At 71.1% G+C, this 57,671-nt stretch carries 48 protein-coding genes and 1 pseudogene (2 of these 49 running past the window's edge); 26 read left to right on the top strand and 23 right to left on the bottom strand.

What is annotated here, in order from left to right:
* From O5O46_RS25440 to tal, 10 genes are all read left to right on the top strand, one after another.
* On the top strand, positions 1-1,195 hold the 3' portion of the coding sequence (locus tag O5O46_RS25440; RefSeq protein WP_269857893.1) for a carboxylesterase family protein. Its footprint begins 437 nt before the window's first position; the window shows 1,195 of its 1,632 coding nt (coding positions 438-1,632); the start codon falls outside the window, past its left edge; its stop codon occupies positions 1,193-1,195.
* Positions 1,196-1,434: 239 nt separating this feature from the next.
* Positions 1,435-2,598 (top strand): 3-deoxy-7-phosphoheptulonate synthase, encoded by a 1,164-nt coding sequence (locus O5O46_RS25435; RefSeq protein ID WP_443072622.1) that lies wholly within the window; start codon positions 1,435-1,437, stop codon positions 2,596-2,598.
* A gap of 68 nt (positions 2,599-2,666) precedes the next feature.
* The gene (locus O5O46_RS25430) at positions 2,667-3,437 is read left to right on the top strand and encodes a 2,3-dihydro-2,3-dihydroxybenzoate dehydrogenase (RefSeq protein ID WP_269857892.1); all 771 of its coding nucleotides are present in this window, start codon (positions 2,667-2,669) and stop codon (positions 3,435-3,437) included.
* A gap of 265 nt (positions 3,438-3,702) precedes the next feature.
* Positions 3,703-4,380, top strand: a complete 678-nt coding sequence (locus O5O46_RS25425) for an isochorismatase family protein (protein ID WP_269857891.1) — start codon at positions 3,703-3,705, stop codon at positions 4,378-4,380.
* Positions 4,377-6,260: an anthranilate synthase family protein gene (locus tag O5O46_RS25420; protein ID WP_269857890.1), complete on the top strand. Its 1,884-nt coding sequence runs from the start codon at positions 4,377-4,379 to the stop codon at positions 6,258-6,260. Before O5O46_RS25425 ends, O5O46_RS25420 begins: the two co-directional genes overlap by 4 nt.
* A gap of 219 nt (positions 6,261-6,479) precedes the next feature.
* On the top strand, positions 6,480-7,496 hold the full coding sequence (locus O5O46_RS25415) for a 3-oxoacyl-ACP synthase III family protein (RefSeq protein WP_269857889.1): 1,017 nt from the start codon (positions 6,480-6,482) through the stop codon (positions 7,494-7,496).
* Positions 7,497-7,547: 51 nt separating this feature from the next.
* Positions 7,548-8,348 carry an arylamine N-acetyltransferase family protein gene (locus O5O46_RS25410; RefSeq protein ID WP_269857888.1) on the top strand — a complete coding sequence of 267 codons (801 nt, stop codon included), beginning with the start codon at positions 7,548-7,550 and terminating at the stop codon, positions 8,346-8,348.
* Positions 8,349-8,361: 13 nt separating this feature from the next.
* On the top strand, positions 8,362-9,966 hold the full coding sequence (locus O5O46_RS25405) for an FAD-dependent monooxygenase (RefSeq protein ID WP_269857887.1): 1,605 nt from the start codon (positions 8,362-8,364) through the stop codon (positions 9,964-9,966).
* 333 nt (positions 9,967-10,299) lie between these two features.
* Complete coding sequence (locus O5O46_RS25400; protein ID WP_269857886.1) at positions 10,300-10,884, top strand: NADPH-dependent FMN reductase; 585 nt, start codon at positions 10,300-10,302, stop codon at positions 10,882-10,884.
* 149 nt (positions 10,885-11,033) lie between these two features.
* Positions 11,034-12,176, top strand: a complete 1,143-nt coding sequence (tal, locus tag O5O46_RS25395) for a transaldolase (RefSeq protein WP_269857885.1) — start codon at positions 11,034-11,036, stop codon at positions 12,174-12,176.
* Between the two features lie 83 nt (positions 12,177-12,259).
* On the opposite strand, the gene pabB is transcribed toward tal, so the two are convergent.
* The gene (pabB, locus tag O5O46_RS25390) at positions 12,260-14,356 is read right to left on the bottom strand and encodes an aminodeoxychorismate synthase component I (protein ID WP_269857884.1); all 2,097 of its coding nucleotides are present in this window, start codon (positions 14,354-14,356) and stop codon (positions 12,260-12,262) included.
* Positions 14,357-14,403: 47 nt separating this feature from the next.
* Positions 14,404-15,183: a class I SAM-dependent methyltransferase gene (locus tag O5O46_RS25385; RefSeq protein ID WP_269857883.1), complete on the bottom strand. Its 780-nt coding sequence runs from the start codon at positions 15,181-15,183 to the stop codon at positions 14,404-14,406.
* 260 nt (positions 15,184-15,443) lie between these two features.
* Here O5O46_RS25385 and O5O46_RS25380 point away from each other — a divergent pair, with 260 nt between their 5' ends.
* Positions 15,444-17,429 carry a GAF domain-containing protein gene (locus tag O5O46_RS25380; protein ID WP_269857882.1) on the top strand — a complete coding sequence of 662 codons (1,986 nt, stop codon included), beginning with the start codon at positions 15,444-15,446 and terminating at the stop codon, positions 17,427-17,429.
* On the opposite strand, the gene O5O46_RS25375 is transcribed toward O5O46_RS25380, so the two are convergent.
* Entirely contained in the window at positions 17,417-18,646 is a 1,230-nt protein-coding gene (locus O5O46_RS25375; protein WP_269857881.1) for an IS701 family transposase, read from the bottom strand. The genes O5O46_RS25380 and O5O46_RS25375 overlap by 13 nt on opposite strands.
* Before the next feature lie 292 nt (positions 18,647-18,938).
* On the opposite strand from O5O46_RS25375, the gene O5O46_RS25370 reads away from it, so the two are divergent.
* From O5O46_RS25370 to O5O46_RS25330, 9 genes are all read left to right on the top strand, one after another.
* On the top strand, positions 18,939-19,913 hold the full coding sequence (locus O5O46_RS25370; protein ID WP_269857880.1) for an NADPH:quinone reductase: 975 nt from the start codon (positions 18,939-18,941) through the stop codon (positions 19,911-19,913).
* Between the two features lie 164 nt (positions 19,914-20,077).
* Positions 20,078-20,620, top strand: a complete 543-nt coding sequence (locus O5O46_RS25365; protein WP_269857879.1) for an SRPBCC family protein — start codon at positions 20,078-20,080, stop codon at positions 20,618-20,620.
* A 43-nt stretch (positions 20,621-20,663) separates the two neighbouring features.
* A complete protein-coding gene (locus O5O46_RS25360) occupies positions 20,664-22,289 on the top strand; it encodes a class I adenylate-forming enzyme family protein (protein ID WP_269857878.1) in 1,626 nt (541 codons plus the stop codon).
* Positions 22,290-22,325: 36 nt separating this feature from the next.
* Entirely contained in the window at positions 22,326-24,305 is a 1,980-nt protein-coding gene (locus tag O5O46_RS25355) for an FAD/NAD(P)-binding protein (RefSeq protein ID WP_269857877.1), read from the top strand.
* On the top strand, positions 24,302-25,702 hold the full coding sequence (pcaB, locus tag O5O46_RS25350; protein ID WP_269857876.1) for a 3-carboxy-cis,cis-muconate cycloisomerase: 1,401 nt from the start codon (positions 24,302-24,304) through the stop codon (positions 25,700-25,702). Before O5O46_RS25355 ends, pcaB begins: the two co-directional genes overlap by 4 nt.
* Before the next feature lie 42 nt (positions 25,703-25,744).
* Positions 25,745-27,163, top strand: coding sequence for a nitrate/nitrite transporter (locus O5O46_RS25345; protein WP_269857875.1), 1,419 nt, complete (start codon positions 25,745-25,747; stop codon positions 27,161-27,163).
* Positions 27,156-29,234, top strand: a complete 2,079-nt coding sequence (locus O5O46_RS25340; RefSeq protein WP_269857874.1) for a molybdopterin oxidoreductase family protein — start codon at positions 27,156-27,158, stop codon at positions 29,232-29,234. The genes O5O46_RS25345 and O5O46_RS25340 overlap by 8 nt, the downstream gene beginning before the upstream one ends.
* Positions 29,231-30,619, top strand: coding sequence for an FAD-dependent oxidoreductase (locus O5O46_RS25335; protein WP_269857873.1), 1,389 nt, complete (start codon positions 29,231-29,233; stop codon positions 30,617-30,619). The genes O5O46_RS25340 and O5O46_RS25335 overlap by 4 nt, the downstream gene beginning before the upstream one ends.
* 2 nt (positions 30,620-30,621) lie before the next feature.
* Positions 30,622-31,809, top strand: a complete 1,188-nt coding sequence (locus O5O46_RS25330; RefSeq protein ID WP_269857872.1) for an NAD(P)/FAD-dependent oxidoreductase — start codon at positions 30,622-30,624, stop codon at positions 31,807-31,809.
* Here the strand turns inward: O5O46_RS25330 and tgmC are convergent.
* From tgmC to tatA, 14 genes and pseudogenes are all read right to left on the bottom strand, one after another.
* Entirely contained in the window at positions 31,734-32,954 is a 1,221-nt protein-coding gene (tgmC, locus tag O5O46_RS25325) for an ATP-grasp peptide maturase system methyltransferase (protein WP_269857871.1), read from the bottom strand. The two genes, O5O46_RS25330 and tgmC, sit on opposite strands and share 76 nt — an antisense overlap.
* A complete protein-coding gene (gene tgmB / locus O5O46_RS25320; protein WP_269857870.1) occupies positions 32,951-33,910 on the bottom strand; it encodes an ATP-grasp ribosomal peptide maturase in 960 nt (319 codons plus the stop codon). Before tgmB ends, tgmC begins: the two co-directional genes overlap by 4 nt.
* Entirely contained in the window at positions 33,907-34,221 is a 315-nt protein-coding gene (gene tgmA, locus O5O46_RS25315) for a putative ATP-grasp-modified RiPP (protein WP_269857927.1), read from the bottom strand. Before tgmA ends, tgmB begins: the two co-directional genes overlap by 4 nt.
* 108 nt (positions 34,222-34,329) lie before the next feature.
* Positions 34,330-34,638 (bottom strand): annotated as a pseudogene (locus tag O5O46_RS25310) (recombinase family protein); the annotation flags it as partial.
* A gap of 83 nt (positions 34,639-34,721) precedes the next feature.
* Positions 34,722-35,927: a helix-turn-helix domain-containing protein gene (locus O5O46_RS25305; RefSeq protein ID WP_269857869.1), complete on the bottom strand. Its 1,206-nt coding sequence runs from the start codon at positions 35,925-35,927 to the stop codon at positions 34,722-34,724.
* Positions 35,928-36,168: 241 nt separating this feature from the next.
* Complete coding sequence (locus O5O46_RS25300) at positions 36,169-37,653, bottom strand: MFS transporter (protein ID WP_269857868.1); 1,485 nt, start codon at positions 37,651-37,653, stop codon at positions 36,169-36,171.
* Positions 37,654-37,872: 219 nt separating this feature from the next.
* Positions 37,873-38,364 (bottom strand): RrF2 family transcriptional regulator, encoded by a 492-nt coding sequence (locus O5O46_RS25295; RefSeq protein ID WP_269857867.1) that lies wholly within the window; start codon positions 38,362-38,364, stop codon positions 37,873-37,875.
* A gap of 97 nt (positions 38,365-38,461) precedes the next feature.
* Complete coding sequence (locus O5O46_RS25290) at positions 38,462-40,033, bottom strand: class I adenylate-forming enzyme family protein (RefSeq protein WP_269857866.1); 1,572 nt, start codon at positions 40,031-40,033, stop codon at positions 38,462-38,464.
* A gap of 235 nt (positions 40,034-40,268) precedes the next feature.
* Positions 40,269-40,916, bottom strand: coding sequence for an NAD(P)H:quinone oxidoreductase (gene wrbA, locus O5O46_RS25285; protein ID WP_269857865.1), 648 nt, complete (start codon positions 40,914-40,916; stop codon positions 40,269-40,271).
* A 214-nt stretch (positions 40,917-41,130) separates the two neighbouring features.
* Positions 41,131-41,571 (bottom strand): YybH family protein, encoded by a 441-nt coding sequence (locus tag O5O46_RS25280; protein WP_269857864.1) that lies wholly within the window; start codon positions 41,569-41,571, stop codon positions 41,131-41,133.
* A gap of 54 nt (positions 41,572-41,625) precedes the next feature.
* Complete coding sequence (locus O5O46_RS25275) at positions 41,626-42,423, bottom strand: arylamine N-acetyltransferase family protein (protein WP_269857863.1); 798 nt, start codon at positions 42,421-42,423, stop codon at positions 41,626-41,628.
* 2 nt (positions 42,424-42,425) lie between these two features.
* Entirely contained in the window at positions 42,426-43,652 is a 1,227-nt protein-coding gene (locus O5O46_RS25270; RefSeq protein WP_269857862.1) for an MFS transporter, read from the bottom strand.
* A gap of 4 nt (positions 43,653-43,656) precedes the next feature.
* Positions 43,657-44,274, bottom strand: a complete 618-nt coding sequence (locus O5O46_RS25265; protein ID WP_269857861.1) for an NAD(P)H-dependent oxidoreductase — start codon at positions 44,272-44,274, stop codon at positions 43,657-43,659.
* Between the two features lie 251 nt (positions 44,275-44,525).
* Positions 44,526-44,837, bottom strand: a complete 312-nt coding sequence (gene tatA / locus O5O46_RS25260) for a Sec-independent protein translocase subunit TatA (RefSeq protein WP_269857860.1) — start codon at positions 44,835-44,837, stop codon at positions 44,526-44,528.
* Between the two features lie 223 nt (positions 44,838-45,060).
* Between tatA and O5O46_RS25255 the strand changes: the two genes are divergently transcribed.
* Complete coding sequence (locus tag O5O46_RS25255; RefSeq protein WP_269857859.1) at positions 45,061-45,309, top strand: hypothetical protein; 249 nt, start codon at positions 45,061-45,063, stop codon at positions 45,307-45,309.
* Between the two features lie 25 nt (positions 45,310-45,334).
* Here the strand turns inward: O5O46_RS25255 and O5O46_RS25250 are convergent, their stop codons facing one another.
* The 3 genes from O5O46_RS25250 to O5O46_RS25240 form a co-directional block, all read right to left on the bottom strand.
* Entirely contained in the window at positions 45,335-46,018 is a 684-nt protein-coding gene (locus O5O46_RS25250; protein ID WP_269857858.1) for a DedA family protein, read from the bottom strand.
* A gap of 214 nt (positions 46,019-46,232) precedes the next feature.
* Positions 46,233-47,228, bottom strand: coding sequence for a M56 family metallopeptidase (locus O5O46_RS25245; RefSeq protein WP_269857857.1), 996 nt, complete (start codon positions 47,226-47,228; stop codon positions 46,233-46,235).
* Positions 47,225-47,659, bottom strand: coding sequence for a BlaI/MecI/CopY family transcriptional regulator (locus O5O46_RS25240; RefSeq protein ID WP_269857856.1), 435 nt, complete (start codon positions 47,657-47,659; stop codon positions 47,225-47,227). Before O5O46_RS25240 ends, O5O46_RS25245 begins: the two co-directional genes overlap by 4 nt.
* A gap of 116 nt (positions 47,660-47,775) precedes the next feature.
* On the opposite strand from O5O46_RS25240, the gene O5O46_RS25235 reads away from it, so the two are divergent.
* A complete protein-coding gene (locus O5O46_RS25235) occupies positions 47,776-48,426 on the top strand; it encodes a phosphatase PAP2 family protein (protein WP_269857855.1) in 651 nt (216 codons plus the stop codon).
* Between the two features lie 103 nt (positions 48,427-48,529).
* On the opposite strand, the gene asnB is transcribed toward O5O46_RS25235, so the two are convergent.
* The gene (asnB, locus tag O5O46_RS25230) at positions 48,530-50,380 is read right to left on the bottom strand and encodes an asparagine synthase (glutamine-hydrolyzing) (protein WP_269857854.1); all 1,851 of its coding nucleotides are present in this window, start codon (positions 50,378-50,380) and stop codon (positions 48,530-48,532) included.
* Positions 50,381-50,650: 270 nt separating this feature from the next.
* On the opposite strand from asnB, the gene O5O46_RS25225 reads away from it, so the two are divergent.
* Positions 50,651-52,339 carry a SpoIIE family protein phosphatase gene (locus tag O5O46_RS25225; protein ID WP_269857853.1) on the top strand — a complete coding sequence of 563 codons (1,689 nt, stop codon included), beginning with the start codon at positions 50,651-50,653 and terminating at the stop codon, positions 52,337-52,339.
* A gap of 67 nt (positions 52,340-52,406) precedes the next feature.
* Here O5O46_RS25225 and O5O46_RS25220 read toward each other — a convergent pair whose 3' ends face one another.
* Positions 52,407-52,775 (bottom strand): YbjQ family protein, encoded by a 369-nt coding sequence (locus O5O46_RS25220; protein WP_269857852.1) that lies wholly within the window; start codon positions 52,773-52,775, stop codon positions 52,407-52,409.
* Positions 52,776-52,916: 141 nt separating this feature from the next.
* Between O5O46_RS25220 and O5O46_RS25215 the strand changes: the two genes are divergently transcribed.
* Positions 52,917-53,648 carry a DedA family protein gene (locus O5O46_RS25215; protein WP_269857851.1) on the top strand — a complete coding sequence of 244 codons (732 nt, stop codon included), beginning with the start codon at positions 52,917-52,919 and terminating at the stop codon, positions 53,646-53,648.
* Positions 53,649-53,716: 68 nt separating this feature from the next.
* A complete protein-coding gene (locus O5O46_RS25210) occupies positions 53,717-55,360 on the top strand; it encodes a threonine/serine ThrE exporter family protein (RefSeq protein WP_269857850.1) in 1,644 nt (547 codons plus the stop codon).
* Between the two features lie 137 nt (positions 55,361-55,497).
* Here the strand turns inward: O5O46_RS25210 and O5O46_RS25205 are convergent, their stop codons facing one another.
* Positions 55,498-55,989, bottom strand: a complete 492-nt coding sequence (locus tag O5O46_RS25205; protein WP_269857926.1) for an inorganic diphosphatase — start codon at positions 55,987-55,989, stop codon at positions 55,498-55,500.
* Between the two features lie 169 nt (positions 55,990-56,158).
* Here O5O46_RS25205 and dacB point away from each other — a divergent pair, with 169 nt between their 5' ends.
* On the top strand, positions 56,159-57,671 hold the 5' portion of the coding sequence (dacB, locus tag O5O46_RS25200; protein WP_443072619.1) for a D-alanyl-D-alanine carboxypeptidase/D-alanyl-D-alanine endopeptidase. It continues 71 nt past the right edge of the window; 1,513 of the gene's 1,584 nt are visible here — the first part of the coding sequence; it begins with the start codon at positions 56,159-56,161; its stop codon lies beyond the right edge, outside the window.

The raw sequence follows: 57,671 nt of genomic DNA, 5'->3' as shown, positions 1-57,671 counted from the left end.
CCGGCTCGGCGCGTTTGGTTTTGGCCTACACGAGGATCTCACCGACCCGCGCACCGGCTCGTTCGCCAACTGGGGGCTGCAGGACCAGGTGGAGCTGCTGCGCTGGGTGCGGCGGAACGCCGCGGCCTTCGGCGGCGACCCCGGCAACGTCACGCTGAGCGGTACGTCGGCCGGTGGTGCCAGCGCCTGGCAGCTCGCGCTGCTGCCCCAGGTACGCCCGCTGATCCGCCGGATCGTCCCGCTCAGCCCCTGCCATGTCTGGCAGCCCGCCGTCGGGCTGACCGCCGAGGACTCGCGCACGGTCTACGCGGCCATCGCCCGGCGACTGGGCACCGACGTACGGGGGTTACGGCACGTGCCCGCGGGCGCGCTGCTCGACGCCTGGCAGCGGGTGTTCTCCGGCAGCCCGGCCACGCGCCTGGTGGCGAGCGGACGCGAGTACCGGGGACCGGTGCCGGACGGCCGGTGGATGCGCGGCTTCGACCACCAACTGCCCGCGCCCGACCTGCCGTCGTTGATCGTCTACACCCGCACCGAGGGCGCGTTCTTCACGGTCCCTGGCCTGTCCGCCCTTCCGGCGCCACCGGCGCCGCGCGACGAGCCGGAGCTGCGGGCGGCCGTGCGAAGGGTTCTGGAGAAGCGGACGCCCGACGTCAGCGACCGCCTGGTGGACGACTGTCTGACCGCCTACCGGCAGGCCGCCGCGGCCGAGGGGCTGCCGCGGGACCCGTTGTCCCTGTGGACCGGGATCTGGGGCGACGGGCTGTTCCGGTACCCGATCGTCCGGCTCGCCGAACGGGACGCCGGGGAGCGCCAACCGGCCCAGTACCTCATGGAGTTCGCGCATCCCACCCGGCCGCCCGCGTTCGGCACCCCGCACGAGGCCACGTCCAGGTTCCTGTTCGGCACCCACGGCATCGAGGAGAACGCCTGGGCCTACGGAGACGGTCCGTCCGAACGGCGGGTCTGCGACATGTTCATCGACCTCGTGGCCTCCTTCGCCCGCGACGGCGTACCGAGCGCCGCGGGCGTATCGGACTGGCCGGTCTTCCACCCCGGCCGCCCCACCACGTTGGTTCTCGGCGCCGACGGCACCGCCCAAGCCGACGGCCCCCGCCTGGCCCGGCTGGCCACCACCCCGTACCCGCGCTCACTGCGGTTCTGGGATGACGTCGGCTGGGTGCCAAGGCCCTGACGCGCCTGATGAGGCGCCCTGATACGCGCCGTTCCGGAGGAGGCCGTACCGGTTCGGTGTGGAGCTCTACGGGAGGCCCCCGCATCGCCTCGCGCGACAGGGGGCCGTGCCGGCGGCGCGGCGTCCGTGAAACGCCGCGCCACATAGCACCTCCGCCCTGCGAGACACCTCCGCTTGGGAGACACCAGGAGACACCAGTGGACAACGCTCTTGTCAGCATCCCATCGAGTATCGAATCAATCAGCATCGAATCCATCAGGTCCAAGACCGCCGTTCAGCAGCCCGACTGGTCGGGCGACCAACTCCAGTGGGTCACGGAAGAGTTGGCGACACGTCCGCCTTTGGTCAACGCGTCGGACGTACGCCGACTGCGCACCCTGCTGGCCAGCGTCGCCGCGGGCGAGGCCCGCGTGGTGCAGGCCGGTGACTGCGCGGAGGACCCGGCCGAGTGCACCGCGGGCTATGTCGCCCGCAAGGCGGGCCTGTTGGACGTGCTGGCCGGCGTGATGAAGATGATCACGCACCGGCCGGTGGTGCGCGCGGGCCGTATGGCCGGGCAGTTCGGCAAGCCCCGATCCAAACCCACCGAGCGGGTCGGCGGCCGTGAACTCCATGTCTACCGCGGCCACATGGTCAACAGCCCGGAACCCGACCCCTTTCTGAGAAGGCCCGACCCGCGGCGGCTGCTCGCCGGTTACGAGGCGGCCAGCGAGGCGATGACCCACCTCGGCTGGCTCAACCCGGCCCGCAGGTCAGGCATCTGCCCGCCGGTGTGGACCAGTCACGAGGCGCTGCTGCTGGACTACGAGATCCCGATGCTGCGCCAGGACGAGCACGGCCGCCAGTACCTCGCCTCGACGCACTGGCCGTGGATCGGCGAGCGCACCCGGCAGGTGGACGGCGCCCATGTCGCGCTGCTCGCCGAGGTGGCCAACCCGATCGCCTGCAAGGTCGGTCCCGGCATGTCGCCCGACGAACTGCTGGAGCTGTGCGAACGGCTCGACCCGTGGCGGGAGCGCGGACGGCTCACGCTGATCGCCCGGATGGGCGCCGAGGTCGTCGCCGAACGGCTGCCCCGGCTGGTCAAGGCGGTACGGGCGGCGGGCCATCCGGTGATCTGGCTCACCGACCCGATGCACGGCAACACCGTCACCGCCGCCGACGGTCTCAAGACCCGCTTCGTCGACACCGTGGTGCGCGAGGTGCGGGACTTCCAGTGCGCGGTGCGGTCGGCGGGCGGCATCGCGGGCGGGCTGCACCTGGAGACCACACCGGACGACGTCACCGAGTGCTGCGTCAACGAGTCCGGCATCGACCAGGTCGGCGACAAGTACACGAGCTTCTGCGACCCGCGGCTCAACCCGGGTCAGGCCATATCCGTGGTCTCGGCTTGGGCGGCCTGAGCCACCGGCACGACCGAGCCCACCACACAACTGCCGTTCTGGGAACGGCCGCAGGGAGGTCCACAGCAATGGAGAACAAGGTCGCCCTTGTCACAGGGGCAGCGGGCGGAATCGGTACGGCCGTGGTCCGTGCGCTGGGCGAGCGCGGCGCCGCGGTGGCCGCCGTCGACCGGGACGCCGACGGGCTGCGGGACGTCGTGGAGAAGCTGACCGCCGACGGCCTGCGGGTCGCCGCGTTCCCCGCCGACGTCACCGACAGCGCCCAGGTCGACGCCGTGGTCGAAGCGGTGGAGGCACGGCTGGGTCCGGTGGAGTACCTGGTCAACGCCGCAGGAGTGCTGCGCCTCGGCGAGGTCAGGGACTTCAGCGACGAGGACTGGTCCACCACCTTCGGGGTCAATGTGAACGGCGTGTTCCATCTGTCCCGGGCGGTGGTCAACCGCATGGCACCGCGGATGCGCGGCGCGATCGTCACCGTGGCGTCCAACGCCGCCGGGACGCCGCGTACCGAGATGGCCGCCTATGCCGCCTCCAAGGCGGCGGCCTCGATGTTCACCAAGAGCCTCGGCCTGGAGGTCGCCAGGTTCGGTATCCGGTGCAACGTCGTGGCCCCCGGGTCCACCGACACACCCATGCTCAGCTCGATGTGGCACGACGAGTCAGGACCCTCCGGAACCATCGAGGGCCGCCCCGACGCGTTCCGGGTGGGCATCCCGCTGGGCCGGCTGGCCCGCCCGTCCAACGTCGCCGACGCCGTTGTGTTCCTGCTGTCCGACCAGGCAGCGCATATCACCTTGCACGTCCTCACGGTCGACGGCGGCGCGGGACTCGGCGCTTAGGCCTGTCCGGCGGATCGTGAGCCGTGGGTCGCGGCAGTGGCATGGCCGCCGGTCCACATCCTGGTGGCCGTTCGCCGTCGCGGCGGGAGTCGTCACCCCCGCGACGGCGACACGGACCCGTACGGCGCGGACCGGCGGCGCCGCGGCGTCCTTCAGGCGCTCGCCCCTCCGGCCGCGGGTACTCACGGCGGCGCCGCCGTGAGCCGATCCGCCGCATGCTCCAGCTCGCACACCACCACAGCGACTTCAGAAACGAGAGAACGCCATGGCAGGCATACCCGCCATCGACCCCTATCCGATGCCCACCGCGGCCCAACTGCCCGCCAGCACCGCCGAGTGGACGGTCGACCCGGACCGCGCGGTGCTGCTCATCCACGACATGCAGCGTTACTTCCTCAAGCCCTTTCCCGACGACCTGCGGCATGAACTGGTGCGCAACCTGGCCCGGTTGCGGGAGCGGGCCACCGCCCTCGGCATGCCGGTGGCCTATACGGCGCAGCCCGGCGGCATGACCGAGGAACAGCGCGGTCTGCTCAAGGACTTCTGGGGGCCCGGCATGCGCACCTCGCCCACCGACCGGGAGGTGGTGGACGCGCTCGCCCCCGCACCGGGCGACTGGGTGTTCACCAAGTGGCGCTACAGCGCCTTCTTCCAGTCCGGGCTGCTGGAGCGGATGCGCGCCCATGACCGCGACCAGTTGGTGATCGGCGGGGTGTACGCGCACGTCGGAGTGCTGATGACGGCGGTGGAGGCGTTCACCAACGACATCCAGCCGTTCCTGGTCGCCGACGCGGTTGGCGACTTCTCGCCCGAGTACCACCGGCTGGCGGTGGAGTACGCGGCGCGGCGCTGCGCCGTGGTCACCACCGCCGATGCGGTCATCGGCCAACTGGACCGCGGAGCCGACCGGTTCGCCCACGCGCTGCGCGGGGCCGCCGTATGAGCGCCGCCGAGGAGCTGTTCCAACAGGTGCTGGCGCCGACCCCACCGCCGTTCGCGGTGCTGCACCGGCCGGAGTCGACCGGCCCGGAGGCGCTGGAGGTTCTGCTCGGCGAGGTGTCCACCCCGGACACGCTGGCCGCGATACCGCTGTCCGACGGTCCGACCGGCGCCCCGCGCCACGAGGTGCTGGCGATCGTCCCCTACCGGCAGATCGCGGAGCGCGGCTTCACCTCCGCCGACGACGGATCACCGCTGATCGCGATGACCGTCACCGGCCAGGCGACCGTCCCGTCCAGGGAACTGCTGGACCGGATCCCCGACCTGCCGATCCGGCTGGACGGCGGGGACTTCGACGTGGACGACGAGGCGTACGCCGACATCGTCCGCCGGGTGATCGCCGACGAGATCGGCACGGGGGAGGGCGCGAACTTCGTCATCAAGCGCTCGTTCGTCGCCGACATCTCCGACTTCACCCCGCGCAGCGCGCTGGTCTTCTTCCGCCGGCTGCTGGAGCGGGAGTCGGGGGCGTACTGGACGTTCATCGTGCACACCGGCACCAGGACGTTCGTCGGCGCCACACCCGAGCGGCACATCAGCGTGCGCGGCGGTACCGCCGTGATGAACCCGATCAGCGGCACCTACCGCTATCCGCCGTCCGGGCCGACCCTGCCGGAGGTGATGGACTTCCTCGCCGACCGCAAGGAGGCCGACGAGCTGTACATGGTGGTGGACGAGGAACTGAAGATGATGGCCCGGATCTGCGACGGCGGCGGCCGGGTGGTGGGCCCCTACCTGAAGGAGATGGCACGTCTCGCGCACACCGAGTACTTCATCGAGGGGCACACCACCAGTGACCCGCGGGACATCCTGCGGGAGACGATGTTCGCGCCCACCGTCACCGGTTCCCCGCTGGAGAGCGCCTGCCGGGTGATCGGCCGGTACGAGCCGCAGGGCCGCGGCTACTACAGCGGCGTGGCCGCGCTCATCGGCCGCGACGCGAACGGGGAGCGCACGCTGGACTCCGCCATCCTCATCCGCACCGCCGACATCGACGGCGGCGGCCGGATGCGGATCGGGGTCGGCGCGACACTGGTACGGCACTCCCACCCGGAGTCGGAGGTGGCCGAGACCCGGGCCAAGGCGGCCGGGCTGCTGGCGGCGCTGGAGTCGGGGCCGCGACGGTTCGGGCAACACCCCAGCGTGCTGGCGGCACTTGAGCGGCGCAACACCGGCATAGCCGACTTCTGGCTGGCGGACCGGGAGCAACGCGCCTGTCCAGCATCTCAGTTGGCGGGGCGGCGGGTGCTGGTGGTCGACGCGGAGGACACCTTCACGTCGATGATCGAGCAGCAACTTCGCTCCATGGGCCTTGAGGTGGCGGTACGGCGCTTCGACGAGCCGTACGCCTTCGACGGCCACGACCTGGTCGTGATGGGTCCCGGGCCGGGCGATCCACGGGAGGAGAACCACCCCAAGATCGCCCATCTGAGGTCTGCCACCGCCCAGTTGCTGGAGCGGCGGCGCCCGTTCCTGGCGGTCTGTCTGAGCCACCAGGTGCTCAGCCTGGCGCTCGGCTTCGACCTGGTGCGCCGGAGGGTGCCCAACCAGGGCGTGCAACGGGAGATCGACCTGTTCGGGCGGCCTGAACGGGTCGGCTTCTACAACACGTTCGCCGCCCGCAGCGACGCGGACCGGGTGGACTGCCCGGGCGTGGGAGAGGTGGAGGTCAGCCGGGATCCGCGCACCGGCGAGGTGCACGCGCTGCGCGGACCGCACTTCGCGTCCATGCAGTTCCACGCCGAGTCGGTGCTGACCCAGGACGGGCCGCGCATCGTCGGCACACTGCTCACCGAACTGGCGCTGGCCGCGGTACCGACCTGATGCCAGGGTGCCGCGGCGCCGCTCGGGCGCCGCGGCACGCACAGCGCATTCATGACGCAATCACCTTGGGCGGCGGGGCCGCCGCCACCGTACTTGACAAGGTAGGGGCACAGGCTTTGCCCGGTCTCTCCGGAACGCGGGACGATCGATTTCGCGGGCGGCCTGGAATCCCTTTCGCCTTCACAGAAGGACCAGCCTGCGGAAAACGAGGGGTCAACGATGATTACGACAGGGATAAACCGCGCCGCCCGGTCCACTTCCACCATCGGCATCGTGGGAACCGGTTCCTACCTACCGGCCCATGTGGTCACCAACGCGGAGGTCGGCGAACCGGCCGGGGTGACCGACGAATGGATTTTCGGCAAGACCGGAATACGCAACCGACGCCGTGCGAAGCCGGACGAGGCGACCTCCGACCTCGCGGTGATCGCCGGGCGGGCCGCTTTGGAGAGTGCCGGGATCAGTGCGGCGGACCTTTCGCTGGTCATCGTGGCGACCTCCACCCCGGATTCCCCGCAGCCGCCCACCGCGGCCATTGTGGCGGACGAGATCGGGGCCCGCCCCGGCACCGCCGCCTTCGACGTGAACGCGGTGTGCAGCAGTTTCCTGTTCGCGTTGACCACTGCCGAGGGCATCCTGCGCGGCACGGATTCCGAGTACGCGCTGGTGATCGGCGCGGACGTCTACTCGCGCATCCTCGACCCGGCCGACCGGCGCACCGCGATCCTCTTCGGGGACGGCGCCGGGGCGGTGGTGCTGGGCAGGTCCGGCGCCGGCGAGCTGCTGGCGGGCCGACTGGCCGGCTACGGCGCCGAGCGGGACCTGATCCAGGTCCCGGCGGGCGGCAGCCGTATCCCGCCCTCCGCCGAGACGGTGCGGGCCGGGCTGCACTACTTCGCCATGAACGGCCGCGGGGTCCGCGACTTCGTCGCCGAGACGGTGACCGAGGGCATCCGTGACTTCCTGGTGGACACCGGGGTCCCGGCGGCGGACCTCGCGCACTTCGTACCGCATCAGGCCAACGGGCGGATGCTCGAAGACCTCGCACAGCGGTTGGACATTCCCTTCGAGCGCACCCGCACCACGTTCGAAGAGCTGGGCAACACCGGAGCCGCGTCGGTTCCGATAACGCTCGATCATGCCGCCCGGGCGGGTGCCGTCGGCACCGGCGACCTGATCCTGCTGGCCGCGTTCGGCGGCGGCATGGCAATGGGCCTGACCCTGCTCAGGTGGTAGCGATCCCACCCTCAAGCGCACCGAAGAACCCGACCTGGTAAGGAGACGGCGATGCTGGACCAGACCCTGGTGGATGAATACCTCAGGCGCATCGGCGCGACGAAGCCGACGTCCGCCGATATTCATGCGCTGCGGCACCTTCAGGAACGCCAGGTGCTGACCGTGCCGTTCGAGAACCTCGACTACCACCTGGACGAGCCCATCTTCATGGACGAGCGGGTGCTGGAGAAGATCGTCCGCAAACGACGCGGCGGCGGCTGCTACGAGGTGAACCCGGCGCTGGCCTTCCTGCTGCGCTCGTTGGGCTTCACGGTCGACATCCTGCCGGGCCGGGTCTACCGGCCGGACGGACTGGGGCCGCTGCTCGGCCACCTGGCGCTGCGGGTGCAACTCGACGAGCCCTGGCTGGTGGACACCGGCTTCGGCCGCAACAGCCGGCATCCGCTGCCGCTGAACTCCCGTGAGGTGCAAAAGGATCCGCACGGCGACTACCAGCTGGTGGAGACCGAAAGCGGCGCCGTCGACGTGCTGCTGAACGGCAAGCCGCTCTACCAGCTGGAGCAACAGCCGGTCCGCATCGAGGACTTCGGCCCCAGCCTGTGGTGGTACCGCACCGCCCCCGACTCGTCGTTCCTCCAGGCGCTGTTCTGTTCCGTACGGACCGAGAACGGCCTGGTGACGCTGAAGGGCAACCAGCTGACCCGGGTGGACGGCGAGGAGCGCGCCAAGGAGGTGCTGCCCGACGACGCGGCGGTGCTTGAGGCGTACAAGAAGTACTTCGGTTTCGGTCTCGACAAGCTGCCGAGGGAACCGGTGGTCGAGGGCGGCACCACGGGCGTGCGGACGAGCTGAGGGCGGAGCCGAGATGACTGCGACATCCACGGGGGCCGGTCGGAAGGCGGCGGACCAGGACTTCGACGTCCTGGTCGTCGGCGCCGGCCCCACCGGTCTGCTGGCCGCCTGCGAACTGCTGCGGCGCGGGGTGCGGGTGCGGGTGGTCGACCGGGCGCCGGAGCCGATGCGGGCTCCCAAGGCGCTGTCGGTGTGGCCGCGCGCCCTCGACATCCTGGAGGACTGCGGGCTCCAGGACGCTGTGCGCCGCGAGTCGGTGCTGATCAACACGTTGAGCTACTTCTCCGAGCGGCGCCCGCTGGCCTCGTTCGGCCTGACCGAGGACACCGCCTGCCGGGTGCTGCCGCAGCATGTCACCGAGCGGCTGCTCACCGAGCGGCTGCACGCGCTCGGCGGCAAGGTCGAGCGCGGGGTGCGGCTGCTGGCCCTGGACGACGTGGACTTCTCCGGCCGCATCGAGGCCAGCGACGGTGTGACAGCCGTGCTGGAGTACGGCGACGGTGTGGTGGAGCGGGTGCGCGCACCGTTCGTGGTCGGTGCGGACGGCGCGGGCAGCGCGGTGCGCGGCCAGCTGGGCGTCGGCTTCCAGGGCACCACCTACGAGATGGCGTTCGCGCTGATCGACACCCGGATCGAGGGCCAACTTCCGGCCGACGAGTGCCGGTTCTACCAGGCGCCGACCGGTGCGCTGGTGATCGTGCCGATGCCGGGCGGTGTCTTCCGGTTCCTGTCGGTGATGCCGGAGGGCAGGCACGAGGTCAGCGCCGAGATGATGCAGGCGATCATCGACGAGCGCGGTCCGCGCGGGGTGCGGATCAGCGAGCCGGTGTGGCAGGCGGTGTTCCGGGTGCACGCCCGGCACGCCTCCGACTTCCAGCGCGGCCGGGTGTTCCTGGCCGGCGACGCGGCGCACGTGCACAGTCCGGCCGGTGGTCAGGGCATGAACAACGGGCTGCAGGACGCGCACAACCTCGGCTGGAAACTGGCCGCGGTGATCCGCGGCGAGTCGCCGAGTTCGCTGCTGGACAGCTACGGCGCGGAGCGCTCCGAGGCGACCCGGCAGATCGTGCGGGACACCGATCTGCAGACCCGGGCCTGGGTGGCCCATCATCCGGCGAAGGTATTGGCCCGTGACACCGCGTTCCGGTTGTTGGACCGTACGGGGGCGGTGACCAGGCTCTACGCTCCGGTGATGGCCGGGCGGCGGCTGGCGTACCCGCCGGTGCGGGAGACGCAGCGGCCCTCCGGCTGGTCCGGCTGCCGGGTGCGCAGGCGGGTGCCGGGCGCGCTGCGGATCGGCGCGGTGTTCCCGCGGCGGTTGGCGCTGGAGTTGGGCGTGTCGGGGCCGGGGGTGGATCCGCTGGGCTGGACGTTGGCGGTGCTGCCGCCGGCGGACGAGGCCGCCTGGCTGGCCGAGGTCGGCCATATCGCGGCGCGTTGGCCGAACGTACGGGTGGTGCGGCTGCCCCGGCGGGACGCCGCGGTGCAGGCGGACTGCCGCCGGGCCGGTTACTACCTGGTGCGGCCGGACGGACACATCGCCGCGCACGGCCATGAGGGCGATCTGAACCGGCTGGAGGCGGAGTTGGGATCGGCCCTCCGCAGAATCTCCACATAATCGCGGAACCGGCAATTGCGTGGCGCGCCGCAAGGCCTGATAGCGGCGCTCCAACTAGCCGGTGAATAAGGGGGGTTGGGGTTGCGGCACGCAATCTAGACATGTACCGTCTAGATTGTCCGGAAGGGTGGGGGTGTGAAATGGAAAATACCCAACGAGGCCTTACCTCCACTTGATTCTGGATGTCTGATGTCGCTGTCGACGCCCATTGGCGGCGTTTGGTACGGACCTCAATCGAACCTGCCGCAGGCGTGATTGGCGGCACCGCGAACACGGTCACAACCGCAACATCCAAGGTGTTAGTTTCAGTTTCCGATGTCGAGAGGGAAAGTCATGTCGAGTGACCGCATTCGCGTCGCGGTGATCATTGGCAGCGTTCGCAAGGGACGGCTCGGCCCGACCATCGCGAATTGGTTCACCGGCATCGCCGGACAGCGCGAGGACCTTCAGATAGACCTGGTCGACCTCGCCGACTACGACCTGCCCAACCGGCTCACCGACGAGCCCGGGCCCGAGCTCACCGAGAGCCTGGGCAAGGTCGGCCCGCGGCTGGCCGAGGCGGACGCCTTCGTCGTGGTCACCCCCGAGTACAACCACAGCTACCCCGGCTCGCTGAAGGCGCTGATCGACTGGCACACGGTGGAGTGGCACGCCAAGCCGGTCGGCTTCATCAGCTACGGCGGCCAGGCCGGTGGCATCCGGGCGGTGGAGCACCTGCGGCCGATCTTCTCCGAGGCGCACGCCATGACCATCCGGCAGACCGTCGTCTTCCACCAGCCGTGGGACCAGTTCGACGACAAGGGCGAGCTGCGGAACCCCACCGGCGCGGAGAACGCCGCCAAGGCGCTGCTGGACCAACTCGCCTGGTGGGCCGGGGCGTTGGTGGAGTGGAAGGCGCGGCACCCGTACAGCGGCTGACGTCCGACCGCTGGAGCGGTCTTCCGAGTGCCCTCGGCCGGGGCCCGCGCCGGGGGCGCCGCCCCCGGGATCCCGGGCGGGGGCGCGGGGATTCTTCCGGGGGCTTCGCGCCTGGCCGCCCCCGAGACAAGAGGAGTGGTGGTACTGCCATGAAGGACCCGGCGGCAGTGGCGAGTGGCGGCGATCTGCACCCGTTGATCGCCGAGGGCGTCTCGCCCTGGGTGGAAGGCGTCCACCGGAGCCTGATCGTCTCCGGCTGCCTGGCCCGCCTCATCAAGGACGCCGGGGTCAGAGGAGTCGTATGCGATCCGGGAACCCTCGCCGAAGCCGTGACCGGTGATCCCGTCTACCGGGACCAACTGGTGCGACTCGCCTACCGCGGCGCCACCGTCGGCGAGGCGCTGCGCGCGCTACAGGTGCACGACGCCCGCGAGGCGTGCGACGAGCTGAACGAGGTCTTCGAGAAGACCCAGGGCCATGACGGACAGGTCTCGGTGGACCTCGACCCGGGGCTGTGCCATGACGCGGCCGCCACCACCAGGGCGGCGGCCGAGCTGTGGCGGGCCCTGGACCGGCCCAACGCGCTGGTGAAGATCCCGGCCACCATCGAGGGGCTCGCCGCGATACGCGACTGTCTGGGCCGGGGGATCAGCGTGCACGCCACCGGGATCTTCTCGGTGGCGCGTTACCGTGAGACGGTCGACGCGTACTTCGACGGGATGGAGCGCGCCCTGGCCGAGGGCGAGCGGCTCTCCGCGATCGCCTCGCTGGCATCCTTCCCCGTCAGCTGGCTCGACACCGAGGTGGACGTCCGGCTGGACGAACTGCGCGGCCTGGACGAGCCGACCCGGGCCGCCGCTCGTACGATGCGCGGCACCGCGGCACTGACCAACGCCCGCCTGATGTACCAGGTCTACGAGGAGCGGCTGGGCAGCGAGCGGTGGCGCGCACTGCGCGCGGCAGGGGCCAGACCGCAGCGGCTGATGTGGTCCGACACCGCGGTGCGCGACCCCGAGCGGCCCGGCACCGGCTATGTGGACGGCATCGTCGCCTGGGGCACGGTCAGCGCCATGACGCTGCCCACCCTGGAGGCGGCGGTACACCACTGCGACCTGCGCGGCGACACGCTGATGGGCGAACAGGACAGCGCTAAGGCGGCGTTGGACGAACTGGAGCGGCTCGGCATCTCGTACGAGACGGTGGTCCGCAAGGCGGCGACGGACAGCGAGGCACGCCTCGCCGCCGCATGGCGCGCACTGCGCGAGGCGGTCGCGACCGGACTGCACATCTGACGCCCGGGCGGCCGGCGGGCGTTGGGAACGCGGTCGCCGGACGGGCTTCTGGGAAAGCCCGTCCGGCGGCTGGGGACGAAGCGCTAGGCGTTCACCGCGGTGTGCCGCGGAAACTCCGTGCCGGTAAGGAGTGTGCACGGCAGCGCCTTGACGGCGGTCTCCTCGAACTCCGCCTCCGCGTCCGACAGGGCGATGATCGCGCCGCCCACCCCGTAGCGGACCCGGTCCGAGGTGACCACCGCGGTGCGGATCACCACGTTGAGGTCGGCCGACCCGGTCAGCGAGAAGTAGCCGATGGCGCCCGAGTAGACCCCGCGCGGCCCGGCCTCCAGCCGGTCGATGATCTGCATGGTGCGCAGCTTCGGCGCCCCCGTCATCGACCCGGCGGGGAACGCGGCCCGTACGCAGTCCACCGCCGAGCTGTCCTCGCGCAGCCTTGCCCGTACCGTGCTGACCAGTTGGTGGACGGTGGCGTAGGACTCCACCTGGAACACCTCCGTGGCCTGGACCGAACCCACCTCGGCGCAGCGGCCGAGGTCGTTGCGGACCAGGTCCACGATCATCAGGTTCTCCGCGCGGTCCTTCTCGTTGGTCATCAGGTCGGCCATCAACCGGGTGTCCTCCATGGGGGTTTCACCGCGCGGCCTGGTGCCCTTGATCGGCTTGGACTCGGCGAGGCCGTCCCGGTCGATGCGCAGGAACCTTTCCGGTGAGGCGCTGAGCACGTTCACCTCGCCGAAGCTGAGCAGCGCGCCGAACGACGTCGGGGTGGAGCGGCGCAGCAGCCGGTAGCCCCGCCACGGGTCCAGGGAGCCCTGCGCCTCGGCCATGTTGGTCAGGCAGACCTCGTAGGTCTCACCGGCGGCGATCTCCCGCTGGCAGGCGTCGATCAACTCCAGGTAGGCGGCCCGGTCATGGCGCAGCCGCAGCTCGCCGAGTGCATCCTGGGAGCCGACCCAGCGGGGACGGCGGTCGGCGATCTTGTCCAGTCGTTCCGCGGTGTCGGCCAGCCACTGGCGGGCCGCGCCCTCCTCGCCGTTCTCGGTGAGGGCGAGCAGATAGCTGGTGCCCTCGTGGTGGTCGAAGACCAGGGCGCGGTCGCTGAACACCATCACGGCGTCGGGCTCCTGCGACCGGTGCGCCCGGTCGCCGCCGCACTCCGCCTTCAGCTCGTAGCCGAGGTAGCCGACCCAGCCGAGCGCGAACTCGAAGGGCAGCTCGGGCACTTCGGTTCGGGTGGCCCGTAGGTCCTCGTCGAGCCAGGTGAGGAACTCGCCGGTGACGATCTCGGCCGACCGCGGGGAGCGCACGGTCACCGTGCTGCTCCAGATGTCGGCGGTGGCCACCCGGGACAGCGGGCCGCTGGCGTCCCCCATGATCGAGAAGCGGCCGGTGCGGTGGTCCCGGCGGCTGCTGTCCAGCCAGTACGCGTGGTCACCGCCGCGGAACAGCTCGTCGAAGGCCACCTCGTCGTTCCACCGGGTGTCCAACGTCTTGACCAGTACCCGCAGTTGCCGCGGCGCGCGTCGCCCGGCGGGTGCGGTGGCCGGTGCCGGCGCGGCCGGTGCGGTGGCCAGCGGCAGTACGCGGGGGGCGGTGCGGCGGTGGGGTTCGCTCAACCGGCGGAAGTTGTCCAGCAGTTGGTGGCCGTGGCTGCCGCCGATCGACTCGGGGTGGAACTGCACGCCCCACAGCGGGCGCTCCCGGTGCCGGACCGCCATCAGCACGCCGTCCGCCGTCCACGCGGTCGCCTCCAGCACGTCGGGGAGCTGGTCGACGGCGAGCGAGTGGTACCGGACCACCTCGAACGGCGAGGGGATTCCGGTGAAAAGCTCGGTGCCGTTGTGCACCACCGGCGAGACCCGCCCGTGGTAGGGCTGCGGTGCCCGCACCACCTGCCCGCCGTGGACCAGCGCCAGCCCCTGGTGACCAAGGCACACCCCGAGCGTCGGCAGTTGGCCGTGCTCCAGCACCTCCGCGCAGATCCCGAAGTCCGCGGCCCGCCCCGGGTTCCCCGGTCCCGGCGAGATCACCACGTTGTCGAAGTCCCGAAGGTGCCCGATCCGCCACCGCGGATCGTCGTTGACCACGACCTCCGGCTGCCGGCCGTTGACCTCGGCCAGGTAGTGGAAGAGGTTGTAGGTGAACGAGTCGTAGTTGTCGATCAGCAGAGTGCGCACGATGTTTCCCCCGTCGTCGCGAGTCTGGTGTCGGTGTCTGCCTGGGTCTACGAACGGTGCCGCGCTGACTCGTGGTTCTCCCGCTCGCAGATGGGACGGGAGGCTGACCGCTGCGGTGTGACGGTCACCTCGATGAGCATGTGCTCGACCTCGTGCTCCCCCTCCTGGACCGGGACGCTGTGCAGCATCCGCAGTCCGCGCCCGCACTCGCCCGCGATCCGCAGCAGGCTGACCAGGTCGCCGCGGGTGCTGAAGTGGAGCAGGACCGAGCCGTTGGGGGCCAGCCAGTTCGGCGCCTCGGCCAGGAACCGGCGGTGCGCCGCGTACCCGGGGTCCACGTAGGCGCGTTCGTGCACGGAGCCGTACTCGTAGGCGTGCGGAGCGAGCACGTAGTTGGAGCTCCAGAAGATGGTGTCGAAGCGTTCGCCCTGGTCGAGCCCGTCGAACAGGTCGCTGTGCACGGTGCGCACCACACGGTCCACGCCGTGCCGGGCCGCGTTGAGCTCGGCGTTGCGCACCGCCTCGGGGTTGATGTCCGAGGCCACCACCCGGTCGCAACCGGCCAGCGCGCTGGAGACGGCGATGATCCCGGTTCCGCAGCCGATCTCCAGCATGGATCCGGTACGCGGCACGACCACCGAGTCGGTGAGGCCGAGCAGGCTCATCGCGGTGTCCGTCGACGGTGAGTAGATCGGCGCGAAGACGTTGGGCAGCAGGGCCCAGTCGCGCCCGTACATGCTGAACGTCGACGGCCGGTTCTGGTTCGTCAGCGCCTGGCGGCTACGCTCAAGCGAGCATTCGTAGTCGCGTACCTCCTGCATGGCCATCCCCCATTGACTCTCGAGTGTTTCGACGCCGTCCGCGTCGACTGCGTCAACTCTTTCCCGGAGGACGGGTCCGCCGGAAGGTGGTCCAGTAACACGCTTGCTCAGCGGGCATGGTGATCCGGTCACCTCAGCGACACGACCCGCGACTACCACAGGGACGCATAACGATCACAACGGGTTGACTCCCGACAGCGCCGATGCGTAACTTCCGGGCATGTATGCGATGGCTCACAGCCGTGCAGCCGCGGGGGAGCGAGAAGGTGGGGGACATCGTGGCGCAGGACCGGACGTGGGCCGGGAGTGGCGCGTACGCCGTGCTGGAACTGCTGGCCAGTGAGGCCCCACTGAGCCAATTCGACCTCCTCGTGACGCAGGCCCGCGAGAAAGGCGCCACCGACGAGGAAATCGAGGGGATGGAACGGGCCAAACAGCTTGCCGTCGCCATATCCACCGAGCTGGAGCAGCGCCGACAGCGGGAGGCCGGCTTCACCGCCCTCGTCGACACCGCCCGTGAACTGACCGCGCCACACGACCTGGACGCGCTGCTGAACGTCATCACCCGGCGCGCGCGGCTGCTGTTGGGCGTCGACATGTCGTACATCAGCTTCCCCGACGACGAGAGCGGGTCCGTCTATGTGCGTACGACATCTGGACACACCTCGACGCTCACCGTAGGCCTGCGGCTGCCGGACAACGCCGGTCTGGGCAGCGACGTGCTGTCCAATCCGGCGCCCTTCTGGACGCCCGACTACCTCACGGACGAGCGCATCCGGCACAGCGGTGTCATCGACCAGGTGGTCAGGGCGGAGATGCTGCACGCCATCATGGCGGTGCCGCTCAGCCACGGCACCCGGCCGTTCGGCGCCCTGTACGTCGCCTCGCGCAGCGTGCGGCACTTCAGCGCGGACGAGATCTCACTGATGAGTTCCCTCGGCGACCTGGCGGGCGTGGCCATAGAGCGGGCCATGCTGCTGGACCGTACCGCCGCCGCTGTGGTCGAACTGGAGTCCCAGAGCGCACGTACCAAGGCGCTGGTCGCGGGCCTGAAAGAGCTTGATGGCATCCACAACGCCCTCATCGATCTGGTACTGGGCGGCGGCGACCTGCACGCCCTCGCCCAGGAGGCGAGCCGAAGACTCGACGGAGCCGTGCGAATATGCGCGGCCAACGGGGCGGTACTCACCACCGCCGGGCAGATGCCGGACGGCGAGTCGAAGTCCGTCGTGTTGGCCACCATGGACGCTCATGCCGCCCACAAACCCGTGCCGTTGGAGAACGGCCTGTGGGCTGCGCCGATTTCGGCGGGCAACGAGGACCTCGGCACCCTGATCCTGCGACCCGAGCGGGTGCTGCGGGACCGCGACGAGCAACTGCTGCGCCTGGTCGCCCAGACGGCGGCCATCCAGATGCTGCTGCAGAACCGCACCGCCTTCGCCGAGGGCCAGGTCCGGGACGAACTCCTCGACGACCTGCTGGCCAGCCCACCCAGGCCGCCGCAGCAGATGGAGAAGCACGCCCGCAGGCTCGGCATCGACCTCAACCAGCCCCATGTCGTCGTCATCGCCCGCCCCGAGGGCGAGTCGCTCGGCAAGGCAGCCATCTGGGCCTCCTCGTACGCGCACCGCATGAGCGGGCTCAAGAGCATGCGCAACGGATGTGCCGTCTTCCTGCTGCCTGGGGCCGAGGCGGGAGCCGCGGCGCGGGCGGTGAGCGACGAGCTCTCGCCGCTGCTCGGCCATCAGCTGACCACGAGTGCGGCCGGTCCCGTCTCGGGTCCCGGAGCGGTGTTCCACGGCTACCAGGAGGCGCTGCGCTGCCTGGACGCCATGACCTCGCTCGGCGCCACCGGACGCGCCGCGTCCGCAAGGGAGTTGGGCTTCCTCGGTGTGCTGCTCTCCGACAACCACGACGTCGAGGGATTCGTCGACTCCGCGATCGGCCCGGTCCTGGACTACGACCGGCTGCGCTCCACCGAGTTGACCCGCACCCTGGAGGTCTACTTCGACGCCGGGGGCAGCCCCACCTACGCGGCCAAGAAGCTGCACGTACACCCCAACACCGTCGCCCGGCGACTGGAGCGGATCAGCGAGCTGCTGGGTCCCGAGTGGCAGCAGCCGGAGCGGGCGCTGGAGGTGCAGTTGGCGCTGCGGCTGTCCCGGGTACGGGCCGGCCTGCTGCGCCGCCGGTCGGCGACCGCCAAGGGCGGCCACCGCGGCCGGGATTCCGTACTGGATCAGGACACATAGCTCATCTCCCGCTCCGCCACCGAGGACAGCGCCGCCACCGTGTGGGCGCCGGAGGCCAGGGTGACGTGGCGGTGCCAGCCGCTGAAGGAGCGGCCCGCGTAGTCGCGGATGCCGACCTGGTCGGCGATCTGGGTGAAGTCGCGGTCGACCCTGCGGGTCAGCTTGCTGAGCCGCAGCAGCGCGGCCGGGTGGACCGCCGTGAGGTCCGTCAGCCACAGTTCCGCGGGCATGCTGCGGCCGGTGTCCCACTCGCCCAGCAGCACCAACTCGCCGCCGCGGGCGACTCGTTGCGGGCCGGTGATCCGGGTGGGCCGGAACGGCACCCGTACCCTGATGGCGGCGACCAGACTGGTGCGCATGCCGGTGCCGGGGCCGTGGTCGGACCACATCACCGGCCGGCGCATGTCCTTGATGGACATCATGATCTGGTGGGCAGCCATCGGCTCCGTCGCCCGCGCGGCCATGGTCGGGTCGGCCGGGGTGAGCGGCTGGCTCGGGTTGATGCGGACCAGCAGCGGCGCGCCGCAGGCCCGCAGCTTTCCGATGGTGGACATGGCGTCCGCCTCCCGGGCGTCCATCACCACCGGCCGAACCGGCAGCCCCCAGCCGTGCGCCATGTCCAGGTACGCCTGGACCGCGCAGTCGCCCAGCGTCTCCGCGTCGAGGTCCTCCGGGATGGACGCCCGGTTGCGGCGGTCGGAGTCGTCGATCCACGCCTTGGACAGGTGCAGCCGCCAGTTGACCGGGGCGCTGAAGTCCTCGGTGGCCGCCCAAACACCCACCGCCTGCTGGGCGTTGAGCACCTGGCCCAGTGCCGCGGAGTAGCGCCGGTCGACGCCCACCGAGTGTTCGCCCGCCTTCGGGGTCACCATGGGCCGTACCACCCAGGCGTGCGGTGGTGTGTCGAGCACCAGGTAGTGGGCGAGCGCACGGCGCACCGGTGCCCAGTCCCAGGTGGAGCTGCACACGAAGTGGTGCAGGCTCTGCTCGGTGGCCTGTCCACCGCTGAGCGCCGCGATGTTCCTTATCGACTTGCGTCCCTTGGCCTCCAGCAGGCCGCGCACGTAGTCCATGCCCTTGCGGCGCTGGTCGCTGCGCGGCAGCGAGGTGAACAGCTCGGCGCACAGCTCGTTCAGTACCGCGTCATAGGCCCGGACATAAGTGGGTTCGGGCGCCTGGCGGCGCAGTGCGCTCGGGAAGGAAGCGATGCCACTCATCGATATCCCCCATCTCGACTCGACGGACAGCCTGGTGAATGCACCTCAACGGTGCGCGTCACGGCTCCGTCCCGCACAGGTGCGCAGAGCACACGGGTGCAACGGGGGATGGTGGTCGGACCACCACCCGGTGCGCACCTGCCGACGTTGATCTCCCGTTATGGCCGCGTGGGGGTGTGCCCGGACCACCATGGGCCGGGCGACGGCCGGTCGGGCGGCTGGACGCGGGGACCTGACACACCCCGCGCGCGCCTGCCGACCCGGGCTCGGACCGCCCTCACAATCCATGACCATGCGTGCCGCTTATATCGAGCAGCTCGGACCGCCGGAGGCCATCCGCTACGGCGAGCTGCCCACTCCGCAGCCAGGACCGAACGACGTGCTCGTGGACGTCGAGGTCGCCACCGTCAACCATGTGGACACCTTCGTCCGGTCCGGTGCCTGGCGCACCCCGGTCGAGTTCCCCTTCGTCATCGGCCGGGACCTGGTCGGTAGGGTCGCCGCGGCCGGTCCCGGCGCGCCCGGGTTCGCCGTGGGCGACCGGGTGTGGTGCAACAGCCTGGGCCACGGCGGACGGCAGGGCGCCGCGGCCGAGAAGGCGGTGGTCCCGGCCGGCCGGCTCTACCACCTGCCGGACGGGGTGGAGCCGGGCGACGCGGTCGCCCTGGCCCACCCGGCCGCCACCGCCTACCTCGCGCTGTTCACCCACGGTCGGATGCGGGCCGGGGACACCGTGGTCGTCCTCGGCGCCGCCGGGAACGTCGGCGCCGCGGTGGTGGTGATGGCCGCCGAGGCGGGGGCACGGGTCATAGCGGTGGCCGGTGCGCGGGACGCCGAGTACTGCCGTTCGCTGGGCGCCGCGGAGGTCATCGACTACCGGGACCCCGACGTTCCCGGGCGCGTCCTGCGCGCCAGCCCCGGCGGCGTCGACCTGCACGTGGACACCGCCGCGCACAACGACCTGGACGCCGCCGTCGGGCTGTTGGCCAAACGCGGCCGGATCGTGCTGCTCGCCGGCATGCGGACCCGGCCCGTGCTGCCGGTCGGCCCGCTGTATCTCAAGGACTGCTCGGTGGTCGGCTTCGCCATCTCCCAGGCGACCACCGCCGAGCTGTCCGAGGCCGCCACGGCCATCAACCGCCTGCTGGCCGACGGGCGGTTGCGCCCCCGCCGGACGCGGTCGCTGCCGCTCAGCGAGGCGGCCGAGGCGCACCGCGCCGTGGAGGCCGGCGAGGCGCACGGCATCCGGCTGGTCCTGCACACGTAGGCGCCCGCCGCCTGGGGGTCTTTCGATCGGGAGAACTCCCGACCCCCCACCGGGACGTCTTCCGCCGGGGAGTTCAACTCGCCTGCTCCCCCGATTCGTTGAAACCTGACGGACCCGAACCACATGCATTGCCCGTGTGGCACGTCCTCTGGAGGATTGCGGACATGAGTAAATCCATCATCGAAATCTCGCCGCTTTTCGAACTCCGCGCCGTCATCGCCGTCTCGGCCACTCCCGACGAGGTCTATTCGGTGGTCAGCGACCTGACCCGCAGCGCCGAATGGAGCCCGGAATGCCGGGGCGGTGAGTGGATATCGGGGGAGCCGCGCACGGTTGGCGCGATCTTCCGCGGGGAGAACGACCGCAGCGAGGACGTGGTCGCCTGGGCGCCGCTGATCCGCGGTGTCTGGTACACCGAATCCAAGGTCGTCGCCGCGGAACCCGGCCGCACCTTCCGCTGGATGATGCTCACCCACGCCCGGGATGACCAGGAGAGCGTCTGGGGATTCGACATCGAGCCGACCGCGGAAGGCTCCCTCCTGACCCACCACTTCCGGATGGGCAAGGCCACCGCCGGAATCCACCACATCGTAGCCGAGCTGGACGAGGAACAGCGCAAGCAGTTCGTCACCGACTGGACCGCCAAGTTGGTGCAGGACCTCGACGACACGCTCAAGCGCATCAAGGACGTCATCGAAAAGCGGTGACGCCGCAGTTCCGGCGACCGCTACCTTCCGAGAGGGCGGGTACATGTTTCTGCAACGAATAGGGAACAAGGGGATACGCCTCGGCACGCTGTTCGAACGGGCGGCGGCCCGGCACCCGGCGAGCCTGGTCATCCTCGACCACGATCTGGACATAGCCCCGGAACTGGGCCGACGGGCGACGCTGACCGAAGTGGCCGACCTGGTGGACGACTTCGCCGCCCGGCTGTGGGCCGCGAAGGTGCGTCCGGGGGAGCGCGTCGTCGTCCACAAGTCCGACAACTTCGACATCTCGCTGCTGGCCTGCTCGATCGTGCGGGTCGGTGCCGTCCCGGTGCTGCTGTCGCCGAAGCTGGACGGAGCGACCGTCGCCGAACTGCTGCGCAGGGTGGACCAGCCGTTCCTCGTCACCGACCAGGCGAAGCTGGAAAACGACCTTCCGGCCGAGGTGTTCGGGCTTTCCGAGCGGGTGCTGCTCACTTCCGGCAGCTATTCCGGTGCTTTGGAACTGAAATCGCTCGCCGGCGCCGCGCGGGTTCCCGCGATCACCATGCCGCCGGATTACCCGACGCTGATCACGCACACCTCGGGCACGACCGGAACACCGAAACTCGCGGTGCACACCGGCCATACGTTCCAGTCCCGTTACCGCCCGCAGGGCACCATCGTCGCGATGGCTGTCAAGAAGAGCGAACCGATCGCCCTGCACGTGTCGTTCGTGCACTCCCGGATGTTCACCGCGATGCCCATTTCCGTGTTGCAGGGGCATCCGCTGATCGTGCTCCGGGACGACGACCCCAAGAGCGTCGGCGAGATATTCACCCAGGTGCCTCCGGGATTCATCGAGGCGCACCCCAACACCTTCCTGCGTTGGGAGGTGCTGGCCGACGACCCCGGTAAGCCGCTGGCCAACGTGAAGTATTTCAGCAGCACTTTCGACGCCATCCACCCGCGCACCGTGCACACCCTGCTGGGCGCCTCCGAGCGAAAGCAGCCGCTTTTCGCCCAGGCGTACGGCCAGAGCGAGGTGGGCCCGATCGCCGCCCGTACCTACACCAAGAACCGCGGTGCGGACGCGGACGGCCGCTGCGTCGGGCGGCCGTTCCCCGGAATGACCGGGGTCCGGGTGGTGAGCCGGGACGGAAAGACCCCCACCAAGCAGTCCCCCGGATACATCGAGGTCTCCAGCAACGGCCGCATCGTGACCTACCTCGGCGAGCACGAGCGCTGGGAGAAGCAGGCCGACGAGGGCTGGTGGCGGATGGGCGACCTGGGCTACCGCACCAAGTGGGGCTGTCTGCACCTGCTGGACCGCGAGGTGGACGAGATCCCCGGCATCGAGAGCACGTTGGAGATCGAGGACAAACTCTTCGCGCGGGTACCGGAGTTGATCGAGGTCATCATCGTCCAGGACTCCAAGGGCACCCCGGTCCCCGTGGTGTGCACCAGGGACGACGTGCCGCTGGACCAGATCGCCTGGAAGTCGGCGGTGGCGGACCTGCCGAAGATGGCCCCGCCGGTGCAGTGGCGGCTGGACGACCTGCCGCAGACCGCCACCACGAAGATCAAGCGGCTGGAACTGGCCCGCCTGGTCGAGGAGCAGAAGAACGGCCCGCAGCGGAAGGCGAGTTCAGCCGCGGCCGAGCCCGCCGACGAGAAGAAGAGCGCCTAGCCCCATGCTTCCCCTGCCCAGAAACGGAGTGCCCGCATGAGCAGCAGCCGCCTTGAGGTCTGCGTCGTCGGTGCCGGACCCCGCGGGCTGTCCGTGGTGGAACGGCTGTGCGCCAACGAGCGGAAGGCGCCGTCACACGCCGAGGTGGTCGTGCACGTCGTCGATCCGTCGGCGCCCGGCGCCGGAACCGTATGGCGTCCCGAGCAGTCCCGCCACCTGCTGATGAACACCGTGGCGTCGCAGATCACCGTCTTCACCGACGACAGTTCGCGCATCGCCGGGCCGATCGAGCCCGGACCGACCCTGTACGAGTGGGCGAAGAGTCTTTCCGTGCTCAGCCAGCTCGACAGCTACGACGAGCAGACCCTGGCCGAGGCCGAGCGGCTCGGCCCGGACACCTACCCCACCCGCGCCTTCTACGGCCGTTATCTGCACGACAGCTTCCAGCGGGTCGTGGCCGGCGCCCCCGACCACGTCACCGTCAAGGTGCACCGCTCCCGCGCGGTGGCGATGGCCGACACGCACGGCGTCACCGGCGGTCCGCAGGGCGTCCGGCTGGAGGACGGCACCCGGCTCAACGAGCTGGACGCCGTCATCCTGGCCCAGGGCCACGTACCGGCCCGGCTGACCCCCCGCGAGGCGCGCACCGCCAGCCTGGCCCGCATCCACTACCTGACCTACATCACCCCGGCCAACCCCGCCGACCTCGACCTCAGCGGGATCGAGCCCGGCCAGGCCGTGCTGCTGCGCGGTCTCGGGCTGAACTTCTTCGACCACATGGCGCTGTTCACCGCCGGCCGTGGCGGAACGTTCGTGCGCGAGGGCGGCAAGCTGGTCTACCGTCCCTCGGGCCAGGAGCCCCGGCTGTACGCGAGCTCCCGGCGCGGCGTGCCGTACCACGCCCGCGGCGAGAACGAGAAGGGCGCCTACGGCCGGTACTACCCCAAGCTGCTCACCGCCGAGTACATCGCCGGACTGCGTGAACGCGCCGACAACGGCGAGCCGTTGGTGTTCAGCGCCGACCTGTGGCCGCTGATCTCCCGCGAGGTGGAGAGCGTCTACTACGGCACGCTGCTTGAGGCCAGGGGCAGCGACGCGGACCGCGAGGAGTTCGTCGGGCGGTACCTGGCGCTGCCCGAGGGGCCGAAGCGGGACGAACTGCTCGACGCCTACGGCATCGCGATCGCCGACCGCTGGGACTGGGAGCGGTTGTCCAAGCCCTACCTGGGACGGGAGTTCGCCGACCGGGCCGACTTCGCCGCCTGGCTGCTGGACTACCTCGCCAAGGACGTGGCCGCCGCCCGCCAGGGCAACCTCAGCGGCCCGCTCAAGGCCGCCCTCGACGTGCTGCGCGACCTGCGCAACGAGATCCGGCTCGCGGTCGACCACGGGGGCCTGGACGGCAACTCGCACCGGGACGACCTGGAGGGCTGGTACACCCCGCTCAACGCCTTCCTGTCCATCGGCCCGCCGGTCTCCCGCATCGAGGAGATGATGGCGCTGATCGAGGCCGGGATCCTGGTGATCACCGGCCCCGGCACCCAGATCCGGCTCGACACCACCACCCCGGCGTTCGTGGCCGAGTCCACCATCGTGCCGGGACCGCCGATCCGGTCCACCGCGCTGATCGAGGCCCGGCTGCCCGAGCCCGACCTGCGCCGCACCGACGACCCGCTGCTGCTGCACCTGTTGCAGACCGACCAGGCCGCGCCGTACCGCATCACCGGCTCGCACGGCACCGTGTACGAGACCGGTGGGCTGGCGGTCACCGAGACGCCGTACCGGATCCTGGACGCGCGCGGTCGGGCGCATCCGCGCCGGTTCGCCTACGGGGTGCCCACCGAGTCCGTGCACTGGGTGACCGCGGCCGGGATCCGGCCCGGGGTCGACTCGGTGACGCTGGGCGACTCCGACGCGATCGCCCGTGCGGTGCTGGCGCTGCCACCGGTGGCGCACGTCCCGGCGGCGGTGCGTCCGGTGGTGAGCGACATCGACCTGACCGGCGTGGTCGTATGACCAGGCCGCCGGACGCCCACGCGGACACCGGGCTGCTGTCGCCGGTACGGGCCGGGACCCCGGTCGAGGAGGCGGTCTGCGACCAGGCGTGGCTCCAGGCCATGCTGGACGCGGAGGCCGCGCTGGCCCGTGCCCAGGCCGGGCTCGGCACGCTGCCGCAGAGCGCGGCGGACGCCATCACCACGGTGGCCCGGGCCGAGCGCCTCGACCTGCGGTCCCTGGCGGTCGCCGCACGGGAGACCGCCAACCCGGTGGTCGGCCTGGTCCAGGCGCTCACCCGGATCGTGGCCGATGCCGACCTGACCGCGGCGGAGTACGTGCACCGCGGCTCCACCAGTCAGGACGTCTTCGACACCGGCGCGATGCTGGTCGCCACCCGGGCGCTGCGGATCGTCCGGGCCGACCTGGGGCGCACCGCCACCGCACTGGCCGCTCTCGCGGGACGGCACCGGGACACGCTGATGGCGGGCCGCACCCTGGCGATGCACGCGGTGCCCACCACGTTCGGGCTGAAGGCGGCGGGCTGGCGGCAGTTGGTGCTGGACGCGGACCAACGGCTGGGCCAAGTAATGGAGTCGGGGCTTCCGGTCGCGCTGGGCGGCGCGGCCGGAACCCTGGCCGGATACCTGGAGTACGCGGCCATCGACGGCGGTGGGCGGCCGGAGCCGGGCGAGTACCTCGACCGGCTGCTGGACGCCTTCGCCGCCGAGACCGGGCTCGCCCGGCCGGTGCTGCCCTGGCACTCGCTGCGCACCCCGATCGCCGATCTGGCCGGCGCCCTGGCGTTCACCGCGGGGGCGCTCGGGAAGATCGCGGTCGATGTGCAGTCGCTGACCAGGACCGAGGTCGGCGAGGTGACCGAACCGACCGCGGCGGGTCGCGGCAGCTCGTCGGCGATGCCGCACAAGCGCAACCCGGTTCTGGCCACCATGCTGCGCAGCGCCGCGCTGCAGGTCCCGGTACTGGCAACGGGGTTGACCCAGTGCCTGCTGTCCGAGGACGAGCGGTCGGCCGGTGCCTGGCACGCCGAGTGGCTGCTGCTGCGCGAGTGCCTACGGCTCACCGGCGGCGCCGCGCACACCGCGGTCGAGCTGGCCGAGGGGCTGACGGTCCAGGCCGAGCGGATGCGCGAGAACCTGGACCTGACCGGAAGCCAGGTCGTCTCCGAGCGGATCGCGGCGGTGCTGGCACCCCAGTTGGGGAAGGCCGCCGCCAAGCAGCTGCTCACCTGGGCGTCCAGCACCGCGGAGAAGACCGGCCGGCCGCTGCACAGGGTGCTGGCCGAGGCGCCGGAACTGGAAGGCCGGATCACCACCCGCGAGCTGGCCGAGCTGTGCGACCCGGCGGCGTACACCGGTGCCGCCGGACCGCTTGTCGACCGGGCGCTACGGGCATAACGCACCTGCCGCTCCCGGGAATTCACGAAAGGCCGAGGAGAGATGACGAACGCACCGTCCCGCTCCGGGCGCCGGATGGAGCGCTGGGACCCGGACGACGAGGACTTCTGGGAGCGCGGTGCCAAGTACATCGCCCGCCGGAACCTGATCGTGTCGGTGCTCTCCGAGCACGTCGGCTTCTCCGTGTGGAGCCTGTGGTCGGTCCTGGTCCTGTTCATGTCCCCCAGGACCGGCCTGGGTTTCACCCCCGGCGAGAAGTTCCTGCTGGTGGTGGTGCCCACGCTGGTCGGTGCCGTGCTGCGGCTGCCGTACAGCCACGCGGTGACCCGGTTCGGCGGCCGGAACTGGACGGTGTTCTCCTCAGCGGTGCTGCTGGTGCCGACCGGCTGTGCGCTGTACTTCGTGCAGCGTCCGGGCACCCCGCTGTGGGTGTTCCTGCTGATCGGTGCGGCGGCCGGGGTGGGCGGCGGCAACTTCGCCTCCTCGATGACCAACATCAGCCACTTCTTCCCCAGGCGGCGCCAGGGCTGGGCGCTGGGCGTCAACGCGGGCGGCGGGAACCTGGGCGTCGCCGTCGTGCAGCTCCTCGGCCTGCTGGTGATCGCCACATCGGGCAGCGGGCACCCGGAGTACGTCGTCGCGGTCTACCTGCCGCTGATCGTGGTCGTCAGCGTGCTCGCCGCGCTGTCGATGGACAACATCCAGGCGGTGCGCACCGCGCCGGGCGCCCAACGGGAGGCCGCCGCCAATCCGCACACCTGGTGGATCTCGCTGCTGTACGTCGGCACCTTCGGCTCGTTCATCGGCTACGGGTTCGCCTTCGGACTGGTGCTGCAGGACGAGTTCGGCTGCACCGCGCTGCGCGCCGCCTCCTACACCTTCCTCGGGCCGCTGCTCGGCTCGCTGTTCCGGCCGCTCGGCGGCCGGTTGGCGGACCGCCTGGGCGGTGCCCGCGTCACCTGCTGGACGTTCCTGGGGCTCGCCGCGGGCACCGGGGCACTGCTGGTGGCCTCGCGGTCGCGGTCGTTCCCGCTGTTCGTCACCGCGTTCACCGCGCTGTTCGTACTGAGCGGGATCGGCAACGGCAGCACGTACAAGATGATTCCCGCGGTCTTCGCCCAGCAGGCGCGGCGGGCGCGCGCGGCAGGCGAGCCCGCGGTGAGCGCGCTGGACCGCGCCAGGCGGCTGTCCGGTGCGGTGATGGGCATCGCGGGAGCGGTGGGCGCGCTCGGCGGCGTCGCCGTCGACCTGGCCTTCCGGGCCGCGTACGACGGGCCGCACGGTAGTGGTACGCCCGCCTTCTGGGGCTTCCTCGGGTACTACGCGGTGTGCGTGGGCGTGACGTGGGCGGTCTACCTGCGGCGCCCGCTGAACGCCCGGCCGTCCGTGCTCGCGGTGGCGCCGGTCGCCTCCGCGGTGGCGGTGCCCGCACCGGTCTCCGGCGAGGCCGACCGTGTCTGAGGCCCGGCGCGAAGTGGCCACCCACTGCCCGTACTGCGCCCTGCAGTGCGGCACCCTGCTCGGCCGGGACGGTGCGGGCGCGGCCGTCCGACCGGATCCCGGATTCCCCGTCAACCAGGGCGGTTTGTGCCAGAAGGGCTGGACGGCGCCCACGCTGCTGACCGTCCCCGACCGGCTGCGGACACCGCTGGTGCGCGGTGCGGACGGGGCGTTCACCCCAGCCGACTGGGACGGCGCGCTGGACACGGTGGCCGAGCGGCTGCGGCGGATACGGCAGCGGTACGGCCCGGACGCGGTCGCGGTGTTCGGCGGGGGCGGGCTGACCAACGAGAAGGCCTACCTGCTGGGCAAGTTCGCCCGGCTGGCACTCGGCACCAGCCAGATCGACTACAACGGCCGCTTCTGCATGTCCTCGGCCGCCGCCGCCGGAACCGCCGCGTTCGGCGTCGACCGCGGCCTGCCGTTCCCGGTGGCCGACCTGGGCCGGGCGGACACCGTCCTGCTCGCCGGGGCCAACCCGGCCGAGACGATGCCGCCGCTTATGCGCCACCTCGGCCGCGCCGAACTGGTGGTCGTCGATCCGCGCCGCACCCCCACCGCCGAGCGCGCCGCACTCCATCTGCAACCCGTACCCGGCACCGATCTCGCCCTGGCGCTCGGCCTGTTGCACCTCGCCGTGGTCGAGGGCCATCGCGACCCGCACTACGTACGCGACCGCACCACCGGTTTCGAGGCCGCCTGGCAGTACGCCATGACCTGGTGGCCGGAGCGTGTGGAACGGGTCACCGGGGTACCGGTCGAGGCCCAGCGCACCGCGGTACGGATGCTGGCGGACGCGGCACGCGCCTACGTACTGACCGGGCGCGGCGCCGAGCAGCACAGCAAGGGCACCGACACCGTCGCCGCGTTCATCAACCTCGCCCTGGCGCTCGGCCTGCCCGGCCGCGAGGGCAGCGGCTACGGCTGTCTGACCGGGCAGGGCAACGGCCAGGGCGGCCGCGAGCTGGGCCAGAAGGCCGACCAGCTCCCCGGCTACCGGCTGATCGCCGACCCGGCGGCCCGCCGGCACATCGCCGAGGTGTGGGGAGTCGACGCCGAGAGCCTGCCAGGGCCGGGCCGCAGCGCGTACCGACTGCTTGACGCGCTCGGCACCCCGGACGGCCCCCGGGCGCTGCTGGTCTTCGGCTCCAACCCTGTGGTGTCCGCGCCGCGCGCCGCCCACATCGCCCAACGGCTCGCCGCCCTCGACCTGTTGGTCGTCGCGGACTTCGTGCCGTCCGAAACGGTCGCGCTCGCCGACGTGGTGCTACCGGTCACCCAGTGGGCCGAGGAGGACGGCACCATGACCAACCTCGAAGGGCGGGTGCTGCGCCGAAGGCGGCTGCTGGACCCGCCCGAGGGCGTACGCGGCGACCTGGACGTACTGCACGGCCTGGCGGTACGGCTCGGCGAGCCGCCCGAGCGGTATCCCACCGCACCGCGCGAGGTCTTCGAGGAACTGCGCCGGGCGACCCGAGGCGGCCGGGCCGACTACTGCGGCATCAGCTACGAACGCCTCGACGCCGGGGAGGAGTTGCACTGGCCGTGCCCCGCGCCGGGACATCCCGGTACGCCCCGGATGTTCCTGGACCGCTTCGCGCACCAGGACGGGCGCGCCCGGTTCGCCGCGGTGGACCACCGTGAGTCCGCCGACGCGGTCGGCGACCGCTATCCGCTGTACGGCACGACCGGCCGGGTGCTCGCCCACTACCAGTCCGGTGCGCAGACCCGCCGGGTCCCGGAACTCGGCGCCGCCGCACCGCAGATGTACGTCGAGGTGCACCCGGACACCGCGGCGCGCGCCGGGCTCGCCGAGGGCGAGCTGGCCGCCGTCAGCTCAGCGCGCGGCCGCACGGTGGCCCGGGTGCGGTTGGTGGCGACGATGCGGACGGACACGGTGTTCCTGCCGTTCCACTATCCCGGCACCGGCCGGGCCAACCTGATCACCGGCGACGCGCTCGATCCGCGTAGCGAGATGCCGGAGTTCAAGGTGTCGGCGGTACGCATCGAACCCCATCCGGGCCCGGCATGACCGGGGTACTGGTGATCGGCAACGGCCCCGCCGCGCACCGCCTGGTGCACCGGCTGCGCCAGCTCGGCCACTCCGGTGGCGTCACGGTGCTCGGCGCGGAGCCGCGTGCCGCGTACAACCGGGTGCTGCTGACCTCGGTACTGGACGGCAGCCTGCCCCCGGACGCCATCGCGCTGCCCCGGCACCCCGACGGCACCCGGGTACGGCTCGGCGTGACCGCCGTCGGCGTCGACCGGGCCCGACGGCTGGTGCTGGCCCGCGCGGACGACGGCCGGGGCATGCTGTCGTACCGGTACGACCGGCTGGTGCTGGCCACCGGGGCGCGGCCCCGGATCCCCGAGGTGGCCGGTGTGCGTATGCCCGGCGGGCGGCTGGCGGAAGGGGTGCGGTGTCTGCGTACGCTCGCCGACTGCGAGCGGATCGGCCCCGGCCAGGTCGCGGTGCTCGGCGCCGGTGTGCTGGGCGTGGAGGCGGCGCTGGCGCTGCGGCGGGCGGGGTACGAGGTGACGTTGGCACACCGGCGGGCGCAGCCCATGGGGCGGCTACTGGGCCCGCGCGGAGGCGAGTTGCTCGCCGAGCGGCTGCGGGACCTCGGCGTGGAGCTGGAGTTGGGCCACCGAGCCGTCGGGTACGCGCCCGGCAAGCTGCTGCTGGACGACGGGCGGACGCTGCCCGCCGACACCCTGCTGCTGTGCACCGGTGTCACACCCGAGACCGGCCTGGCCCGCGCCGCCGGTCTGGCCGTGGCCTGCGGCGTCGTGGTGGACGACCAACTGCGCACCAGCGACCCGTATGTCCACGCGATCGGCGACTGCGCGGAGCACGCGGGCCGGGTGTCCGGGCTGGTCGAGTCCGCCTGGCAGCAGGCCGACACCCTGGCCCGGGTGCTCGCCGGTGAGCGGGTCGGCCACCGCGCGGCCAAGCCCGTCATCCGGCCGCGCACTCCCGGCATCCACATCGCGGCACTGGGGACGCCCGACGGCGGGGGCGCGGAAGTCGTCACGTTCTCGGACCCGGCGCGCGGCCGGTACGCCTCGCTGGCGCTGCGCGAGCAGCGGATCACCGGTGCCGTGCTGATCGGACTTCCGCAGGCCATCGCCTCGGTCAGCCAGCTGTACGACCGGGACCTGCCGGTGCCCGCGGACCGGTTGGCGCTGCTGCTCGGCACCGCCTCGCGGCGCGGCTCCGGGGCGCTGGAACTTCCGGACGACGCGGTGGTCTGCCTGTGCAACAACGTGATGAAGCGGACGCTGTCCGACGCCTGGCGGGGCGGCGCCCGCGAGCTGCCGGACCTCGCCGCGGCGACCCGCGCCACCACCGGCTGCGGCGGCTGCGCGCCGGACGTACGGCGGCTGTGCGCCGCCCTGGAACGGGAGACGGGATAGCGATGCCGCGCACACTCGTGGTCATCGGACACGGCATGGTCGGCCACCGCCTGGTGACGGAGCTGCGCACCCGGGACCGCGCCGGGGAGTGGCGGATCGTGGTGCTCGCCGAGGAGCGCCGTCCGGCGTACGACCGGCTGGCCCTCTCCTCGTACTTCGACGGCAGGAGCGCGGCCGAACTCACGCTGGCCGATGACGATTTGCTGGCCGATCCGGCGGTGGGACTACGGCTGTCCACCACCGCGACGGCGCTCGACCGCACCACCCGCACCGTAAGGACCACCGACGGCACGGTGATCGGCTATGACGCCCTCGTACTGGCCACCGGCTCACGGCCGTTCGTACCGCCCGTACCAGGGCACGACCTGCCGTGCTGCTTCGTCTACCGGACCCTGGACGACCTCGACGCGATCCGTGCGGCGGCCCGGCCCGGCCGTCCCGGTGCGGTGATCGGCGGCGGTCTGCTGGGACTTGAGGCGGCCAATGCGCTTCGCCTGCTCGGCATGCGCCCGCAGGTGGTGGAACTCGCGCCCTGGCTGCTCCCGTTGCAGGTGGACGAGACCGCGGGAGCGCTACTGGCCCGGCTGGTCGCCGGGTTGGGGGTACGGGTGCACTGCGGGACGGCCACCGAGTCCATCGCGCCGGGCCGGGTGCGGCTCGCGGACGGCACGGCCGTCGAGGCGGACCTGGTGGTCTTCTCCGCGGGCGTCCGCCCCCGCGACGAACTGGCGCTTACCGCCGGGCTGGAGCGAGCGGAGCAAGGCGGCTTCCTCGTCGACGACCAGTGCCGCACCGCGGACCCCCACATCTGGGCCATAGGCGAATGCGCGGCGGTGAACGGCCGCTGCTACGGCCTGTCGGCCCCGGGCTACCGCATGGCGGAAGCGGTGGCCGCCCAACTCCTGGGCACCGCGGAAGCCCGCTTCAAGGGCGCCGACACCTCCACCAGGCTGAAGCTCCTGGACGTCCCGGTCGCCAGCTTCGGCGACGCACGCGCCACCACGGCGGGCGCCGTGGAGTTCACCCACGCCACGCCGAACACGTACCGGAAACTGGTCCTGGCCCCCGACGCCAACACGCTACTGGGCGGCATCCTGACCGGCGACACATCGGCCTACGCCCTCCTGCGCACACTGGTCGGACGCGAACTCCCCACTTCGCCGGAGGAGTTGCTGGGCCTGGCGGGCTGATCCCTTCGTCGCGGTCTACGAGCAGGCCAGGCGATGACGGTCCGGCCCTCAGGGGTGACGGTGATCTCGAACCGATCCACGGGCGGCGCTCCATCCGCGCGCCAGCGCAGGACGTGTTCCTCGATCGCGTCCCACAACGGCGCGGGGCCGCCCTGCCGGACGCGCCACCGCTCTCCGTCCCGCCACAGAGCGGCCCATGAGCCGGAGTCCACATCGATGATGATGTCTTCCGTCCGGTCGTCGCGAGGCAGGGTGATGCGCTGCGCTCGGGGAGCGGTGAGCTGTGCGACGAACCGTGCGGTCCAGTCATCGAGCACGTCCACGCCCAACTGGGCTGGGCGTTCTGCCCCGCACTCCAGATCAGGCAACGTTCCCAAGGATGTGGGACGTTGGGGGCGGGCCAGCATGAACGAGATCTGACCGCCCAGGAACCGGCCCACGGCAGTGCCGTCCTCGGCAACGGTGAGCCGCGCCAGTTCGGAGGAGTACAGCCAGCCGCACAAGGTGGCGAGGATGACGCCGCCAGGCCGTGTCTGCTCGATCCACGCCGGAGGCACGGTGAGCACGCCGCACGTGGCGACCACTCGGTCGTACGGCGCACCGTCCTTGTTTCCGGCCAGCCCGTCGCCCACCACGAGACCGGGGAAGTACCCGCATTCGCCGAGCGCTGTACGGGCCCGGGCCGACACGTCCCGGTCGACCTCGACGGACGTCACGTACTCGTCGCCGAGGCGGTGACACAGCAGCGCCGTGGAGTAGCCGGTGCCGGTGCCGATCTCCAACGCCCGTTGGCCGTCCTCGACTTGCAGCTCCTCCAGCATGCGCACGACGAGGTTCGGCATCGTGCTGGACGAAGTCGGCGCGCGCATGATCTCGCCGCGGATGTCCGTGGGCACGACCGTGCCCGCGATCTGCGTCACCAGCGACTCGTCCGCGTAGCACCGCTCAAGCCACCCGGGGCTGTCCGGCAGGACCGGCCGCCACGCGGTGGGTACCGAACCCGGGACCTGCTCGAAGAACCCACCACGCAGGAACACGTGCCGGGGCACGGCTTCGACGGCCCGCCGCCACCGCTGACCCCGAAGGTGGCCGCCTGCCGCCAGGTCGTCGGCAAGTCGTTGGCGCAACTGCTCGTCTGTGCTCACCTGGGTTTCCTCTCCAGCAGGTCGGCCATCGCCGCGACCATGGGCAGACCGGTCTCCGGCTCCAGCCACGCCCATTGGCCCGACGGGTTGCATTCCAGGAACCACCATCGGCCCTGGCGGTCGATCGAGAAGTCGAAGGCACCGAAGACCAGCCGGAAGTGGCGGAGGTAGGCGAACAGGGCCTCGCGGATGCCCGACGGCGGTTGTATGACCGAGTACGTGAGCCGACGGTAGTCCGTGCGCCAGTCCAACAGGTCGGAGTCGATACGCACACAGAAGACGTGGCGGCCGATGACGGTGACGCGTGCGTCGGCGACCTTGTCCACCCGGACCTGGAACAGGTGCATGGTGCCGCTGACGCTGTCGTCGATCTCGTCCGCGCCCACCTCCGCGACTTCGACGGTCTGGGCCGTGCCGTCGATCAGGTACAGCGGTACGGACAACGGCTTGTAGATGACCGGACCGTGTGCCCCGACGAACCGGCGTGCGTCGTCGGGCACGTTGGTGACAAGCGTAGGCGGCACGCTGAAGCCGCAACTCGCCGCCGCGGCCAGGCCGGCGGGTTTGTACTCGGCGTCGCCTATGCGGTTCGGGTGGTTGACGTACAGGCAGTCGGGCAGGGACGTCAGGACGCCGCCGAGACCGTATCGGGCCTGCGCGGCGGCGAAGCGCGTGTCCTGCTCGTTCAGGTGCGGGAAGGCGAAGCCGGAGGGGCGCCGGTAGTACAAGGCCCGGACGGCCGGTAACTCGCAGGCACGGGTGGGCGTTTGCACGCTTCCGCGCCACTGACGTGCTTCGCCGCCGATGTGGGCGGAGCAGGACAAGGTGGCGGGGAACTCACCGGAGTCGAACCGCACGACCGGGACACCCCGGCCGTGCAGCTCGTTGATCACAACATCAGCCGTTGGGTCGTCCACGTTGGTGACGACCAACACCGCACGGGATTGGTGAGTCACTGGTCGGTGTCATTCCCGGTGTCCCTGTCCCCGCCACCGCTTCCACCGGGCCCGGCCCCGTCGCTGGGGTTGCCCGTGCCCGTGGGCGGGTTGGTCCCCGAGGAGGTCCCGTGGCCGGGCGCCACGGTGAGGGTGCCATCGGAGGCGTAGTAACGCGCGGTCTGTGTGACGGCGTCGAGCTCGACACGGCCGTACCGCGGCCCCTCCGCCCCCGGATACGGCACGAGACGGCGCAGACCCCATGGCGCGGGGGTCAGGTGCCCTTGCGGGAGTGGCGTCCCGGTGGGGAACCGGTCGGAGTGGCTGAACATGGGGCTTTCCTTCCTCTCGCAGTTCCGTGAGCCGAATCGGGTGCGCTGTACCCAGGTGCCGTCCGGCAACCGCTTCTCGCCCAGACATGTCTCCACCCAGGCGCCCAGCTGAAGCACGCGACGGATGAACAGGTCGCGGGCCGCGAGATCGTTGCTGAGGCGGCTCCACTCGTAGACCAAGCACACGCGAGGACGGCTGCTGTCGGTGGCCCGCACGGTGTTCAGCAAAGCGCGGAACGCGGGCCTGCGGTCGTTGGTCAAGGCGGAGTCGCCGTTATCCACCCACCATCCGCCGAAGCCCCAGCGCTGAGCGCTGACATACTCACCGCATCCTTCGAGGCGGCGCTCCAGCTCTGTCGTGTTCGCTGTCGCGCAGCGGTCGTAGATGAATGCAACCGGCGTGTGACTAGGCGTCAACTTGGGCTCCCTGAAAGGCGAGTGGGCTACGGCACCCAGCCTGCTCGTCGTGGAGCGCGTCGAGTTTCACAAGCTGTGAAACATCACGTGATGCCCAGCCAATGAGCCAGCCCGACCAGGGAGTCCTTCCGGTACTTCTCCAACTCGATGAGGGTTCGCACCGTTTCCCGGACCTGGGGGTGGTTCCGCGCCTGCTCCGGCGACACTTTTCGGGCCGCCGCGATCGCCGCGATGGCGTTGTCTCGGTGGCCGCAGTCCAGCCAGCCCTTTGCCAGGTCCATGTACCAGCGTCCGGCCCGCACCGGCGCGATCCCGGCCGGAAGCCTCGTCGTCTCCGCCAGACGGGCGACTCGCGGCCCGTCGTACAACTCGACCGCGACCCCCAGGGCGTGAATGTCGACGTTCGTCGGTCCGAACTCCAGCCCGTAATGATTGGCCTCACCCCCCAGAACCCGGGCCGTGTCACGTGCTGCGGAAATGTGGTCCCAGGCGGCTTGGGTGTTCGAAGCGCGGGCCGCGAACATGGCTGATCGCAGATGCGCGGCACCGTACACGGAGAGCATTGCCGGTTCCATGCGGGCGATATCGTCGCCGAGGTCGCCGCGGATCCTGTCGAGTAGCCGCATGCCGCGGTCGTAAGCGGCGGCCTGCATGAACAGCGTGGATCGCTGCCACTGGGTGCGGGCCACGCGCAGTGGATCACCAGATTGCTGCGCGGCCCATTGCACCCGGTCCATGCCGAGGGAACGCAGATCGAACTCGCCCAACGCATAGGCGATCGCGGTGACTCCGGTGTACGTCTCCGACAGCATGCCGAAAAGGCGCCGCTGCTCGCGATCGTCGGCAGCGTGACAGGCAGTGCACAACTCGTCGAGGAGGGCGGGCAGCATCTGTCCAAGCTGCGCATAGCGGGCTTTGCGGCCGAGTAGCGATGCCATGGCAACGTCTGCGGCGAGGTCGTCGGCCGGGCGAGCGGGAATGTGCTCGTCAGGCAGGTCCCAGGAAAGCAGGGACCGGCGAATGTGCGGAATGGTGTTGTGCACTCGACCTTGTCGCGCGTCTTCGTAGGGCTGCCCGGTGAGCTGCTCCAGTCTGACACCGAGGGCACGGGCGGCACCGGCGGTGAGTGACGGACTGGCGGGTTTGTGGCCTCGTTCGACCTGGGCGATGAGGGATTTCGAGCATGGGATGCGCCGAGCCAACTCGGTCTGTGTCAGCCCTCGTGTCTTGCGGGCCTGCGCGATGCGCCGCCCGACCCCCGCCCGATCGTTCAGGGCATCCGGCATCATGAACTCCGTTCCGGCCTCGACATCCAGAACGGTACTCCCGGCACACGTCGGGGTTGTGACGATCGACGGTTCGCTTCACTGAGGGCAGAGCGTTGGCACAGCGCTGCGAGGCGGAAGCTGCCCGGGGCCCGGGGGCTTGCCCCCGAAGTGACCGTGAACGGGCGGGACTTGCGGGCAAGGGTCCGCCCCCGCGCTCCCGGGGGTGTGGAGCGCGAGGGCGGAGGACGGGGTGGAACGGGGGTCAGACCTGGGCCACCTGTTCGCTGGGAAGCTCGGTGAGCTGGTCCGTGGACTCCACGGTGGGAGCCGTCGCCGTCGGGCGCTTGAAGCCGAAGGCGACCAGGGTGGTGATGGCGATGCCCGCCGCGGCGATGAAGATCGCCTCACGCAGCCCGTGGGTGGTGGCGTTGCGCAGCGCCTGGCCGGTCAGGCCCTTTGTGCCGGAGTTGGCGATGGCGACCAGGATCGCCAGGCCCACCGCACCGCCGACCTGCTGGGTGGTGGAGGCCATACCGGAGGCGATGCCCTGCTCCGACGCGTCCACGCCGATCGCCGCGGCGCCGAACATCAGGGTGTAGCCCGCGCCCTGGCCGAGGCCGAGGACGATCAGCCCCGGGATCAGCACCGCGTAGGACGCGCCCGCCGACATCGTCAGACCGGTGATCACGGTGCCCACACCGCCGATGACCAGGCTGGCGATCATGATCGCCCGGATCCCGAAGCGGGTGGCGAACCGACCGGCCAGCTGGGCGCCTGCGGAGATGGCGACCATCGGAACCAGGTAGGCGAGACCGGTCTGCAGCGCGCTGTAACCGTGCACGCTCTGGAAGTAGACGGTGAGGAAGTACAGCAGGGTGCCGAAGGTGGCCATGTAGAGGAAGGTGACGCCGACACCCGTGCTCAGGTTGCGGTTGCCGAACAGCCGCAGCGGCATCAGCGGGTCGGAGCTGCGCTTCTCGATGACGAAGAAGGCCAGCAGCAGCGCCACGCCGACGATCGCGGCGGTCACGATGGTGGGCGCGCCCCAACCGGAGACCGGACCCTGGACCAGGGCGAAGACCACCGCGGTCACGCCGACCGTGGCGGTCAGCGCACCGCCGAGGTCGAACTTGCGGCCGGCGGACCGCACGGCGTCCGGCGCGATGAGCGGGAAGGCGAACAGGATCGCGAGGACGGCCAGCGGAACGTTGACGAAGAAGACCGCCTCCCAGCCGAAGGCCTGGGTCAGCACGCCACCGAGCAGTGAACCGAGGATCATGCCGCTGCCACCCGCGGTACCCCAGACGGCGAAGGCGCGGTTGCGCTCCTTGCCCTCGGCGAAGCTGGTGCCCACCAGCGTCAGGGTGGCCGGGAACAGGAACGCACCGCCCATGCCCTGCACCGCGCGCCCGGCGATCAGCATCGCGGGGTTCACCGCGAGGCCGCCGATCAGCGAGGCGGCACCGTAGAGCGACAGGCCGAGCACGAACATCCGGCGCGGCCCGAACAGGTCGCAGGCCCGGCCGCCGAGTAGCAGGAAGCCGCCGAACGCCACAGCGTACGCGCTGATCACCCACTGCAGGGTCTGCGAGGAGAAGCCGAGCCCGTGGCCGATGTCCGGAAGTGCCACATAAACGATGTTGTAGTCGATGGAGATGATGAGTTGGGCGAATGCCAACAGGGCCAGTAGCAGCCCCAGGTGGCGACGCCGCGGTGCCGTGGAGGCGTCTACGGCTGCAGAAGACATTGCAGTCCCTTTCCCTTGGGAGGAGTGAAGCGGTGGAGACGGGGGTGATCGGTATGTGCGCTGGAGGCAGCGGAGCTCATGGCGTACGGGGCGGCCCGGTGGAGCCTGGGACTGTCGTCGGCGCGTTGGACCACAGGGATAACGGGATATCGGGCATCCAGAATCACCTCCTTCGTGGTGCCTGTCGGGGCCGCCCGGCGGCCATGGCGAACTGCGCGGTCAGGTACGTGAGTTGTCGAACCAGCGGCGCACCCGAGCCGGTGCGTGCGGGGTGCTGCGCTCCACGGCGGCCCTGAGGTCGGCCACCGTGCGCGACGCCAGCTCCCGGCGCCAGACGAACTCGGCGGTGCGCATGGCCTGGGAGACCGCGCACGGCTTGCGGTAGCCGTCCAGCGCGTCCAGGTCGCCCGCGGGTCCGCGCTGCCGGATGGCGGTGCATCGGAAGGCCTGTTCAGAGCCTTCGATCGCGGTCACCACATCCATCAGCGTGATCTTCTCCGGGTGCCGCGCGAGCTGGAACCCGCCGCGGGGTCCGGAGGTCGACGAGACGATGCCCGCCCGGCCCAGGGCCTGCAACTGCTTGTTGAGGTAGGCGGTCGGAAGGTTGTAGAAGGCGGCCAGCTTGGCCGCGGTCACGGTCCGCTCCGGCGCCACCCAGGACAGGTTCAGGCAGCAGTGCACTGCCCACTCCACGCCTTCGCTTATCTTCATATCCTGGATAATGGATGTCCGGAACATCGTCCACAACCTCCTTCCGGAAAGAGTGTCAGGTCGCCACGGGCCTCACGGGACGGCTCAACCGCCCTGCTCAGGAAGCCTGTTCCAGGTCCTCGCGCAGTCGCCGGGCCAGCTCGATGCGCTGGATCTTCGCGGTCGCGGTACGCGGCAGCTCGGACAGCCGCATCTCCACGGGGTCGGACATCGGCGCCTGGTCGGCGACCGCCTTCCGCCAGCGGGCGAGGTCCAGCGGACGGTCGTCCTTGGTGCAGACGACGGGAATCGGCTCCTTCTGCGGACCGGGGACGATGACCAGCTCGGTCAGCTCCTCCAGCCGGTGCAGCAGGGTGTCCTCGACCTCAAGGGTGCTGTGGATCGTGGGGATGACGTCGACCTCGCGGTCCAGCAGGTGCAGGCAGCCCCACTTGGTGCGGTAGCCCACGTCGTTGCCGCGCCACCACTCGCCGATCACCTGCTTGTTGAACCGTTCCTCCTCGCCGTAGTACGTCATCGCCCGCCCGGCGGTCCACACGTCGATGTAACCGGGCGTCTCCCGGCTCGGCTTGGCGCCGTTCCGGCTGACCAGGCGGTACTTGCCGAGACCAGGTATGGGGTAGCCCTGGCAGCGGCTGTCCATGGTGAGCGCGTTCTTGCGGGTCACCGTGCGTCCGGCGATCGGACCGCACTCGCTCTGCCCGTACACCTGGAGGAACACCGGGTGGCGGCGCTTGGAGGCGTGCAGGAACTTGTGCATGGTGCTGGGGTGGATCGCGTCGAACGTGGAGTTGAAGAACCGCACGCTGGCGATCGGCTCACGCGGATCGTCGAGTATCGCCTCGCACTCCAGGAAGGAGTTGGGGTGCGTCTCGAAGACACCGGGGCGGTGTTTGACCAGCGCGTCGGCGACCTTGTCCGGCTGGGCGTCCTTGAGGAAGACCATCGGCATGCCGCGCTTGGCCAGCACCGCGAACCCCGGGTACATCCGCGAGTGCACGTAACTGACGTGCATCAGCACCGTCTCCGGCTTGCGGATCATCGACACCACACGGTTCTGCCACGCCTCGCGCGCACCTATGGAGCGCGCGGTGTGCACAACCAGCTTGGGAATTCCGGTCGTTCCCGAGGTGTGCGTCATCAGCGCCGGCTGGTCGGCGTCCAGCAGCACCGGCTTGCGCTCCGGAGCGCCCGCCAGGTCGGCCATCGACACCGCCAGCGGATGGGAGCCGGTCACCGTGACCACGCGGGCGGTGAGTTCCGGCAACGGCACATCGGCCAACGGCCCGGTGAGCTTGGCCTCGTCGGTCAGCAGCGAGGCCCCCTTGAGCCGGTCCAGCAGCGCGGCCACGGTCGGACCGTCCAGCAGCGGTGACAGCATCACCGGCACCGCGCCGATGCGCGCCGCGGCGCAGGCGTAGACGCAGATGTCGAAGCTGGCGGACTTGTGGATCACCACATGCTCGCTGGGACGCACACCCGCGGCCCACAACCGGTTGGCGATGTCGGCGACATGGCCGGCGAACTGCCCCAGGGTCAACACCTTTCCGACCCCGAGGCTTTCCAGTTCGTGGTCGAGGGTGATGGTCGTGCTGCCATTCTTGACCGCAGCCTGCTCGGCCACGATTCCGAGATAGAGAAGGTTTTTGTTCTTGGAAGTCCTAAACATCTGTCCTCTTCCTCAGCGTGGAACCGGCACACGGTTCGTTGGCACGTAACATGCTGGCACCGCACGGCAGTTGGGAGAAAGGAGGGCACAAGAACTCTGTCACCTTGGTCACACCACCTGACCTGCTGTTTCAGACCAGGCCAGGGATAACCACGGTGAATTCGCGGAACGTGGAAAGCGGGGTCCGCGAACACGCGTCGCGAACCCCGCCCGGGATGCCGGAAATTCGTCCTGGTCAGTCCGTGGAAAGGCCCTTGCGCAGCGCCGTGGCGATTTCGAGCGTGCGCCGGGTCTGGAACTCGATGGCGGCCAGGTTGTCCTCGGTGACGTTCTCCGCCAGATGACCGGGAACGGCCTGCAGACCGGCGACCGCGCTCACGCCGTACGGATTGCCGTTGGAGGGCGCGAGCTGGATGTCGTCAACCACGCCCGGCGGGACGATGATCGCTCCCCAGTGGTAGAAGACGTTGCTCAGCGACAGGATCGTGCTCTCCTGGCCGCCGTGCTGGGTACCGGTGGAGGTGAACGCGGACATCACCTTGTTCACCAGACCGCGCCGGGCGTGCAGCGCGAAGGTCTGGTCGATGAACTGCTTGAGCGGCGCGGCCAGCAGACCGTAGCGGCCCGGCGTGCCCCACAGCACCGCGTCGGCCCAGTCCAGGTCGTCCACGCTGGCCAGCGCGACGTCCCGGGCCGTCTGCGCGTGCTCCTCCCAGGACTGCGTCCATTCTGTGAAGTCCGGCGCCAGGGACTCGTTGACCAACTCGGGAACCCGGCGAAGGCGCACCTCGGCGCCCGCCTTCTCCGCCGCGCCGGCCGCGGCCACGGCGAGCTTGTGGACGTTGCCGGTGCCCGAGTAGTAGATGATGGCGACATTCGTCATGGCCGTAGTGCTCCTTCACGGAGTGTTTCTCACGAACGGGTACGCCGCGCCGCCGCGACGCGGCCGGCCGGTGATCCAATCCTGTTCCTGGGCGTCGGGGGCAGCCATCCGCGCCATGGGACTTTGTCAACTGCCCGCTCGCTTTGGCCGGTTGCCGCCGCGACGGCCGAGAACCGCCGCTCCCCGGGGCGCGGCGGTTGTCCTGGCCGGTGGTTCAGGGGCGGGCCACCTCGCGTTCGACACCGGGCGGATTGTCGATCGCGTACCGCCAGAATCCGTTGGCGTCCCGCCGCAGCACATCGGTGGCGGTGCCTTCCATCCGTACGTACTCGCCGTTCGGCTTGGTGCCCTCGATGAGGAAGTCGCCGAGGAGCAGCGCGAGATCGTCATAGACGTAGGCGTGCCGCACGGTGAGCCTGATCGGAATGCCGAGCTTGAGGAAACTGCGGGTGGCGTTGCGCCGGCCGTCGCCGGTCACCACCTCGCCGGGGGTGAGCACCCGTATCGCGGCGGGCTCGAAGAGCTTGTCGATCGTGTCGAGGTCGCCGCGGTTGAACGCGTGCATGAAGACGACCGGCAGTTGTGCGGGGTCGGTTACGTCGGTGACCAGTTCGGCGTCGCCGATGTCACCGCTGGGGACGGATCGCGAGGTCATAGCCACTCCTGGAGGGCGCTGCTGAGGTGCGCGCGGTCTAACCGCCCGTGCGGGTCAGTCCAGTTGGACGCCGGGAGAGCCCGGCGCGACCGGGGGCGGGGTCGGCAGTTCATCGAGTTCGAAGCCGAAGTACTTCCGGTAGGCGGCGCGGACCGCCTGGTCGTCCGGCAGCACCTCGACGGTCCGCTCACCAGCGCTGGTGCGGGTCAGCCGGTCGCCCTTGAGGGTGACCCGGCCGTCGGTGGTGGGCAGCGAGCAGAACAGGTCGCTCATGAAGGGCGAGTCGGGGCAGGTGCGGAACCACCACAGGGTGGGCCGGAAGTCCTGGAGGCGCACCGGCCGGTCGTCCACCCGGTACAGCGGAACACCGTCGGCGGACACGTCGATCGCGCCGTCCGGCGTACGGGCCAGCCGGTAGTCGCCGTGCGGGTCCGGCTGGACGTCGCCGGAGGCGAGCCGCAGCGGCAGCCGGCTGTTCTTCCGGAAGCCCACGTCGACCAGCCAGGACTCCTCCAGGTCCACCCGCAGGACCAGATGGCCGAGCGGCGAGCCCAGACCGTCCGGACGGCGCACCTGGGCGCCGAGGATGCTGACGCGGTAGCCGAGCGCCTCCAGCAGGAAGCCGAACGACGGGTTCAACTCGTAGCAGCCGCCGCCGCGTCGGTCCCGCACGATCTTGTCCACCACCCGCTCGTCCAGCAGGATGTCCCGGCCGAGGTGGTAGTCGAGGTTCTCGAACGGAACCGACAGCACATGGCGTTCCTGTAGTCGGCGCAGCGCGTCCAGGTCCGCGCGTTGCGGCCGGCTCGCACCGATCCGGCTGAGGTACTCGTCCACCATGGCGGCGTCCATCGTCACTGCCCCCTCGTCTTCAGCATGGCCCGGCCCGCCGTCGGGTAGTCGGGCACGGGTACGGGTACGCGGCGGCCGGTCCTGGCGGTCAGGCCGATGACGGCCGCGGTGACCGTCATCAGCGCCGCCAGCACCAGCGCCAGTACGGTCAGGTTCCCTATGGGCGCCGGGAGTTGGGCGCCCACGCCACCGCCGAGGTTGAGCATGAATCCGTAGACCGCTATGGCGGTGGTCTGCGCGGCGCCCGCGCTGCTGCCGATCGTCTGCACCAGGGCGGGGCCGACGTTGGACAGGCCGAGCATGAAGACGAACAGCGCGACTCCCAGCGCGATCACGTCGTCGGCCCGCAGCGCGGCGGCCAGCAGCCCCGCCACGGCCACCGCCGAGGCCATGGCCGCCCGCCGGGTGGCGGGGATCCGGCCGAGCAGCGGCGCGATGAGCACCGAGGCGAGCAGCGCGGGCAGTCCGCTGGCGCGCAGCGCGAGCATCGCGCCGTCATGGCCGACGAGTTGACTCGGCCCGTACAACTGCACCCCGGTGTAGACCGCGGTCAGGCTTCCGGCGACGGTCAACGTGACCAGGTACAGCGGCAGCCGCCGCGAACGCCCGCCGGCCGGTGCCGGACCGGTCGCCGTCTGGCGGGGCGGGCGCGCCGGGTCGGGCAGCAGCACCCTCGCCGTCGCACCGGCGCCGAGCAGGAGCAGCGGCGCGGTGATCCAGAAGACCGCCCGCCAGCCGAACGCGGCCTGTAGCAACTGCGCTTCGACCTGGCCGATCACCACGGTGCCGCCCAGGCAGCAGGACACCGTGGTCAGCGCCAGGGGCAGTCGGCGGGCCGGGATCCGGGCGCTGAGGTAGGAGTACGACATCGGCACGAACGCCCCGGCCAGCAGGCCCTGTAGCGCCCGGAACGCCGAGCCGGTGCCCAGGCTGGTGGCGCACGGCACCAGGGCGGTGGCGAACGCCATCGCCGCGGTGCTCACGGTCATCACCGCGCGCCGTCCGTAGCGGTTGGACAGCGGGCCGCTCAGCAGCGAGCCGCACGCGTAGGCGATGGCGAAGGCGGTCGTGGTCCACGCGGCGGACGCCTGCGAGACGCCCCAGGCGGCGCTCATCCGGGGCATCAGCGGGATCGTCACGTACAACTGGCCAACGGCGACCATGCCGACGAGGCTGATGGTGGCCACCGTGGCGGCGAACGGGGCGCGGTGGTCGTCAGCGGTGGCCATGGCGTCAGACGGCCTTGGTGCCGCTGGCTATCGCCGCGGCGATCTCCATCGTGCGGCGGGTCTGGAAGTCGATCGCGGCGAGGTTCTCCTCGTCGGCGTGGCCGACGGCGTTCTTGGTGGTGCTGCTGACGCCGTACGGGTTGCCGTTGTTCGGCTCGTACAGCACCGGTTCGGTGGAGCCGGTGGGGACGATGACCGAACCCCAGTGGCAGATGGCGTTGTGCAGCGCGAGGATGGTGCTGACCTGGCCGCCCTGGTTGGCGGAGCCGGAGGCGAACGCGGACACCGCCTTGTTGAGCAGCTTGCCGGCGATGGAGAGCGCTGACGTGCCGTTGATGAAGTGCATCAACTGCGGTGCGGGCAGACCGAAGTGGACCGGCGAGCCGAGCAGGATGGCGTCCGCCCACTCCAGGTCCTCGGGCGCGGCGACCGGGATGTCGGCGGTGGCGGCACGGTGTTCCGCGGCGCCGTCGCGGCTGGAGGCGGCGGCCTGCGGGTCCAGTTCGGCGATCTTGCGCAGCCGTACGTCGGCACCCGCCTTGCGCGCGGCGTCGGCCGCCGCCTCGGCGAGCTTGTACGTGCTTCCTGTGGACGAGTAGTAGATGACGGCGACATTGGTCATGTCCGTAGCGCTCCCTCGACGGATCGGCCAGCCGCACTGACCGTTGGCTTGCGGGCCTTCCGATCCTGTGTCAGCGCGTGTGGGGGCGCCAATGAGCGCCCCGGCACTTCGTCAAGTGGGCGCGAGGACACGGGGGTTGGGGGTGCGCTGCCGCGCCGCGGGGCGCGGTGGGGGCCGCCCGGCGTTGGGTCTTCAGCCGCTGGGGCCGCCGGGTGGGGGTGGTTCGCGGTGCGCCGCGGGGGCCGGGGGCGTTAGGCCGTGTGGCGGCGGTCCTCAGGCGTGCGGTTCGGTTCCGGGCTGGGCTGGGCGGCGGGCTTGGGCTTGTGCTCCAGCGCTTCCTGGGACTGCGCGTCCCGGGCGGCGCCTTCCGCGCCGCCGGTGCTGTCGCCCGGGGCGTCGGCGGGCTTGTCGTCGTCCCTCAGGGCGCGCGTCTCCGACTTCAGGATGCGTAGCGACTTGCCGATGCCGCGCGCGGCGTCCGGAAGCTTCCTGGATCCGAACAGCAACACGAACACCAGCACGACCAGGACGATGTGCCACGGTTCGAGTCCGTTCCTGAACATCCTGCGGCCTCGCTCCCGCCATGGTCACCGCCGGGTGACGCACGGCTGTCCGATTGGGCTTCCTGACTCCGGAGTATCGCCTGTCCGGGCACCAGACCGGAAGCTTTCGCCGGAAAACATCGCCGGAACCCCGGATGGCCCAGCCCGGCCGCCGGCCGGGTGGGGAACTACACCCCCGGACGGGAGCGTTGATCTGTTACGCGGACGAGGAGGAGGGCACGGCATGACCAGTTTCCTGGACCGGGCCAAGGAGGTCGCCCAGCGCGGGCTGGACGTCGGCAAGGAGAAGGTCGAGGAGGTGCAGGCGCTGCGCACCGGCCATGACCTGTTGCGCAGGCTCGGCGCCGCGTACTACGCCGAGCAGCGCGGATCCGGTTCGCACGAGGCGGTGACCAGCGCCCTGGAGGCGGTGGAGACGCACATCCGCCAGCACGGTGACGCGTTCCTGCGCGGAACCGCGCCGACCGGCTGACGGATCGGAGGTAGGCAGGCGCGGCCTACGCCTCGTGCTCCGGCGCACCGCTCATCGCGGCGGCCTTCGCGGGGGCGCGGCGGGCCCGGCGGATCTCCAGGGCGACCGGGATCAGCGACAGCACGACCACCACGCCGATGATCGGCAGCAGGTAGTTGTCGATGTTGGGGATGGCCGAGCCCAGCGCGTTGCCGGCGATGGTGACGCCCAGGCTCCACACCAGTCCGCCGACGACCTGCCACAAGGTGAAGACCTTGGCGGGTACGCCCAGCGCGCCCGCCATCGGGTTGAGCACGGTGCGCACCAGCGGGATGAAGCGGGCCAGCACGATCGCCTTGCCGTAGCCGTACTTCTCCAGCATCTCGCCGGAGCGCTCGACGGCCTCGTGCAGCTTGGGGTTCTTGACCCGGCCCAGTAGGGCGGGGCCGCCGCGGCGTCCGATCAGGTAGCCGGTCTGCGCGCCGAGCAGGGCGCCGACGCCCGCGGCGAGCAGCACCCAGGTCAGCGAGAGGTGGACCGCGGACTTCGCGCTGGTCGTGGTGAACAGACCCGCGGTGAACAGCAGCGAGTCGCCGGGCAGGAAGAAGCCCACCAGCAGGCCGGTCTCGGCGAACAGCACCACCAGGATGCCGATCGCGCCGAAGGACGACAGCAGTGAGTTGGGGTCCAGGACGTTGACGGCCAGCTGCGAGCCGTGGGTCAGGTACATGTGGCGTCCCTCTGCGGAGGTGAAGGTCTACGAGAGTGTAGACGGTCGCGGCGTGGTCCGTGTCGCCTGCGGCGCTGCCGGAGCATACGGGGCGCGGCTGTCCGCGGCCTGACCTCACGGGTTCCGGCCGCCGCGGCGCCGTCGGCCGGTGCCGGGGCGCTTTCGGTGCGGCCGGTTGACGTGGAGTTCCTCGCCGCGCCTTGGGCCGCGGGTCCTACTCCGGGAAGGACGGGAGGGACGGGAAGGAGTGGCTGTGGTGGTGCGGGTGGTCCAGGGGCGCGCCCTGGGCCAGCTCGATGTTGGCGTGGAGGTCGTCCGCCGCCTCCAGAGTGCTGACGCCGGAGGCGACCACGCACGCGACCAGCACGGCCGCGATCGCCGCGGCGGGCCGCAGGGCGTTGAACCGCGACCGCGGCGCGGTCTCCAGCAGCGCGGCGACGCGCCTCGGCACCGGCCCCGCCGAGGCGGCCAGCGCCGCCGCGGGGCGCTGCGCGGCCGGGGCGTCCGACGCGGCCAGCGCCGCCCGGCCCACCGCGCGGGCGGTCAGCCGCCGGTCGCCGACGGCCGCCGCCGCGGACTCGTCCGCCCACCGCTCCAGGTGGAACGACAAAGGCGCCCGCAGCCCGCTCAGGGCGGGATGCAGGCACGCGGCCAGATCGGCGCAGATGATCAGCAGGTGGTGCCGCCCGCGCAGGTGCGCACGCTCATGCGCCAGCAGCACCTCCCGCTCCCGCGCGTCCAGCTTGCGCAGCATGCCCGCGGTGACCACCACCCGTCCCGGCCGCCCCGGCAGCGCGTACGCGTCCGCACCCGGATCCGGCAGTACGGTCAGATCGCCCGCGCCCCCGTGCCGCTCGGCGGTGCTCGCCGCCCGCAGCAGGTCCGTCCGGTGCCGCCGCGCGGCCCGGCAGACCGCGTAGGCCGCGACGGCCAGCGCGAGCGCCGCGAGCGCCCCGATCGGCAGGTAGATGGGATTGCTGCGGCGCATCAGCGGCGCCGACATGTGCCCGAGCGCCGCGATGACGGGCAACCGCAGCAGCCCGGCCGCGGTGAGCAGTGCCAGCGAGCCGGTGCTGAGCAGCGCCAGCATCGCGGCTGTCGCCGCGAGCAGCAGCGCGGCGGTGCGTGGCGCGAGGACGTCGGCCAGCCGCCGGGCGGCCGGTACGGCGAGCAGCGGCGCGAGCAGCGGCGCCCAGACGGCCCAGGTCATCGCGGCCTCCTCGGCTCCGGCGATCCCTTTCGGGTGGACGCGGTGGTCGCCGCCGGTGTGCGCGACGCGTCGGCCTGGGCGAGCAGCAGCCGGAGCACCCGCTCGTCGTCCGGGGAGAGCCGGGAGACGAAGCGGGCGAGGACCCCGTTGCGGTCGTCGCCCTTCTCCAGCTCGCTGTGCATGCGCCGGGCGGCCAGCGCCGCCTCGTCCTCCACCGCCGGGGTGTAGGCGTAGGCGCGTCCGGACCGGCTGCGCACCACCGTGCCCTTGTCGTACAGCCGGGCCAGGATGGTGGCCACTGTGGTGCGGGCCAGCGTGCCGCCGAGCGACTGCTGGACCTGCGGCGGAGTCAGCGGGGTGTGGGCGGCCCACAGGGCGGCGAGGACGGCTGCCTCCAGCTCACCCGCCGGGCGCCGCGCGATGTCCGTCACGGATTCCGTCCCCTTTCCCGTCGACTACAGTTGGCCCACAGTCTACGAGTCTGTAGACATTTGGCGGGCCGTTCCCGGCACGCCGCTCGTCGTCGATTATCGGAGGAATGCCGCCCGTGCTCGCACCGCCCGCCGCCGATGTGGCCCACAGCACCCTCACCACCTTGGCCTTCGACGGCTCCCAGGTCGACGGCGGGCTGTACACGGATGTCACGGACTGGGCGCGCACCGCGCCAGGCTGGCTGGACGACATCATCAAGTACTGGTCGGCCTACGGCATCGTGATCTTCGCCGTCTTCATGCTGCTGGCCTGGTGGTCGGCGCGGCGGCAGCCGTCCTGGGCGATGACCCGGGTGCTGGCCGCGCCGGTCGTGGTGGTCGTCGCCTACATCGTCAACGACCTGCTGAAGTCCGTGGTCAAGGAGGTGCGGCCGTGCCAGCAACTGCCGCACAGCTTCAACCTGGAGGCGTGCGCCGCGCCGGGTGACTGGGCGTTCCCCAGCAACCACACCGTGGTCGCCTTCTGCGCGGCCGTCGCGCTGCTGCTGGTGCACCGCAGGATCGGCTGGCTGGCCGTGCTGGCCGCCGTCGCGATGGGCGCCTCCCGGGTGTACGTCGGTGCGCACTACCCGCATGACGTGCTGGTCGGCGCGCTGGTCGGCACCGTGGTCGCCGCCGCCCTCGTCCCGCTCGTCGGCCGCCTGGCCACCCCCGCGGTGGACCGCGCCCGCGATGGCCGCATGAAGCCGTTCCTGGTGGACGCGTAACGGCAGGACCGGGGGCCTTCGGCCCCCGGTGACGCGAGGCTCCGGGGGCGGAAGGCCCGCGGAGCCTCGCGTGCGACCGGTCCCTCGCCCGAAGGGCGTGGGGTCAAAGCTCCAGCGTCGTCTCGTACTTGCGCAGCCACGAGTCGATGCCCAGCACGAGTTCGGTGCTGGAACGGAAGCCCTCGCCCTCGGTGTTCACCGCCTCCCGCGCGTTCGCCAGGTCCAGCAGCGGGCGTACCGGGGCCTCCTTGTCGGCCAGCAGCTCACCCAACTCGGCGCGCAGCGCCTGGGTGTAGCGCGGGTCCTGGGTGCTGGGGTACGGGCTCTTGACCCGCTGCGCCACCGACTCCGGCAGCACGTCCCCGGCCGCCGCCCGCAGCAGTGACTTCTCCCGGCCGTCGAAGGTCTTCATCGACCACGGGGTGTTGAAGACGTACTGCACCAACCGGTGGTCACAGAACGGCACTCGGACCTCTAGCCCGACCGCCATGCTCGCCCGGTCCTTGCGGTCCAGCAGGAACTGCACGAACCGGGTCAGGTGCAGGTAGCAGATCTCCCGCATCCGCCGCTCGAGTCCCGAGTCCCCTTCCCGGTACGGGACTTCGGCCAGCGCCTCCCGGTACCGGGCGCGCCGGTAGCCGGCCACGTCGATCTTGGCCAGCAGCCCGTCGTCCAGCAGCGACTCTCGGGTGCCCGCCTTCGTACCGGCGAAGCTGTTGATGCCCAGCCGGGTGAGCCAGGGGAAGGTGTCGGCCTCGACCGCGTCCTGGTCGTGGAACCACCGGTAGCCGCCGAACACCTCGTCCGCGGACTCGCCGGACAGCGCCACCGTCGACTGCTCTCGGATGGCCTTGAAGAGCAGGTAGAGCGAGGTGTCGCCCTCGCCGAGGCCGAACGGCAGGTCGCGCGCCCTCAGTACGGCGTCCCGGTTGCCGCGGTCCATCAGCGCCGCGGTGTCCAGCACGATGTCCCGGTGGTCGGACCGTACGTGTTCGGCGAGCGCGTGCGCGTACGGGCCGTCGGGCGTGCCGCGCAGGTCGTCCGGCTTGAAGTTCTCGGTCTGTCCGACGAAGTCGACGGAGAACGACCGCACCGGGCCCTGCCCGGCCGCAGCCAGTCCGTGTGCCGACAGCGCGGTGATCACGGAGGAGTCCAGGCCCCCGGAGAGCAGCGTGCACAGCGGTACGTCGGCGATCAGCTGGCGGGCGACGATGTCGTCGAGCAGTTCGCGCACCGTACGGATGGTGGTGTCCAGGTCGTCGGTGTGGTCGCGGGCCTCAAGCGCCCAGTACCGCTTGACGGTCAGCCCGCCGCGTCGCACCCGCAGCACATGGCCGGGCCTGAGTTCCTTCATGCCCTTGTAGATCGCCTGCTCCGGCGTCTTGCAGAAGGCGACCAGCTCGGCCAGCCCCTCGGCGTCCACCACCGGCCGTACCGAGGGGTGGGCGAGGATCGCCTTGGGCTCGGAGCCGAACAGCACGCCGTCCGAAGTCGGGTAGTAGAACAGCGGCTTGATGCCCATCCGGTCGCGGACCAGCAGCAGTTCCTCCGAGCGTGGGTCCCACAGCGCGAAGGCGTACATCCCGTTGAGGCGCTCGGTGAAGTCCTCGCCCCACTCCAGGTACGCGTGCAGCGCCACCTCGGTGTCGCTGCTGGTGCGGAAGGTGTGGCCGAGGGATGTCAACTCGGCGCGAAGCTCTCGGTAGTTGTAGATCTCGCCGCTGTAGGTGGTGACGAGCACGGTGCGTCCGTCGGCCTCGACGGACATCGGCTGCTTGCCGCCCTCGATGTCGATGACGGCGAGGCGGCGGTGCCCGAACGCCGCGTGCCGGTCCAGCCAGACGCCCGAGGCGTCCGGGCCGCGGCAGGCCATGGTCTGCGTCATCGCGTCGAGCGTGGCCCGCTCGCGGGTGAGGTCACTTTCGTAGGAGATCCATCCGGTGATCCCGCACATAGGCGGTCTCCCCTCCTCCGGTCGGCGGCCCCGGGTCCGGGGCTCGGCTCTGCCCCCGTTTGGGCGCGATCCCGCGGCACGTCCGGCCACCGGACCACGCTGATCACTGTACGCCCATCTAGTTGTAAGTGGCATCCGTCGCCTGAGGCAACGTATAGATCAGGCCACCCCGTCGCCCGGCCGCCGATGCCCGGATGCGGGTGATCCGGCCACGGCTGAGGATGGAGGGGCCCACAGCCGCGGGCGCTACCGCTGACGAGGAGGAACCCGGTGGCCGCCGATCCTCCAGAGCCGCTGGACAGCGAGGTGCTGCGCCAGATCCTGGAGGGCACGGAAGCCGGGGTCGTGGTGCTGGACGCCGATCTGCGGTACGTCTACGTCAACCCCGCGCTGGCCCGGATGAACGGCGTCCCCGCCGCCGAGCACACCGGCCGGACCATCCCCGACGTGCTGCCCGCCCTGGAGGCCAGGGAGGACGTGCTGCGCCAGGTACTGGCCGACGGCATACCCCGGGAGACCACCTCCAGCGGCCACACCCGGGCCGCCTCCGGCCATGAGCGCCGCTACTGGCACGGCGCCTACCACCGGCTGGAACGCGACGGCGAGGTCACCGGCCTGGTCGGCATAGTGCTGGAGGTCAGCGCCTCCCGTCAGGTCCAGCACGACCTGGAGAAGGCCCGGGAACGGCTCGCCCTGCTGGACACCGCCGCCACCCGGATCGGCACCACCCTGGACATCGACACCACCTGCGCGGAACTGGCCGATTTCCTGGTGCCCGTGCTCGCCGACGCGGTCACCGTCGACGTCATACCCCCCGAGCAGGCGGACGGGGCGTGGCAGTCGCCCCGCGGGACGCTGCGGCTGCGCCGGGCGGCGATCTCGGTGGTGCCCGAACTGCGGGGCGCCGCCGCGGTGTTCGAGGGGCCGGGGGAGTACGTGCGGTTCCGCAGCGGCTCGGCGATACCGCGCAGCATGGAGAGCGGACGGCCGCTGGTCGACAACCGCTTCAGCCACCCCGAGGGCGGCCGGTCCCCGGCGAACGCCGAGCGCGTCGTCCGCTACCGGGCCGCCGGGATCCACTCCGGCATGGTGGTGCCGCTGGCCGCCAGGGGGCACCCGATCGGCACCGTGACGCTGATGAGGGCCGGGGACACCCCGGACTTCGCCGACGAGGACGTGGTCATCGCACAGGACCTGGCCGGGCGCGCCGCGATCAGCCTGGACAACGCCCGCCGCTACACCCGGGAGCACGGCATCGCCCTGGAACTGCAACGCGCCCTGCTCTCCGAGCCCGCGACCCCGCAGCCCACCGTCGAGGTAGCCTCCCGCTACCTCCCGGCCGGGAGCACCGCCCTGGTCGGCGGCGACTGGTTCGACACCGTCCAACTCTCCGGCGGGCGCACCCTGTTGGCGATGGGCGACGTGATGGGCCACGGCGTGGAGGCGGCCGTCGACATGGGGCACTACCGCTCCATGCTGCGGGTGCTGGCCGCCGCCGACCTGCCGCCGGACCAGATCCTGGAACAACTCGACGCCCTGATCATCGGCACCGGCACCGACCGCCCCGCCACCTGCCTGCTGGCGGTCGCCGACCCGGAGCGGGAGACGGTGACCTATGCCAGCGCGGGCCATCTGCCGCCCGCCGCACTGCACATGGACGGCCACTTCGAACTGCTGCCGGTCCCGCCCGGACCCCCGCTCGGCACCGGCATCGGCGGCTACGTCGCGGTCGAGCGGCGGGCGCTGCCCGGTCCGGTGCTGCTGCTGTTCACCGACGGCCTGGTGGAGCGGCGCGGCGAGGACATCGACCGCTCGCTGCGCCGGCTGACGGAGCTGGCCGCGCCCGTCGACATCAGCCTGGACGCCCTGCTGGACCGGGTGCTGGCCAAGCTGGTGACCAGCACCGCCGAGGACGACGTGGCGGTGCTCGCCGCCCGGCTGCGCAAGCGCCCGGCCTGAGCGCCGCACCGCGCCCGACGCGCGGACGCTGACCGGGCGCAGCCGCAGGGCGCGGATCCGGCCGCGCTCAGCCCTCCCGGACCAGCACCACGGCGGTTCCGTAGGCACAGACCTCGGTGCCCACGTCGGCGGCCTCGGTCACGTCGAAGCGCATCATCAGCACCGCGTTCGCCCCGCGCGCCCTCGCCTGCTCCACCAGGCGCTCCATGGCCTGGTTGCGGGTCTGCACCAGGGTCTTGGTCAGCCCCTTCAGCTCGCCACCGATCATGGACTTCAGTCCGGCGCCGATCTGGCTGCCCAGGTGCCGGGAGCGCACGGTCAGTCCGAAGACCTCGCCGATCACCCGTTCCACACGGTGCCCGGGCACGTCGTTGGTGGTGACCACCAGGATGTCGGACTGGGTGGGCTGGCCGCCGCCGTAGTCATCGATGCTCATGCCCTTGAGCCTGCCCCGCCCGGCAGGCCGCGGCACATGGGGAACCCGCCGTATCGGGCCTACGTTCATACTGGTGGGGACTTGACCAGTCCGGAAGTGGCAGGAGCCAGTCCGGAGCCCACGACCAGGAGCACGCCACCCGTGACGACTCTCGCCTTGGGCCCCGCCTGGCTCAACCCCCAGCAGCTGATCGAGAACTTCGGCGGCTTCGCGCTGGTCGGGATCCTGCTGGTGGTGTTCGCCGAGTCGGGTCTGCTGATCGGTTTCTTCCTGCCCGGTGACTCGTTGCTGTTCACCACCGGTCTGCTGATAGCCAACGGCCAGTACCTGCACTATCCGCTGTGGCTGGTGTGCCTGCTGGTGGCGGTCGCCGCCGTGCTCGGCGACCAGGCGGGCTATCTGTTCGGCCGCAAGGTCGGCCCGGCGCTGTTCCGGCGGCCGGACTCGAAGCTTTTCAAACAGGAGAACGTCGAGAAGGCGCACGAGTTCTTCGAGCACCACGGCCCGAAGTCGATCATCCTGGCCCGCTTCGTGCCGATCGTACGGACCTTCACCCCGATCATCGCCGGGGTGAGCCGGATGAACTACCGCTCGTTCTTCGTCTTCAACCTCATCGGCGGCACGCTGTGGGGCGCGGGCGTGACCGTGCTCGGCTACTTCCTCGGCCAGATCGCGTTCATCCGTGACAACGTCGAGGCGATCTTCATCGTGATCGTGTTCGTCTCGGTGATCCCGATCGCCTTCGAGTACCTGCGCTCGCGGCGCAAGTCGGCGAAGGCGGCCACAGCGACCGGCGGTGGCCGCCGGGACGCCGGACCGATGCCGGCCCCGGCTCCGCAGCAGCGTGGCCGGCATCGAGCGGCCAAGCGCTGAACCTTGCGGTCTACACGTAGCCTTGTCTGGGTAACCGGCGAAGAGGAGCGGGAAAGGGATCGCAGCAGGTGACGGAGAGCAAGCGGACTGACGGCAGTGTGCTGGGCACCAGCCCGCAGGACGCCAAGCCCGAGTCCGACGAGTCGCGCTCCGCGTTCACCCCACCCCTGGGAGTGCCGCTCCCGCCCGCACCGGAGCCCGAGGGCTCCGCGTTCCTGCCGCCCACCCGCCCGGCGTCCGCCACCAACGGCAGCACCACCGGCAACCACACCCTGCCCGCCTTCACGCCGCCCGAGGGCATTCCCGTGGTCCGGCTGCCCAGTGACGCCCCCTGGCAGGACCGGATGCGCGCCATGCTGCGGATGCCGGTCGCCGAACGCCCGGCGCCGGAGCGGGCCGGCAAGCCCGAGTCCGAAGGCCCGTCCGTGCCCCGCGTCCTCGACCTGACGCTGCGTATCGGCGAGCTGCTGCTGGCCGGGGGTGAGGGCGCGGAGGACGTGGAGGCGGCGATGTTCGGCGTCGCCCACGCCTACGGGCTCGACCGGGTCGAGCCCAACGTCACCTTCACCCTGCTGTCCATCACCCATCAGCCGTCCCTGGTCGACGACCCGATCACGGCCAGCCGCACGGTGCGCCGCCGCGGCACCGACTACACCCGGCTCGCCGCCGTCTTCCGGTTGATCGACGACATCACGGCGCACGAGGCGACCCTTGAGGACGCCTACGGCAGGCTCGCCGAGATGCGCCGCAACCGGCACCCGTACCCCGGCTGGCTGCTGACGCTCGGCGCCGGAGTGCTGGCTGGTGCGGCGAGCATGCTGGTCGGCGGTGGCCCGACGGTCTTCGTGGCGGCGGCCGTCGGAGCGATGCTCGGCGACCGGCTCGCCTGGCTGTGCGCGGGGCGCGGCTTGCCGGAGTTCTACCAGTTCGTCGCCGCCGCGATGCCCGCCGCCGCCATGGGCGTGCTGATGAACCTCTACGGCTCCTACCTGCCGGGCGGCGGCCATGTGCAGTCCTCCGCGGTGATCACCGGTGGGCTGTACGCGCTGATCCCGGGACGGGCGCTGGTGGCCGGGGTGCAGGACGGGCTGACCGGCTTCTACATCACCGCCTCCGCCCGGTTGCTGGAGGTCATGTACCTGATCGTCGGCATCGTCTTCGGCGTGACGATGGTGCTGTACGTCGGGGTGAGCCTGCACGCCCAGCTCAATCCCGACGAGGCCCTGCACACCTATCAGAACGCGCCGGTGCAACTGGTGGCGGCGATGACGCTGACGCTCGCCTTCGCGGTGCTGCTCCAGTGCGAGCGCTCGGTGCTGCCGATCGTCACGCTCAACGGCGGTGTGGCCTGGGTGGTCTACGGGGCGCTGCACTACCAGGCGGGACTCTCGCCGATCGCCGCGACGGCGGTCGCCGCCGGTCTGGTCGGCCTGTTCGGCCAGTTGCTCTCGCGGTACCGGTTCGCCTCCGCGCTGCCGTACGTCACCGCGGCCATCGGGCCGCTGCTGCCGGGTAGCGCCACGTACTTCGGGCTGCTCGCCTTCACACAGGGGAAGCAGGACGTGGGCGTGGCGTCCCTCGCCAAGGCCGCGGCGCTGGCACTGGCGGTCGCGATCGGGGTCAACCTCGGTGGCGAGGTCGCCCGTATGGTCATCAAGTTCCCGGGCGGCGGCCCGGTGCGGCGCGCCGCCAAGCGCACCCGCGGGTTCTGAACCGCACCCGCCAACCGGCTGTCAGGGCAGGTGTGTTGCAGGCGTCCGGCGCCTGATGAGCCGGTGGTTCCCGCAGTTGGTGAAGGCCCCCGCCGCCTGATGGCGGCGGGGGCCTTCAACGACGCGTCGCGGGGGCCTCAGTGGCCGCCGTGCTCCCGCAGCCGCTTGTAGGAGGCTTCGATCTCGGCCTCCGCCTCGGCGCGGCCGACCCAGCTGGCGCCCTCGACGGACTTGCCCGGCTCCAGGTCCTTGTAGACCTCGAAGAAGTGCTGGATCTCCAGGCGGTCGAACTCGCTCACGTGATGGATGTCACGCAGGTGTTCCACCCGCGGGTCGGAGGCCGGGACGCACAGCAGCTTGTCGTCGCCGCCCGCCTCGTCGGTCATCCTGAACATGCCGATCGCGCGGCACTTGATCAGGCAGCCCGGAAAGGTCGGCTCGTCCAGCAGGACCAGCGCGTCCAGCGGGTCGCCGTCCTCACCCAGGGTGTCCTCAACGAAGCCGTAGTCGGCGGGGTACATGGTCGAGGTGAAAAGCCGACGGTCCAGGCGGATACGACCGGTCTCGTGGTCCACCTCGTACTTGTTCCGCGAACCCTTCGGGATCTCGATCGTGACGTCGAACTCCAAGGCTCCTCCAACATCAGCCATGATCAGCACATACTTCGGATGATTAAGTGTCCCCCACGCAGGTGTGTGGTCGCGAAAGGGGCTGGTCCAGGGTGCGACGACGGGGGCTGGCAGCCGCCCGAACAGCGACCGTTCAGGTGATCCACCGCTGTCGCGGAGGCGTCCGTTAATGATCGGTCGTGACTGGAGCCATAGCAATTCTGACCGTGTTCGGCGCTGGGCGGTCAGCGTGTCCCGCCGCGCGGGTCTGGACCGGGGCGCGGTCCGGGCGGTGGCCGGGCTGCGGCCGGTTCTCGCTGCCGCCCGCAGGGCGACCTTCGAGGGCGGCGCCACACGGGTGGCGGTCGGCGCGGGGGGCGTCGGGCTGGCCGTCGCGCTGGTCGCCGTCACCGCGGCGGGCCCCTGGGCGGACGGCCAGCGGGTGGCGGAACGGAACTGGGCCGCCGCCCGGGAAGGCGCGGGACGCACCGGCCGTACCCCCGCAACGGCGCCCAGCGCGCCCCCGGTGCTGGCCGGGCTCGGGCCAGGCCTCTCGCCGCAGACCGTACCGCTGCCCACCGGGCAGGGCCTGGACAACGCGCTCTCCCCGCTGTTCGACGACCCGGCGCTCGGCGCGGTGCGGGCCGGAGTGGTACTGGACGCCGCCACCGGGCGCCAGCTGTACGGCCACGACCCGGACGCCCCCTCCACGCCCGCCTCCACCACCAAGATCGCCACCGCGGTCGCCGCCCTGCAGAGCCTCGGCGACGACTACCGGATCCCCACCACCGTCGTCCCCGGCGCCGCACCGGGCGGCATCGTCCTGGTCGGCGGCGGCGACCCCACCCTCACCGCGCGGCCCACGCCGCCGGGCACCGACCCGGACGCCACCCCGGCCAGCCTGAGCGACCTCGCCGACGCCACCGCCAGGACGCTCAAGGAGCGGGGCTGGACGAAGGTCCAACTGAGCTACGACACCTCGCTCTACACCGGCCCGCTGCTGCACCCCATCGGCGTCGACCCCAACATCGCCCCGGTCACCCCGCTCATGGTGGACGAGGGCCGGGTCGACCCCAACTCCACCGAGAACGCCCCCAGGGTCGCCGATCCGGCCGACTCCGCCGCCCAGGCCTTCGCCGGGATGCTGCGCGACCGCGGGATCACCGTGGACGGCGACGTACGGCCGGGCAGCGCGCCCGCGGGCGAGGAGGCCCGGCTCGCCGAGGTGGACTCCATGCCGCTGTCCGCACTGGTCGAGCGGATGCTGACCAACAGCGACAACGACATCGCGGAGGCACTGGCCCGGCAGACCGCGATCAGCCTCGGCAAGCCGGTGAGCTTCGCCGGCGGGGCGCAGGCGATCAGCGAGGAACTGGGCAGGATCGGGCTGCCGCTGGCCGGCACCAGCTTCAACGACGGCAGCGGTCTGGACCGCGACGACCGGCTCACCGCGCAGTTGCTGGCCCGGCTGCTGTACACCGCCGCCGACCCGGCCCACCCGCAACTGCGGCCGGTGCTCAGCGGGCTGCCGATCGCCGGTTTCACCGGGACCCTCAGCGACCGCTTCAGCGGTGCCACCTCCGACGCGGCGGGCCTGGTGCACGCCAAGACCGGCACCCTCACCGGCGTCAACACCCTCGCCGGGACGGCGGTGGACGCCGACGGCCGCCTGCTGGTCTTCGCGTTCATGGCCTCCGGCACCC

It is taken from the genome of Streptomyces sp. RPT161 (assembly GCF_027533845.1).
GTDB lineage: Bacteria > Actinomycetota > Actinomycetes > Streptomycetales > Streptomycetaceae > Streptantibioticus_A > Streptantibioticus_A silvisoli_A.
This window is presented reverse-complemented; position numbering and strand designations above follow the sequence as displayed.

Coding starts and splice junctions, on each gene's coding strand:
- asnB (WP_269857854.1), bottom strand. CDS start 50,380: ATGTGCGGGATCACCGGATGGATCTCCTACGAAAGTGACCTCACCCGC.
- O5O46_RS25270 (WP_269857862.1), bottom strand. CDS start 43,652: ATGGCCACCGCTGACGACCACCGCGCCCCGTTCGCCGCCACGGTGGCC.
- O5O46_RS25255 (WP_269857859.1), top strand. CDS start 45,061: ATGACCAGTTTCCTGGACCGGGCCAAGGAGGTCGCCCAGCGCGGGCTG.
- O5O46_RS25275 (WP_269857863.1), bottom strand. CDS start 42,423: ATGGACGCCGCCATGGTGGACGAGTACCTCAGCCGGATCGGTGCGAGC.
- O5O46_RS25405 (WP_269857887.1), top strand. CDS start 8,362: ATGACTGCGACATCCACGGGGGCCGGTCGGAAGGCGGCGGACCAGGAC.
- O5O46_RS25400 (WP_269857886.1), top strand. CDS start 10,300: ATGTCGAGTGACCGCATTCGCGTCGCGGTGATCATTGGCAGCGTTCGC.
- O5O46_RS25420 (WP_269857890.1), top strand. CDS start 4,377: ATGAGCGCCGCCGAGGAGCTGTTCCAACAGGTGCTGGCGCCGACCCCA.
- O5O46_RS25355 (WP_269857877.1), top strand. CDS start 22,326: ATGAGCAGCAGCCGCCTTGAGGTCTGCGTCGTCGGTGCCGGACCCCGC.
- O5O46_RS25385 (WP_269857883.1), bottom strand. CDS start 15,183: ATGGCCATGCAGGAGGTACGCGACTACGAATGCTCGCTTGAGCGTAGC.
- O5O46_RS25370 (WP_269857880.1), top strand. CDS start 18,939: ATGCGTGCCGCTTATATCGAGCAGCTCGGACCGCCGGAGGCCATCCGC.
- tatA (WP_269857860.1), bottom strand. CDS start 44,837: ATGTTCAGGAACGGACTCGAACCGTGGCACATCGTCCTGGTCGTGCTG.
- O5O46_RS25265 (WP_269857861.1), bottom strand. CDS start 44,274: ATGACCAATGTCGCCGTCATCTACTACTCGTCCACAGGAAGCACGTAC.
- O5O46_RS25345 (WP_269857875.1), top strand. CDS start 25,745: ATGACGAACGCACCGTCCCGCTCCGGGCGCCGGATGGAGCGCTGGGAC.
- O5O46_RS25300 (WP_269857868.1), bottom strand. CDS start 37,653: ATGTCTTCTGCAGCCGTAGACGCCTCCACGGCACCGCGGCGTCGCCAC.
- O5O46_RS25290 (WP_269857866.1), bottom strand. CDS start 40,033: ATGTTTAGGACTTCCAAGAACAAAAACCTTCTCTATCTCGGAATCGTG.
- pcaB (WP_269857876.1), top strand. CDS start 24,302: ATGACCAGGCCGCCGGACGCCCACGCGGACACCGGGCTGCTGTCGCCG.
- tgmA (WP_269857927.1), bottom strand. CDS start 34,221: ATGTTCAGCCACTCCGACCGGTTCCCCACCGGGACGCCACTCCCGCAA.
- O5O46_RS25245 (WP_269857857.1), bottom strand. CDS start 47,228: ATGACCTGGGCCGTCTGGGCGCCGCTGCTCGCGCCGCTGCTCGCCGTA.
- O5O46_RS25220 (WP_269857852.1), bottom strand. CDS start 52,775: ATGAGCATCGATGACTACGGCGGCGGCCAGCCCACCCAGTCCGACATC.
- O5O46_RS25375 (WP_269857881.1), bottom strand. CDS start 18,646: ATGAGTGGCATCGCTTCCTTCCCGAGCGCACTGCGCCGCCAGGCGCCC.
- tal (WP_269857885.1), top strand. CDS start 11,034: ATGAAGGACCCGGCGGCAGTGGCGAGTGGCGGCGATCTGCACCCGTTG.
- O5O46_RS25415 (WP_269857889.1), top strand. CDS start 6,480: ATGATTACGACAGGGATAAACCGCGCCGCCCGGTCCACTTCCACCATC.
- O5O46_RS25250 (WP_269857858.1), bottom strand. CDS start 46,018: ATGTACCTGACCCACGGCTCGCAGCTGGCCGTCAACGTCCTGGACCCC.
- O5O46_RS25430 (WP_269857892.1), top strand. CDS start 2,667: ATGGAGAACAAGGTCGCCCTTGTCACAGGGGCAGCGGGCGGAATCGGT.
- O5O46_RS25335 (WP_269857873.1), top strand. CDS start 29,231: ATGACCGGGGTACTGGTGATCGGCAACGGCCCCGCCGCGCACCGCCTG.
- O5O46_RS25305 (WP_269857869.1), bottom strand. CDS start 35,927: ATGATGCCGGATGCCCTGAACGATCGGGCGGGGGTCGGGCGGCGCATC.
- O5O46_RS25295 (WP_269857867.1), bottom strand. CDS start 38,364: ATGAAGATAAGCGAAGGCGTGGAGTGGGCAGTGCACTGCTGCCTGAAC.
- O5O46_RS25425 (WP_269857891.1), top strand. CDS start 3,703: ATGGCAGGCATACCCGCCATCGACCCCTATCCGATGCCCACCGCGGCC.
- O5O46_RS25410 (WP_269857888.1), top strand. CDS start 7,548: ATGCTGGACCAGACCCTGGTGGATGAATACCTCAGGCGCATCGGCGCG.
- O5O46_RS25330 (WP_269857872.1), top strand. CDS start 30,622: ATGCCGCGCACACTCGTGGTCATCGGACACGGCATGGTCGGCCACCGC.
- O5O46_RS25365 (WP_269857879.1), top strand. CDS start 20,078: ATGAGTAAATCCATCATCGAAATCTCGCCGCTTTTCGAACTCCGCGCC.
- O5O46_RS25280 (WP_269857864.1), bottom strand. CDS start 41,571: ATGACCTCGCGATCCGTCCCCAGCGGTGACATCGGCGACGCCGAACTG.
- O5O46_RS25360 (WP_269857878.1), top strand. CDS start 20,664: ATGTTTCTGCAACGAATAGGGAACAAGGGGATACGCCTCGGCACGCTG.
- wrbA (WP_269857865.1), bottom strand. CDS start 40,916: ATGACGAATGTCGCCATCATCTACTACTCGGGCACCGGCAACGTCCAC.